Raw genomic sequence first — 57,671 nt, 5'->3', positions numbered from 1 at the left:
TTGTATAATGTATTACTATGTGTTATTCTTCAGTTAAGACATTCCAATACAATTCACCGGTGGGGAATGTAGAGAAACTAAATGTATCATACAAGGAGAAGGCCATGGATATAAAACAAATTATTGCAGAAATTGTGGCGGAGAAGCAAGAGGTCGGAGGTATTAAACAAGTTTATTATGTAGCTTGCGGCGGTTCTTATGGCGCTTTTTATCCGGCGAAGACGTTTCTGGAAAAAGAGGCCAAGGACATTAAAGTAGGTTTGTACAACAGCAATGAGTTCGTACACAACACACCGAAGGCGTTTGGCGAAAATTCGGTACTGGTCGTAGCCTCCCATAAAGGCAATACGCCGGAGACCGTGAAAGCGGCCGAGATCGGCAAAAAGGCGGGCGTTCCGGTCATCGCGTTAACCTGGATTACGGATTCGCCGATTACGGAGCATGCCGATTATGTGGTGAAGTACACCTTTGGCGAAGGTAAGGATATTGCTGGGGAAAAAACCATAAAAGCCCTGTTGACGGCGGTAGAGGCATTGAATCAAACTGAGGGATACGAGCACTACAATTCATTCCTCGATGGAGTGGCCAAAATCGATCATATTGTTAAAAGCGCTTGCAAACATGTGGCCAAACGCGCTTTGACGTTCGCGAAGAATCACAAGGACGATAACGTGATTTATACGATGGCCAGCGGGGCCGGTTACGGGGCCGCTTATATGGAAAGCATCTGTATCTTTATGGAAATGCAGTGGATCAACTCCTCCAGCATTCATTCGGGTGAATTCTTCCACGGGCCATTCGAAATTACGGATGCGGAAATTCCGTTCGTCATTCAGATTTCCGAAGGAAGCACCCGGCCGCTGGATGAAAGAGCCCTGAAGTTCCTGAACCGGTATGCCAAGCGAGTGGAAGTCTTGGATGCCAAGGATTTGGGCCTTTCCACGATCGACGCTGCCGTGGTCGATTATTTCAACCATTCCCTGTTTAACAACGTTTACCCCGTTTACAATCAAGCTTTGGCGGCGGAAAGACAGCATCCGCTTACCACCCGCAGATATATGTGGAAGGTTGAATATTAAGTTTACCTACATTAGCAGCCTTAGAGGGGATTATTTTTATGGAACAATATAAGGTTATCGGGATCGGCGACAACGTAGTCGACAAGTATGTCCACCAGGGTGTGATGTATCCTGGTGGAAACGCCTTGAATTTTAGCGCCTATGCCCGCATGTGCGGAATGAACTCGTCTTATTTGGGGAAATTCGGCAACGATCAAGTCGCTCACTATATACAGCGGGTGTTGGATGAACTGGAGATTGAACATAGCCGTTGCCGGATATTCGAGGGAGAGAACGGATACGCGCGGGTAACGTTGGAAGACGGGGATCGTGTATTTCTGGGTTCGAACAAAGGCGGCATCGCGAAAGAAAAGCCCTGGAATTTTACGGAAGACGACCTGGATTACATTAAACAGTTCTCCGTGATCCATACCAGCCTGAACAGCTATATCGAGGAGGATCTGGCGACCTTAAAAACAAGCCATGTACCGGTCTCCTTTGACTTTTCGGTGCGCTGGAACGACGAGTACTTGGAGCGGGTATGCCGGTATGCGGACATTTCCTTCCTGTCCTGCAGCCATATAACGGAGAGCGAACGGGAACGAGAGATGAGGAAAGCTCAGGCGTTCGGCTCCAAATTGGTTATCGGTACGGTGGGAGAGAACGGTTCGTTCGCGCTTTACAAAGATCAATGGATCTACCAACCGGCTGTATTGACGGAAACGGAAGACACGATGGGTGCGGGCGATTCCTATTTAACCGCTTTTCTGATAGGGATGATCAGAAGCTCGGAAAACGGCACCCTATTCGCGGATTCGGATGAGGAGATGCTGCGAAAAATCAAAGCAAGCATGGAGCAAGGGGCCGCCTTTGCCGCGAAGATTTGCCGGATCAACGGCGCTTTCGGGCATGGAACGGCCATCCTGTAGAGCAACCCTCCGACTCAAAAAAGAGACACCATTAATCGGGGATTTGTAAGCGTATGCAGAGATAGCGCAGCAGATGCCGCGATAGTTTAGACAAGTCGGCAAAATCACATAAGGAGGGTGAACCTTCATGTTTTGGTTACAGCTGTTCATCATCATTTTGCTCATCTTCTTTGGCGCCAGAAAAGGCGACGTATTTATGGGGTTGCTCGGCGGCGTGGGCGTGGCTATATTTATATTCATCTTTCACGTCCAGCCGGCGGCCCCTCCCATCGATGTCATGTTGATTATTTTGGCGGTCGTACTGGCGGCCTCCGCGCTGCAATCTTCGGGCGGGCTTAATTTTCTCGTCCATCTTGCGGAAAAAATGCTAAGTAAGTCGCCTAAAAATATTACGATTATAGCTCCGATTATTTCCTGGTTATTTACGTTCATGTCGGGGACGGGACATGTCGTCTACAGTTTATTGCCTATTATCAACGAACTGGCCATCGATAACAAAATCAGGCCGGAGCGACCGATTTCGAACAGTATCATCGCGTCCCAGCAGGCCATCACCTGCTCGCCGGTATCGGCGGCGACCGCGGCTATGATCGGATTTATGGCTCCCCTTGGGGTGGGCTTGGGAACCATCTTGGCCATTGCCATACCGGCCACCTTACTGGGCGTTGTTGCAAGTGCGCTGCTGACGATTCGCAAGGGCAAGGAGTTGGCGGAAGATCCGGAATATTTGCGGAGGCTCGCGGAAGGATTAATTGTCAAACCGGAACAGAAGACCGAGAAACAAGCCGTACCAAGAGGAGCGAAAGCTTCGGTTGTTCTCTTTTTGCTGGGCGTTCTGGCGATTGTCATCATGGGTCTGTTTAACAACCTGCGTCCATCCTGGGTGCAAGGCGGCGAGACTACGATCTTATCCATGCCGAATACGATTGAAATTATTATGCTGGTTTGCGCCACGCTGATCATTATCTTTGGCCGTCCGGCGATTGAAACGATCCTTAACGGCCCCATCTTCAGGGCCGGGGCGCTGGCGATGGTTTGCGCTTTTGGACTCGCGTGGATGAGCAGCACCTTTATCAACGGCCAAACCGCCTTTATCCAAGAACATGTCGCTACGATCGTAAATAGTTATCCATGGATGCTCGCCGTGATCATGTTTATTGTCGCCGCCCTGACGACAAGTCAAGGCGCCACGACATTGATCATGGTCCCGATCGCCATCGCGCTTGATTTACCTCCTTACATCATTATTGGAGCGTGGATGGCCGTCAACGCCAATTACTTTTTGCCGGTCGCATCGCAGTGCCTTGCCGCTATCTCGTTTGATACCGCGGGAACGACCAAAATCGGCAGGTTTGTGCTCAATCACAGCTTTATGATACCGGGATTAATCAACACCTTGACCTCCGTCATCGTTGCTACCTTAATTGGAAGCGTTTTAATCTAGAAGTCAGTTTATTTAGCAGGACAAAATCAAGGAGGCGTTCGGACTATGGTACAACTCTCTCAAGTGGCAGCCGCGAACTATCATTACAAAAGGTATTCCCTGGATTATTTTTTGGACTCCGTTGTCAGGCTGGGCTTTCAGAATATCGAGTTATGGGCATCGGGACCGCATTTTCATCTGGACTATTTTTCGCTGGAAGATGTCAAACAGTTAAACAAAAAAATCAAGGAACGCGGGCTAAAGGTCATTTGTCTGACCCCCGAGCAGTTTGTTTATCCGATCAGCATCAGCCACCCCGATCCGGACTATCGCAAACAAAGCGTGGAGTTTTTCCGCCGGCATATTGAAGCGGCGTCGCTTCTGGAATGCGACCGAGTGCTGGTGACGACAGGCATCGCTTATTTGGACGCCGATGAGACGGAAACGTGGAAATGGATCCGGGAATCTTTGGGCGAAATCTGCAAAACGGCGGAAAAAGAAGGAGTCTACCTTCCCGTGGAGGCGTTTACCTCCTTTACCACGCACGTGTTTAACAGCGCGGCGCACATCGCACAGATGATCCAAGAAGTCGGGAGCCCCAATTTGAAAGGGCTGGCGGATACGGACGTTATGGCGACGACAGGCAAAGATACAATTCACGACTTCATCAGGGAGCTTGGGGATGATTTAAACCATGTGCATTTCGTCGACGGCAATCCCGGGGGACATTTGGTTCCGGGAGAAGGCAAGCTCGACATGGCTGAGGCGTTAAAGGCGCTGAACGATATCGATTACAAGGGATATCTGGGCCTGGAATTGCTGGACAGAAGGTATATTTTAGATCCGGAAAAAGCGATGCGGGATTCGCTGACCTGGTTCGAAAAGCACTTATCCTAATACCCATTTGCGAAATGCGAAAGGAATGGTAAGCCGATGAAGGCGGATATATTTATTCATGAAGGAGAAGGCATCAAATGCGTATACAAAAATGACAAATGGCTGGTTTGTATCAAAAACTGGAAACCGGATAACGATATCAACGGCATTTATCGCCTCGAAGTCCATCGCGAAACCGATGAACAGTTCATTTTGATCCGCGGCAAAGCGATTCTGCTGGCAGCGGATCGAAAGGACGATCAGTTCGACATTGAACTGATCGAGATGGAGCCGGGGAAGGTCTACAACATCCCTCAGGATACCTGGTTTTATACGATTATGCAAAAGGACACGGTGATGACGTATGTCCAAGACGCCAACACCACAAACGAAAACAGCGAATACTGCAACATGAGCGAAGCCGAGTTGGCTTTTGTCAGAACAAAGGCTCATGAAATATTGAATAAGTAAGATCGAGCTCAAAAGAGACGTTCGTTGCCGGAACGTCTCTTTTTGGCGTGTTTTAAGAGGCGGCCCTCTTTCGATATTCGTTCGCGCTTACGCCGGTATATGTTTTAAACCGCTTATAGAACCAGTCGAGTTCTGTATAACCCACTCTTTTCGCAATTTCGTAAACCTTCAAGTCCGTTTGCTCAAGCAATATTTTTGCCCTTTCCATGCGCTGCATAAACAAGTATTCGTTAAAACTCATGTTTTCCTGGTGTTTAAATTTTTGGCCAAGGTAGGAACAGTTGAAATGAAATTTTCTCGATATTTCTTTTAACGTGATGTTGGTATGCAGCATTTTATCGACATATTCCTTTACTTTCTGAATCACGTTCTCGCCATGATGCTGTTTCGTTTCCGCCCCTTCCATTTGTGTACCGTTCGTGTTGATAATGACGAGCGAATAGGAGTTCTCCGCGAGCATACGCAGCAAGGCGTTGCGATCATTGCCGCACGTGTCAGGAACCCCCGGCATACTCCAATCCAGAAGGCGATCGATGTCGCTTTCGGCATAGCGGCTCAAATGGATGTACAGCACCTTAAACATAATGAATCCCTCCCAGTTCAAAACATTGTGCAAAACATTAGCAAGAAAAAAAGAATACGCTTACATTATGTTTGCCGGCTTCTCTTTCCACAATGTGCTTTTTTTTGTATTGCTAGCCGTTCTTTACCTTTTATCCCTCCTGGATCAAGGATGCGGCGGAACTTACGCGCTACCTAGCTTTACACAGGTGGAACAACTCCATTTCCTCGGGTTGTTGAGCGGTCAATGTAAGCGCTAAACTTTGGATGGCTATGGCAAATTATCAACCTTTAGGGGGGATTACAGATGCGAGTTCGTGGATTCATAGTTCTGTTATTAGGATTGGCACTGCTGCTTACAGCCTGCAGCGGAGGTCCAGGAAACCCAAGCGGCGGTACCCAAGAAACGGTAAAATCGGAGACGAATGGGGGCACCGACAAGGGCACGGCGAAGGGAGCGGGCGAGACGGAAAACAGCGGCGGGGAGGAAGTCTACAGAACGCCGGAAATGGATTTTGATTTGGGCGGCAAGACGATCAAAATCGTCTCTTGGTGGGATATGACGATTCCGGAGGATACCCCCGACAATATTGAGCGCAAGAAGAACCTTGAAGACCTGATGAAAAAGCATAATTTTAAAGTGGAGTACGTGGCCATCGACTACGGCGAATATCAGCAGAAAGTTACCGCGTCGCTGCTCGCCGGCGAGCCGATCGGCGATATCGTTCGCCTTGGCAAAACCTACACGGTACCTGCCCTGGTTAAACAGGATCTGCTCTGGCCGATCGACGAATACACCAAAAACCCCGTCGCCTTTAATCAAAAGGTTACGAACGAATATTACACGTATAAAGGCAGGGGGTACGGGTTTACCGAAAACCAGGCAAACCTGGTTCAAGGCATCTTTTACAATCGTACACTTATGAACCAGCTTGGCTTAAAGCCGCTGCAAGATTACGTGAACGAAGATAACTGGAATTGGGATACATTCCTACAAGTGGCTAAAGAAGCCAACAAGGATACGAACAACGATGGCAAGCTGGACACATGGGGGCTCGCAAACTCCTCGCTCATGGATCAAGCCTTGTATTCCAACAATACGGGTCTGACCAAAGAAGACAAGCAAAATCTGGATGATCCTGCAACATTGGATGCACTTCGTTTCGTTTCCCGTATTGCTACCGAGAAAATCGCAAGACCGACCGAGGGCGGTGACTGGACGGAACCCGGCCAATTTTTCCGCCAAGGCAATACGTTAATGTACGCCGGTGCCCTCCATGAGATGAGCGGCATGCAGACGGATTTGCCGGATTACGATATCGGGTTCGTGCCTTTCCCCAAAGGGCCGAATGCAACGGAATACCACTCCGCCGAAGCTCTCTTCCAGGCGTTGACCATTCCGAAAGCGGTCGGAAATCCGGAACAGTTGCTTTATATCTGGGAGAAAATCAACGACATTGATTCCGTATACGATTATCCGGACCAAGGTTGGTACGAAACGTTGTTCTCGAGCGAAGACGACTTGAACAACGCCAAAATGGTGGCGCCCAACATGATTATCCTTGACCATCATACATTCCCGAATTTGAAGTATTACGATTTCGTCGGGGAGCTGAATGAGGGGATATCTGTTTCCACCGTTGTTGAGAAGTATAAGTCAACGTTCCAAGCGGCCATCGACGAAGTATATGGTCCTTGACCTTGACGATGTGCGCCCATGAACCGATCGTCCCTGCGCAGCTCATGGCTGCGGCAGGGGCGGTCATTGGATGGATTAACCGTGTGGGAGGGTGAGCAATTGAACATTCGAAAAAAGCGTTTCCGCGGCGCCATCCTTGTCATCGTTCTGGTTTTTTTGTCTCTTTGGGCCTTCTCCGCTTCGAAGCCTTCAAACCAAGGCTTCGTTCAAGCCGAAGCCGACTTTAAAGCGATCACGGATACGGAAGGACAGGGCGGTTATAAGCAATACTTGGATGCTTATGGATCGGCAAGCCGACCGGACCGCATCGTTCGCATCGAAGGCGAGTCCTATGCGGAAACCGACGGCGAGGGCTTCCAAATCGCGGAGAATTTCCCCGGCCTTGAAGGAAAGGCCGTGATCACGCCGGAGACGGGCTCGATCTCATGGGATGTGAACGTGGATGAACCGGGATTATATCATGTACGGGTCCGCTACTACCCGATCGAGGGGAAAAGTTCGGCGATCGAAAGACAGTTTTCCATCAACGGGGAAGTTCCCTTTAAAGGCGCCGATATCGTCCTTTTTGACAGGGTATGGGGAAATCGGGACGAAGCCATCCGGCGGGATAACCGTGGAAACGATTTGCGTCCAAGACAGATCGAGAAACCGATTTGGCAGCTTGCGTCGCTCTCGGATCGGTATGGCTACTATGACGAGCCGTATTCCTTTTATTTTGAGAAAGGCAAGCAGAAGCTTACGCTAACGTCCTTGCGGGAGCCGATGGCCATTGATTATATCGAGCTCTACCAGGATCATGCCTTGAAAACGTACGAGGAGCTGGCGAATGAATATGAATCCGAGGGCTTGGAACCGACCCGGGGCGAGTACATTCTGATCCAAGCGGAGGACGCCAAACGGAAATCGTCGCCGACCTTGTATCCAACCTCCGACAGATCCAGCCCGACCGTAGTGCCGTACGATGTTTCCAAAATCAGAATCAACGCGATCGGAGGCGTCAATTGGAAGCTGCCGGGGCAATGGATCGAATGGGAGTTCGATGTGAAAGAAGACGGTTTATACCGAATCGCTTTAAAGCAAAAGCAGGACCAGCTCCGCGGCGTGTTCGCCACCCGAAGCCTGATGATCGACGGGGAGTTTCCCTTTCAGGAAATGAAGCGAATCCGCTTTCATTACGATCGTGACTGGCAGATGAATGTGCTGGGCGAGGAAGAACCTTATCTTTTCCATTTCAGCAAAGGCACGCATCGGATCCGAATGATGGTGTCTCTCGGCGAGATTGCGCCGCTCCTGCAAACGATCGAATCCAGCGTGCTGGAATTGAATGAGATGTACCGCAAAATATTGATGATCACTTCCAATACGCCGGATCCGTTCCGCGATTATCAATTGGAGAAGCGGATTCCGGATATGGTGGAGGTGTTCGCCGAGCAGGCCGGAATCATTCAAAGCGTGGCCGATTACCTGGAAGCGGCGACGGGCGAGCGAAGCGACAAGGTGGCCGTCCTGCATTCGATGGTGCACCAGCTGAACGAGCTCGCCGAAAACCCCGAAACCGTCGCCAAGCGTCTGGATACGTATAAGGTGAACGTAGGCGGCCTGGGAACCTGGATGCTGCAGATGAAGGAACAGCCCATCTCGCTCGATTATCTTGTCATTCACTCGCCGGATCGCAAGCTGCCGAAACCCGACGCATCGTTTCTCGAGGCCGCGGGCCATGAGCTTGGCGCTTACGTGGCTTCGTACACGGAAGACTATGACACGATCGGCAATGCCGGCGACGAAGAAGACGCCCTTACGGTTTGGGTTACGACCGGACGCGATCAGGCGCAAGTACTGAAAGCGTTGATCGACGACACGTTTACGCCGGATTCGGGCATTCCGGTTCATCTCCGGCTTGTTCCGGGAAATATCCTGCTGCCGGCCACGCTTGCCGGGGAAGGTCCGGACGTCGCCATGCAAATCGGCGAGGACGTGCCGGTCAACTACGCGATGAGGGGCGCTGCGGCCGATTTGACGAAATTCGACGATTTCGAGCAGGTGGTCACAAGGTTCCGCGACAGCGGGCTGGAGCCTTACAAATATAACGGCGGGGTGTACGCCTTGCCGGAGCAGCAAACCTTCCCGATGTTGTTCTATCGCAAGGATATTTTGGAGGAACTTGGTCTAAAGCCGCCGGCGACCTGGCAAGAAATCTATGACATGATTTCCGTGCTGCAGAAGCACAACATGGAATTTTATTTGCCGCTGGAAGCCACCAATGCAAGCCTTGTCCCGAATGCGACGTTTGCGATGCTGCTGTACCAGAACGGAGGACAGTTCTACCGCGATAACGGCACGAAAAGTGCGCTCGACTCCGACATTTCCATGGAAGCCTTCAAGAAGTGGACGCAGTTCTATACCAACTACAAGTTCCCGCTCCAAGCGGATTTCCCGAACCGGTTCCGCACCGGGGAAATGCCGATCGGGATTGCGGATTATACGACGTACAACATGCTGACGGTCATGGCTCCCGAGATTAAGGGACTTTGGGATTTCACATTGGTGCCGGGCACCGAACGCGAAGACGGCACCGTAAACCACGAAGTTGCCAGCCATACGACCGCGGTCATGCTGCTTCAGAATTCGAAGAACAAAGAGGGCGCCTGGGAATTTATGAAATGGTGGACCGGCAAAGAGACGCAAATGGCGTACGGTCGAGAGATGGAAGGCTTGATGGGTGAGGCGGCCCGCTATCCGACGGCAAATATCGAAGCGCTGGAAGAACTGCCATGGCCGATGAAGGATTATCGGAATTTGGAGAACCAATGGCGGTGGGTACGAGGCATTCCGCAAGTGCCCGGAGGATACTTCACGGGCAGGCATTTGGACAATGCGTTTAGAAAAGTGGTGAACGCCAGCGAAAATCCGCGTGAAGCCCTATCCGATTATATTTTATACATTAACGATGAAATCGAGATCAAGCGGAAGGAGTTCAACTTGCCATATTAACAGGGGAGGTGCGGTAGGCGATGCAAGGAGAACCGGGAATTCAAGCCGTGAAGAACCCCAAAGCGAATGTGCAGAAAAACAGCCGCTTTGTCTCCTTCATGAATGAGTTGAAACGGAGCAAGCACTACTATTTGCTGATGAGTCCGTATATGATTATTTTCTTTCTGTTTACGGTCATTCCGGTGGTTTTTTCCTTTGCCCTAAGTTTCTTTTACTTTAATATGCTGGAATTTCCGAGGTTCGTCGGCTGGCAAAACTATTCTCGACTGTTTCTGAATGACGATATCTTTATGATCGCCTTGAAAAACACCCTGATGTTTGCGGTCATTACCGGTCCTGTCAGTTATATCGCCTGCTTTGTATTCGCATGGATCATCAATGAACTGTCGCCCAAAGTGCGGGCGTTCATGACGTTGGTCTTTTATGCGCCTTCCATATCGGGAAACGTTTATTTTATTTGGCTGATCCTCTTTTCCGGTGACAGCTACGGGTATTTAAACGGGTTTCTTATGAAAGCCGGCTTTATCCTAGAACCGATTCAATGGCTGCTGAATGAAGGCTACATCTTATGGATCGTCATTATCGTACAGCTTTGGCTCAGCCTGGGCACCAGCTTCCTGGCGTTTATCGCCGGTTTGCAAACGATCGACAAGTCGCTGATCGAAGCCGGAGCGATGGACGGCATCAAAAATCGTTGGCAGGAGCTTTGGTATATTACACTGCCGTCCATGAGGCCGCAACTGATGTTCGGGGCCGTCATGCAGATCACAACCGCATTTGCGGTTGCGGATATCTCCATCGCGCTCGCCGGGTTTCCGAGCGTGAACTATGCGGCGCATACGATCGTTACTCATCTGATGGACTTCGGGACGATCCGCTTCGAACTCGGCTACGCATCAGCCATTGCGACGTTCCTGTTCCTGCTGATGGTTGGGACCAACAAGTTGACGCAAAAAATGTTGAGAAAGATAGGTGAGTGACGTTGACTGCGAAAATCATCCGAACGCTGCGGATCCCGAGAACACTGAACCGCTCTTTGACCGTCAGCATTTTGCTGTTTGCGCTGCTCGCCTTGTTCGGAGCTTTTATGGCGTTGCCCCTGATCTATGCAGTGAACAACGCATTCAAACCGCTGGACGAATTGTTCATTTTCCCTCCGCGGTTTTTCGTAAACAATCCGACGATGGATAATTTTCTGGATTTGCTGGTGTTAATGGGGAATTCCTGGGTACCCTTATCGCGTTACTTCGCAAATACGTTATTGATCACCATCATTGGCACGGCCGGACATATCTTGCTCGCGTCCGCAGCGGCCTATCCGCTGGCCAAATATCGGTTTCCCGGGTCAAGAGCGCTGTTCTCCATCGTGGTGCTCGCCTTGATGTTTTCGCCCCATGTAACGGCGATCCCCAATTATATGGTCATGTCCTGGCTGGGGTGGATCAATACGCATGCCTCCATCATCGTGCCTTCGTTGGCTTTTCCGCTCGGGTTGTTTCTGATGAAGCAGTTTATGGAGCAAATTCCCGACGCGCTGCTCGAAGCGGCCAAAATTGACGGAGCCAGCGAGTATCGGATCTACTGGTCCATCGTGATGCCGAACGTGAAGCCTGCCTGGCTGACGCTGATGATTTTGCAATTTCCGGCGCTTTGGGGCAGCGATGGCGGCAATTTTATATACAGCGAGCATCTGAAGACTTTGCATTTTGCGCTGGGGCAGATCACGCAAGGAGGAATCGCAAGAGCCGGCGTCGGCGCGGCCGTTGCTTTGCTCTTGATGATCGTTCCCATCACACTCTTTATCATCTCCCAGAGCAGCGTCATGCAGACGATGGCCACTTCAGGGATGAAGGACTAGAAAGGAGGCCTGACCCGATTGATAAACAGCTTGCGCCAACTGAAAACGCCTCTCCTGATTCTGTTCTGCTGCTTATTGGGGGTTGTCGCAGGAACGGGAAACGTCAGCGCCGAGGGCGCCACGGACTCCTACAATTATTCCTATTGGGGCGACGCCGTGACAGCGCCGGCCGCTTATATGGCGACCGAGTTGTTAACCGGCCCGGATTTGGGGACGAAGCCGTTCAAAGAACCGAGCGATATGCACGTTACCGGCGCTAACTACGTTTATGTGCTGGATTCCGGCAACAACCGGATTGTTGTGCTGGACGACGAATTCAAACTGGTATCCACGGTGGAATCCTTCACGAGGGAAGGCCAGCCGGACGGTTTCCTTAATCCGCAAGGGATATTCGTCAGCGATGACGGAGATGTGCTCGTAGCGGATACGGGCCATCAGAGGGTGGTACATTTGGATTCCGATTTCCGATTGGTTAAGATTATCGATTCTCCGGACTCCGAATTGCTGAAGGATTCGTTTAAATTTGAACCTGTGCGCGTTGTGATGGATCAAGCCAAGCGGATCTACGTTATGGCTGGCGGCGTGTTTGACGGATTCATGGAATTTAACGCCGACGGCCATTTCACTTCCTTCATCGGCGCAAATCGTGTTCACATCGACCCGGTCGAATATTTCTGGAAGCAGATCTCGACCAAGGCCCAGCGCAGCCAGATGGTCGTGTTTACGCCCACGGAGTTTACGAATCTGGATATCGACCCGGAAGGATTCATTTATGCCACTAATGGGGACCAGTGGGGGGATAACATTAAGAAGCTTAACGCCCGGGGCAGCGATATTTTAAGAAGAACAGGGTATTCCGATCCGCAGGGCGACATTCTTTACATCAGCAGCGAAGGTCCTTCCAAGTTGACCGACATCGATGTTACCGACAGCGAGATTTATTCCGTTCTCGATAGCAAGCGAGGGCGGGTGTTCACTTACAACGGGGACGGTCATCTGATGTACGTATTCGGCGGGCTGGGGAACCAATTGGGTCAGTTTCATACACCGGCCGCCCTCGATCGAATCGGCGAGGATTTTCTTGTGCTGGATAAAGCGCTTGGCGAAATTACCGTCTTTCGAACGACCGAGTACGGACGGACGCTGAATGAAGCGGTCAAAAGCTATTATCGCGGCGAGGAAGAAACCGCTTTTAAGTTGTTTAATCGAACGATCGCCATGAATGCCAATCTGGAATTCGCCTATGCGGGGATCGGAAAAGCCTTGCTTCGTCAAGGCGATTATAAGGACGCCATGAAGCATTTTAATCGCAGTTTGGATCAGAAGAACTATTCCAAGGCATTCCTGCTATACCGCAAGGAAGTCATGCGGGAACATTTTCCGGTGATCATGACGATGCTGTTCTTGGTCGGAATCGCTATATTTGCCGCGACAAGGCTTCGGAAGGTGAAAGGACGAAGAAAGGGGGCTTCCGCATGAGCAGGGACTGGATTCGATTCCCCCTAAATCTCATGGTTCATCCCTTTGAGGGCTACTGGGACCTGAAATACGATCGCAACCAGAAATTCGCGTTAATCATTTCGTTTTGCGTATTGTTTCTGGTGGCCGTTACCAATATTTTGGGGAGCCAGTACAGCGGTTTTCTAGTCCATGTGTACAATCCCGAGACTATGAACAGCCTTATGGAAATCGCATATGTGATCGTGCCGGTGTTGTTCTGGTGCGTGGCCAATTGGTCGCTTACGACCTTAATGGACGGAGAAGGCAAGTTCGTCGAAATTTTTACCTCGACCTGCTTCGCGCTCCTTCCGCTCGTGATCATTCAATTTCCATGGATATGGCTCAGCAATCTCGTTTCGCTGCAAGAGACCGCCTTCTATTATTTTTCCAACTCCGTTGCGGTTCTCTGGTTCGTTTATCTGCTGTTTGTCGGCAATATGACCGTGCATCAGTTTTCCCCGTCCAAAACGATCGGAATTATGATGCTGACCCTGGTCGCCATGGGATTCATGGCTTTTATCAGTTTGCTGTTTTTCAGCTTGGTCCAACAGATTGTGGCCTTTATCTCCGTCATCTATCAAGAATTGGTCATGAGAAATTAAGGAGGAGGAAAGATGGGCAATTTCGCTAGAACCGTGCTGCTTGCTGCCAGTGTACTGACAGCGCTGATGATGACCGGCTGTACGGTTAAAGGACCCGAAGAGGCGACAGGCGGCGAAGGCAACAGGCTCACCGAAACCTTTAGTCCGGGAGCAGCCCTGAAGTCATCTTTCGTTAATCCGAGCGTCAAAGGAATGAAAGGCATCGCCGAGAGCGATCTGCTTCAGTTGCTGGCGGACGATCAGACGGGGGCGATCGCCGTCGTGCATAAGGCGAGCGGGGAAGTTTGGCACAGCAACCCCCCGGGACGTGAGTCGGATCCGCTGGCTACAGGCGTGAACAAGAGCTTGTTGTCCTCTCAGTTGAAGCTTGATTTTTATAACAGTTTCGGACAGATAAATTCCGTCAATTCGCACGCCGATAGCGTAAACTACAAGCAAATTGGCATGGAGGAAATCGCAAATGGCGTTCGCGTAAACTACCGGTTCGGCTCGGACAAGAAAACGATCGACGATCTGCCCCAGAAGATCAGCAAGTCCCGCTTTGAACAGAACCTGTTAACCAAGCTGGACAGCGCCGGCCAGCGAACGCTAAAAATCGCGTACACCGAAGATGTCGAACAGGGGGTGTATGTCCGGTCCGACGGTACGCTCAAAGGCCTTCAGCTTGAACGGGCGCTCAAAGCCTTTGAAGCTGCCGGATATACCGAGGAAGATTTGCTGGTCGATATCAAGGAAAACCATCTGGATCAAACCAAACCGGAACCGCGCGTGTTTCATGCTTCGATGGAATATACGCTGGACGGCGACAGCCTGCTCGCCAAGATTCCGGCTTCCAGCATCGATTTTCCCGCTGAATATCCGGTGAACACGATATCGTTCCTGAGCTTCTTCGGTGCCGGAGGACCGGAAGAAAAGGGCTCGGTTCTCGTTCCGGACGGATCGGGGGCGCTGATTCATTTTAATAACGGCAAGACCGGATATCCACCCTACCAGCAGCCGGTTTACGGGACAGACCGGGCCCTGAGCCGGATCGAATCGGCGGAAAGCGGCGAGGAAGTCAGGCTGCCGGTGTTCGGCATTATCCGTGAAGGCGGGGCATTTCTCGGCATCATCGAAGAAGGCGCCCCGGTCGCGACGATCCAAGCCGACGTCAGCGGCAGATTGAACAGCTATAACTACGTCTACCCGACGTTCACGGTGATCAACAAAGGCGACTTAAGCTTGGATGCGAACGGCCAGCAGCGCTCGATTCCAAAATTTCAGGAAGAGCCGATGCAAAGCGATTTTTCGGTCCGATATGCGTTCGTGGGCAAGCAGTCGGCTTCCTATCCAGGGCTCGCCGCCTACTACAGGAGTTATTTGGAGCGACATGGCGGCCTCCCCGAAATCGCCGAGAGGAAGGGGGAGAATACACCTTTTTATCTCCAGCTTGTCGGCGGCATCAGTAAGAAAAAGCACTTTGCGGGAATTCCGTATCAAGCGCTGGAACCGCTGACCACGTTTGAACAGGCGGAGCGTATCTTAACGGAATTAAAGGAACGAGGCGTTCACGACATCAAATTGAAATATAGCGGCTGGTTCAACAAGGGGCTGGATCACGAAGTTCCGGCCGGCATTTCGGTGGACGCTAAGATCGGGGGAGAGAAGGGGCTTCGGCAGCTCGTATCCTATACTAACAAGAACGGGATATCGCTATATCCGGATGTCGCCATCCTCACCGCGTTGTCCGGTTCCGGGTTCAACGAAGCGAAGGAGGCGGCCAGAACGCTGCGAGGCGTTCCCGCTGAGATTTATCCCTTGAACCCCGCGTTAAATCGGAGGGATCGTACCGGGTCACCGTCCTATGTCATATCCCCGCGGCTTATAGGCGACTACACGGCAGCTTTTCTGAAGGACTTCGGGAAATATGATGCGCTCGGCGTTTCGCTCCCCGATTTGGCCGCCGAATTGGATAGCGATTTTCGCAAAAATCGCCAAATTGACCGTACAGCGTCCGAGCAGTTGTCTCTCGATGCGCTGAACAAGATATCAGGTGCCGACCTTCAGGTCATGGCTGACGGCGGAAACGCTTATGCGCTGCCTTTCTTAAGCGATATCACCCATGCGCCTATGTCAAGCAGCGGCTTTAAGATCGAAGACGCGGAAATTCCGTTCTTTCAAATGGTCGTGCGCGGGAGTATCGACTATACCGGAGCGCCGTACAACCTGACCTCTTACACCGACGCAAACCGATATATTTTGCGGTGCTTGGAGTACGGTTCGGGGGTGTACTTCGAATGGATCTATGAACCCAATCACAAAGTGAAGGGTACGGAGTATGACGATCTGTTCTCCGCGAATTACGAGTTCTGGATGGATCAAGCCGTCGATATTTACGGGGAAGTGAACGCCTTCCTGCAAAAGGTTCGCCACGAGCGCATCATCGGACATGAGGAATTGAGCGACCGCGTGTTCAAGACGGTTTACGAAAGCGGCGCTTACGTTATCGTCAATTACAACCGCGTCCCGGTGACGGTGGACGACGTTACGATTGAAGCCGAAAGCTATTATACGGGTGGTGAAGCGTCATGAAATCCTTAACGCGGCGATTTGGGGCGAAGCCAAGAAACTATGGGAAACAGAAGGCTTTATGGGGCATCGCCTATGTGACGCCTTGGCTGGTCGGCTTTATCTTTTTCTTCCTGATTCCTTTGCTGTCTTCCCTGATCTACAGTTTCAGCGAGGTAACCGCGAATTCCCAAGGAATCAGCATTTCGCTCAAGGGGTTATCCAATTACGTAGCGGCATTTACGGTCAACACCAGTTTTAACCGATTGCTGACCGAGGCAATTGTCGATATGGTGGTGAATGTACCCCTCATCGTTATTTTCAGCTTGTTTCTGGCTGTCGTCCTGAACCAAAAATTTCTAGGTCGTTCCTTTGCCAGAGCGATCTTCTTCCTGCCTGTTATCCTTGCTTCCGGGGTGATTCTGACCCTGGAAAGCGGCAGCCTCGTTCAGGCTGTCAATGCGCAAAATGCCGGTTCCGGCGGGCTGATCAACGCATTGGGAAGTTTTGAACTTGAACGGCTGATGCTTCAAGCCGGCGTGAGCGAGACGATCGTAAACTATTTGACCGGAGCTGTGGATCGGATCTATGAAATCGTGAGTCAATCCGGAGTGCAGATCCTCATCTTCCTGGCCGCCATACAGACGATATCGCCGCAATTGTATGAAGCGTCCAAGATGGAGGGAGCCACGGGGTATGAGGCCTTCTGGAAAATCACGTTTCCGATGGTTAGCCCGATGATCCTGGTCAATATGATTTATACGATTATCGACTCGTTCTCGCGAAATGAACTGACGGACTTGATCCGAACGACGGGCTTCGTTCAATTCGATTTCGGCCTGAGTTCCGCCATGGCTTGGATTTATTTCGCCGCCATCTCCCTCATCCTGTTGATCAGTACGTACTTTGTGTCCAGCAAGGTCTTTTATCATGAATAGAAGAAGGTGAAAGCAATGTCGGTTTCCCGGTGGTTGTCGCTTGAGAATTGGAAAAGAGGCTTTTGGTCCTTGATCCGGTTCACCTTGATTTTTGGACTGTCCTTCGTCATTCTGTATCCGATTCTGCAAAAGATTTCAACGGCGTTCAAAGACAAGAAGGATCTCTACTCACCGGTCGTCGTCTGGATTCCGGAAAATTTCACGATGAGTAATTTCTTGGACGCTATCCGAATTATGGATTATTGGCCAACGCTGTTTAACACCTTCGTGCTATCGGCAATGACGACTCTCCTGACCGCAGCCTCCTGTGCTCTGGCCGGTTACGGCTTTGCGCGGCTGAAGTTCAAGGGAAGCGGGCTTTTGTTTGCTTGCGTCATCCTTACGATCCTGGTACCGCCCACGACGATCCTTATTCCCATTTATTTAAACCTGAAAGATTTTACGCTGTTGGGCCTGATACCGCTGATCACCGGCAAGTCCGTCAATTTGTTGAACAGCTATTGGCCGTTCATCCTGACTTCGCTGACGGCCAATTCGCTCAAAGCCGGTTTGTATATCTTTATCTTCCGACAATTTTTCCGCGGGATTCCGAAGGAAGTAGAGGAAGCGGCCTATATTGACGGCGCCGGCATAGGAACTACGTTTACCCGCATCATGATGCCAAACGCAATCCCTGCCATCCTGACCACGGCGTTGTTCTCCTTCGTCTGGCAGTGGAACGACAGCTTCTACACGACGACTTACCTGACATCAAGCAAGGTCATGTCCACGCAGCTCTCGTCGCTGCCGTACAACCTGTCCATTATGCTCGGCGGAGATCCGTCGAAGGCGGATCCCTTTTATTTGAGCATGGTGCAGGATACGGGGATTTTACTGGCCATCCTCCCTTTAATTATCATCTATTTGTTCGTGCAACGTTATTTCGTAGAGAGCATCGAGCGTACCGGCATCGTAGGTTGACATTTCATGATGATGACCGCCGCCCCGTGTCTGGGGGATGGCGGTTTTTTGCGCGCATGCGTCCAACAAGTAAATGACGGGATGGGAAGTAAAAAAATGGCTATTGTGGGCCTTGGTGGATAAAGTATAATAATACAATTAATCGATAGAAAGGGTGTTATCTGTTGCGGATCATCGTAAAGAACTTGTCCAAGGTCGTGTTAAGTACTTTACTGTTAGGTTCAACAATGGCGTCTTGTCACCAAAGCAGCGGTATCGTCCATCATCGGGAGCCGGAAGCACAGGGGGAGGGCGTATACAGCGATAAGTCATTAAGCGAATTTTATCCGCCGATCGAGGTTGAGTTTGTAAGAGAAATCGACGATGGTTTGGAAGATATGCTGAAGGTATTGCCCGATGAAACGCTGGAGGACAATCGTTGGATCCGGTTGTACGAACAAGTTCTGGGCATTCAAATCAAATACAAATGGGCTGTGAGAAGCGAACAGTACCACAAGAAGCTGGATATTATGCTGGCTTCAGGAGACATCGCCGATATCGTTAAGGTGAATGCCCAACAGCTGAGGCAACTGAGCCATGCCGGTCTGATTCAGGATCTGACGAAGGTTTACAAGGAATATGCTTCACCGTTGACACAACAAGTTCATCGCCAAGAAGGAAGCGGCACCCTGGAATCCGGCATGATCGACGGCAAGCTGATGGGCATACCGGAGACCGATTCCTCTGTCGAAAAGGCGATGTTCTTGTGGCTTCGAACGGATTGGCTGGACCGACTGGGATTACAGCCTCCGAAAACGATCGATGACGTCTTGGAAATTTCGAAAGCGTTTACAGACGGGGATCCCGACGGGAATGGTCAACAGGACACTTTTGGAATCGCGGCTACCCAGTATTTGTGGGACCCCGTCATGGGCTTAACCGGATTCATGGCCGGATATGGAGCTTACCCGAACATATGGCTTGAAGACGAGAGCGGCAAACTCGTATACGGAGGCATTCAGCCCGAGGTAAAACAGGCGCTCAAAACGCTTCAGGATATGTATCGCAACCATGAAATCGAGAGTGAATTCATTTTTAAAAACGGAAGCAAAGCAAAACAGCTTATAGCCGATGGAAAGATCGGAATGGCCTATGGAGAGCAATGGGGATCGTTCTTGCTTCAATCCAGCCGAAACGGCGATCCGGATGCGGAGTGGCAAGCTTTTCCCATTGTTGCCGACTCCGGGAAGGCGGCGAAGGTCCCGCTTAAGTTCACCACAAGTTATTTTTACGCCGTAAGGAAGGACTTCGCTTACCCCGAGGCGATTCTTAAAATGTTCAATCTGCATCTTGAAAAAAATTGGGGCAAAACGGCCGAGTACGAGACTTACTACAACAATGTTATGCCCGTGTGGGGATTGTCTCCAGTGACTCCTTTCCCGGCTGATAAAAACCTCAAGGCATACCGGCAAATCGTCGAAGCGCGTCGTGAGGATACGACGTCACAGTTACAAGGGGAGCCCGGATTTATACAGGACCGGATCGATCGGTATTTAAATAGGGAAGAGGACAGCGAATCCGGCTGGGGATGGGAAAAGATCTATGGGGCTTCCGGTGCGATGAGTATCCTGGACCATTACGAAAAAAACAATCAATTGTTGTTCGATGCTTTTGCCGGCGCGCCGACCGAAACCATGATCGAAAGACAAACCTTGCTGGACAATCTTCAGCATGATTACTTCGTTAATATCATACTTGGCGAACCCATAGAACAATTCGACCGGTTTGTCGAGGAATGGAATCGGCTTGGCGGTGCGGATATTACGGCCGAGGTGAATCAATGGCATGCGGACAAGAAAAGCCGTCCGTAAAAACATGAGCCGCACAAGCGCGATTGGCTTCAAAGGCCGGCAGGCGGTTAATCATCACGCATATTCACACGCATCGGAGGAGTTGAATTGCTTAAGTTACCCGTGAATTCCATTCGTAATACCATCTTTATCCGGTTGATAGCTACCTATCTCTTGGTCATTCTTCCGCTCATCATTCTCGGTATTTATCTGTATAACTGGAGTTATCGATACGCTAGCCAAGAAATATCCAAAAATTCGCAAGCGCAACTGTCGGCTTACCTGGACGGGTTGAACCGGGAAATCGAATGGTTGGAAATTCAGCAATACGACATTTTGCAGGATGGGGAACTGAACAAAATGGCGCTGACATGGGAGATGATGAGCACGGTCGAAAGAAAAGCAAGCCTCCATTACTTGCTGCCGCGGCTGGTATCCATCAAAAACAGCAGCGTCTATATAAAAGACGTATTCGTTCATATCCGCGGCATGGATAAAACGATTTCGGCCATGACCGGGATGAATGCATTCGACTCGGAACGTTATAACCACGGCTATGCGGGAAAGGACCGCGGCAATCCGAGACTCTTGCAGATCGACGATACTCTCCAGCTTGTGGCGGCCAAATACGGAGCTAGAAAAGGAGAAGAGTCACTCCTGATCGTCCAGATCGAGCTGGATTCGAGCAAACTAAAGGAATCCCTGAAGCAAATCAGCGTATATCCGGAAAGCGGGGCTTTTATCGTCTCCGAGCCGTCCGGATTTGCTCTAGCCAGCCACGAGGAGGCGGATCGTTTAATGAGAGGGGCCATGCAGACCATCCAAAATACGAATCGTCAGATTCTAAGTATCGGCACAGGCAGGTACCTGATCGATAAGGCGTATTCCGACAAATTGAACTTATCCGTGTTTTCCTACTTGCCCACCGGGGCGGTGAAGCGGCCGCTAAGTAAATTCTATGTCTGGGCCTGGCTGTTTGCAGGAACGACGCTCTTAGCCATCGCCATCTATGCCGTATCGACATACAGGCTGGTTCATAAACCGCTGCTCCTGCTTGTCCAAAGCTTCAGAAAAATGGAAGATGGCTTGTTTAATTTTCGAATTCGACACGGACAAAAGGATGAGTTCGGATATTTGTACGATCGATTCAATCAGATGCTCATCAAACTTCAGCATTTGATTGATCAGGATTTCAGGCATAAGCTCATGATGCAAAGGGCGGAGCTGAAACAGCTCCAATCCCAGATTAATCCCCACTTTTTATATAACAGTTTCTTCATCTTGAGCTCCCTGGCCAAAACGGGGGATGTCACGCAAATCGAGTTGTTCACGAACATGCTGGGAGAATATTTCAGGTTCATTACCCGCAATGGCGCAGACAATGTTCCATTGCTGGAAGAAACGAGGCATTCCCGTATTTATACAGAGATTCAAAAGCTCAGATTTTCAAGGCGAATCCGCGTTCAATTCGGCGATCTGCCGAAGGAAATGGAGACGATCAAGGTGCCGCGACTGATCATCCAGCATATTATTGAAAACGCTTATGAGCACAGCCTCGAAAAAATGCAGGATGAAGGCTTGCTGCGTGTGACGTTTCATTTGGATGAAGACGAAGCTTCCATCGTGATTGAAGAAAATGGAAACGGGCTGACGAATAACGAAATCGAAACGCTCAACAAGCGGCTTGAACAGACGTCGGAATCCGCTGAATCCCCTGAAGTGACGGGCCTTATCAACATTCATCGGCGAATTGTCCTGACCTATGGGGAAAGCAGCGGGTTAGTTCTGTCAAGAAGTCCGTTGAACGGACTGCGGGTCCAGATTCGAATCAGGCTGACGGAGGGGAATGGACATGTATAGACTGCTGGTCGTCGATGATGAAGAGATTATTACGAACAGTTTGTACGAAGTATTTCATCAATGGATGCCCGATAAGCTTGATGTTTGCCGGGCATATTCCGGCAAGGAAGCGCTGAATTGGATGTCGCGCACGAGAATAGACATCGTTCTGACGGACATACGTATGCCCGGCATGAGCGGATTGGAAATGACGGGGAGCATCCGGGCTCTTTGGCCAAGGTGCAGAATTGTCTTTCTGACCGGTTACAGTGATTTTGATTACGCCTATCAAGCGATTCAGATGCCAAATGTTCGCTATTTGTTGAAGACGGAAGGCTTCGATAAGGTCATGGAGGTCGTGAAGGAAGTTATCCATGAAATCGAGAGCGGTAACCGCATCAATGAATGGTTGGAGCATTCCCGCATGCGGATCGAAGCGCTGGAATGGATGGAGCAGGGGGAATACTTCCGGCAATTCGTAGCGGACAGCAGCGTGCTTGGAGCGGATAACGATGCGATGAATGACGATTTCCGAACCTTGAACATCGGGCTGGATCCGAAACTCCCTGTACTGCTGGCACTTGGGCGCGTTGCTTATTCAGCGGGCAAAGCCTATGCGGAAAAGAAAAATGACCATCGATCGGTAAGGTTGATATGGGATTCTTTTATGGAGGAGCATGTTCGCAGCATCGGCGTCGTGGACAGACACGGGGATTTATTATGGATGCTTCAGCCGCGGTCCGAGAACCCATCCGGTGATCGTCTTGTTCTTTATTTGGAAGGGACGCTCGAACTTATCCAGGAGGCCTGCCTGGATTCTTTGGGGCTTGTCGTATCGTTCACCATAAGCGGTTTCCCTTGCCGGTGGGAGGATGTGACACCTCAATATGAACGGCTGCGAAGGCTGCAGCAGTTAAAGCTGGGGGACGGGATTCCGATGATTCTGAAGGATCAAGTCGACTCCGCCAAATCGCCGCACTGCAAGGAAGGAGTGGAGACGAGTCACAGGGCGGCTATCCTGGAATCGCATTTAGAGGCCGGAAGGGAGAACGAATTCATGAATGAATTGGAGCGGTTGTCGGCAATCGTGTTGAACGGAGACGACCTTCATCAGCACGCTGCCCAAGCCTATTATTCTATTGCTCTTCTGCTGTATGCGAAGCTGACCCGGCTAGGGCTTCAGGGTCCGACCGGAGAACGTGGAATGGAATGGGGAAAGCTGTTGGACTTGGAAGGTCATGATTCCATGAAAGAAGCTTTTCGGTATTTGAGGCGAACGGCCGAAGACATCTTCGATTTCAAGCGAATGGATGAACGAGGCAAAACGGCGCATGTCATTGATCGGGTATGCCAATATATCGAGGAGCATCTGGATCAGGACATAACCCTCGTGCATCTTGCCGAACGTTATTATTTCAATCCGTCCTATCTCTCGCGTTTGTTCAAGCAAGAACGGGGAATCAACATATCCGAATACATCGAAAAGTGCCGAATACGAAGAGCCAAGGAGCTGCTGAAGGAAGGGGATTTGAAAGTAAGGGACGTGGCGCCTCTAGTCGGATACGATGCCGCCCATTCCTTCACCCGCTTTTTCAAGAAAGCGACGGGTTTAACGCCGCAGGAGTACCGGGACAATCTCGTAAAATAGCCCGGCAAGCCATCATTTGCCCGGTGTTTTCAGTATGGAATGTCGGGTTGTTGCCTTGCTTGGCAAAAGGTACACTTTTTAACGAGCGTTCCGGAACGTTGACCCGCTATAGGAATGACAGGTCACCAAGTAACGATGGAGGAGGGCATGCTCAGGGATGGAGCCCGGAAAGCCGTTACTGGTCATATCTACTTTATTTGCTTTCGTTAGCATAATCTTTGTTTTGGCAAACCTAGCGAATCGCGGCCAAGACGATTCAAAAATGTTAAACCGGGAGTTGAGTGACAAGATGAGCGATGAAATCAAAGTCAAAGCGGGCAAAACGGGAACTGAAATGATGATTCAGGGAAGCGGCGATTATGATGCGAGCCGGGATGCGGACAGCACCCGCGGCGAGGCGTATGCGGCCGCCATCGGCAAGATCCCTCCGAACGGGAATCCGGTCGTCTCCCATAAATTCGGCGCGGATCCCTATGTGCTGGCAGTGGACGGACGTGTTTATCTTTATAACACATACGACGCATTGGAGTATGACGGTGACGGGAATGTCAAGGACAACAGCTACGGCACGATCAACAGGCTGTCCGTCATCTCTTCCGCGGATCTGATCAACTGGACCGATCACGGCGCCATCCAGGTCGCAGGACCGACCGGCGCTGCCGCATGGGCAACCCAATCATGGGCCCCGGCCGTAGCGCACAAGGTGATTGACGGGGAGGACCGCTTCTTCCTGTATTTTGCCAACAACGCCAGCGGCATCGGCGTGCTGACGAGCGACAGCCCCGTTGGCCCATGGACGGATCCCATAGGAAAGCCGCTGATCACAAGGAACACGCCGGGCGTGAAAGGCGTCGCATGGCTATTTGATCCCGCCGTACTCGTTGACGACGACGGCAAAGCTTATATCTATTTTGGCGGCGGCATTCCGGAAGGCAAAGCCGAAATGCCGGATACGGCCCGCGTCATGCGGCTTGGCGACGATATGGTCAGCGTGATCGGCGAAGCTGTCACGATTCCGGCTCCCTATATGTTCGAGGATTCCGGCATTAACAAATTTAACGGAAGGTACTATTATACCTACTGCTCCAACTTTTCGGAAGGAATGCGGCCGGAGAACAGTCCCCCACCCGGCGAGATCGCTTATATGGTCAGCGAGCATCCGATGGGCCCCTGGACGTATCAAGGAACTATTTTGAAAAACCCGGGGCACTTCTTCGGAGTCGGAGGGAATAACCATCATGCCATCTTTCAGTTCCAACAAAACTGGTATATTGCCTATCATGCCCAAACGTTGGCGAAGTCCATGGGGGTTCCCAAAGGCTATCGGTCAACCCATCTGAACCGCGTTCATTTCGAGCCGGACGGTACCCTCAGGGAGATTGCCGCAGACATGGAAGGCGTGAAAGGGACCCAGCCGTTCAATCCTTTCCAACGTACGGAGGCGGTGACGATGGCATGGAATGCCGGAATTCAAGTCAATCCGTCTTCTGTTGTTGAAGACGCGCAGGGCAGTCCAACCCTGGCGGTCACGGACATCCACGACCGGGATTGGATCGCAGTGGCCAATGCTGATCTCGGAAAAGGAGCATCCGTGTTTACGGCTTGGGTCTCGGGAATAGAAGGGGGAGGGCGATTGGAGCTTCGACTGGATTGTCCGGATGGAGAACGGATAGGCACAGTGAACGTACCGCCTGCATCTGCTGCGAAACAACGTATGGAAATTTCCATTGAGGTTTCGGGCGCATCCGGCATACGTCATCTCTACTTCGTGTTTACCGGGGAGCGGGATCAGAAGCTATTTGATTTCGAAGCATGGCAATTTTATCGGTGATTGCTTCCTACTCGGCGGAGCCCGGTTTCCCTTTGAAAGCCAGGTTGGTGAATTGTGATAAGAGCCTTTTTACGCCTGATTTTGTCAAATTTGGCTTAACTCTGCAAATTTGGCTTAGCTCTGGGAAATAACGACTTTTTAAGGCTCTATTTTAGGAAAAAGCGGGTCAAATCGTGATTATTTGGCCCCACACCGTTGCAGGAAATAAGGCCTTTTTGGCACTAGCGTTGCATTAAACCTGACATGGTGCTGCCCACCCCGCAATCTCACTTACCGCACATTATGATAGCGGCATTTTGGGCTGCTATTTCGCCCAGATATGCTTTTTCGGGAAAAATAGCGGCTAAAAAGGGCCTTATTTCTCTGGTGCGAGTACAGAAATCAGGTTTTGGCCCGATTTTTTTCAAAATAAGGCCCTAAATGACCTCTATTTCACACCAAAGGGCCGGATTCGACAAAATAGCGCCGTAAAAGGCGCTATCCACCTGCCCGGTTTCAAAGGGAGGCGGTTACGGCCATTAGATCCCTCGAGTTAATGCAATGCTAGTGCCTTTTTGGCCCGCTATTTTCTCGGTAAAGGCAAATTAGGCCGGAATAACGGCCCAAATGGCCGCTATTGTAGCGGCAGCGAGCGCTTAGAGAAATTGTGGTTGGGCATGCAAAATTAAGCACGCTACGCCATGGCGAAGAGTTTTAGAACTCCCACTACGATGGCTGATGGGGCACTAGGCACTTTGATCACCGCGGGCCTCATATGATTTGGTTGTCTGTAAGCGAGGGAATACATTCTCCATTTTTTAACTTTGGCAACCTGAGATCGGACAGGTGAAATACCCTAAATTTGACAGGTTGTTCCAAAATAATGTAAGCGCTAATATAGAGTTGTAATCATTCGGGCCGGTGCCATACCGGACCCCTCATCTTTTGCTCGAAGTGGAAAGGAGGTCATGCTTTGCTTCGTATGCCGAAGGGGGGCCGATGGGCGGCAACGGCAGTGGCAGCAGCGGCGGTAGTGTCCTTTGTCCTGCTTTTGATCGTGTCCTATATGGGCAGTCGTGACAAGCAGGTTGCTGGAAGTCAGAAGCCAAATATACAGGAGGTGGGAGTCGTGGAGCTAAGGGGGAACTCTGAAGCGACGAACGGGAAGTCGAAATCCGAATCTCCAGCCCTGATTAACAAATTCGCACCAACTGAGCCGCGGGCACAGACGTCCGGAAGGCGGGATATTCCCTCGCTTCATATGCTCTTTGAGGAGGACTTTCCGATCGGCGCGGCGGTTGAACCGAATCAGATCAACAGCCCATCGGCGGAATTGCTGAAGAAGCATGTCCGCTGGCTGGTGGCGGAGAACGCCATGAAGCCGGAGGCGATGCAGCCAACGGAGGGCCAATTTCAGTGGACGAATGCGGATCGAATCGTAGAATTTGCCAAGGAGAACAACATGCGGGTTCGTTTCCATACGCTGGTTTGGCATAATCAAACTGGTGCGTGGTTCTTCCGAGATGCGGAAGGCAAGCCGATGGTGAATGAGACGGACCCCAAGCGTCGCGAGGCGAACAAAAAATTGCTGCTGGAACGCCTGGATACCCACGTCAGGACGATCGTCGGCCGATATAAGGACGAGATTACGTCTTGGGACGTGGTGAATGAAGTCATTGAACCGGGGGATCCGGACGGGATGCGCGCTAGCGAATGGTATAAAATAGCCGGTACCGATTACATCGCAACGGCATTTCGAGCCGCCCGGGAAGCCGGGGGACCCGAAGCGAAACTTTATATTAACGATTACGGTACGGATAACCCCGTGAAAAGAGACCGTTTGTTTTTGCTAGTGAAAGAATTGCTGGAACAAGGTGTTCCGATCGACGGGGTCGGACATCAGACGCATATTGACATCTATGGTCCATCGGTGGATTCCATCATCGCCTCGATGCGGAAATTCGCGGACCTCGGCCTCGACAATCTCGTCACCGAGCTCGATATGAGCATTTATGCCTGGAACGATCGCAGCGACTACGGCCAAGTGCCCCCGCAAGAAATCCTGAGCCTGCAAGCCGATCGGTACGGCGAGCTGTTTAAGGCTTTCCGTCGAAACAAAGACATTCTTGGCGGGGTTATCTTTTGGGGCATCGCCGACGATCACACCTGGCTTCATGGTTTTCCGGTCGCACGCACCAATGCGCCTATGCTGTTCGATCAACAGCATCAGCCCAAACCGGCGTTCTGGGCCGTTGTGGAGGCGGCGAAGGCTGAGTTATAAACGGGCGTATCCGGATATTTCTATCTGTCGCCATGGATTGAAAGGAGAATTCATCAGATGAACAAGACGCAGATTACGAACCCGATCATTTGGGCGGATGTGCCGGATGTGGATGTCATCCGTGTAGGGGACGCCTACTACATGGTCAGTACGAGCATGCATTCGATGCCGGGCTGCCCGATCATGAGGTCCGAGGATTTGATGCATTGGGAAATCGTTAGTTACGTATACGATACGCTCGAAGACAACGAGGCCCATCGCCTGGAAGGCGGCAAAAATATATACGGGCAAGGCGCTTGGGCGGCCAGCCTTCGTCATCATCGGGGGAAATTCTACGTTTGCTTCTCCAGCAACGATACCAGGAAATTTTACGTGTACCGTACGGACAATATCGTGCAGGGGCCGTGGCAGCGTTCCGTCATCGACGGACTTCGGCATGATCCGGGCCTGCTCTTCGATGATGACCGCGCGTTCGTGATCTACGGCAACGGGGATATTTACATCACCGAGTTGACCGGGGAAGCCACGGCCCTTAAGCCGAACGGAATCAACCAGCGGCTGTTCGAAACGGAAGCGGAAGGCATCGGTCTGCGCTGTGAAGGCTGCCATGCCTATCGAATCAACGGTTACTATTATCTGCTGTTCATCGAATGGCCGAAGCCCGGCGTCGGTAACGGCCGGCGCAGACAAATCTGTTACCGGTCACGGGAACTGCTCGGCCCTTATGAACGAAGAATCGTATTGGACGACGATCTCGGCTACCGCAACAAGGGAATCGCCCAAGGTGGACTGTTCGATACGCCGGATGGCAAGTGGTACGCGATGCTGTTCCAGGATCATGATGCCGTCGGGAGAATCCCGTGCTTGGTGCCGGTGGTTTGGGAGGAGGATTGGCCCGTGTTCGGCATGGAAGGCAAGGTGCCGGAACGGTTTGAAGTCGACTTGCCGCAAGCCGAGGCGAAGCCGCTCGTGATCAGCGATGAATTCGAATATGCATCGGATAAGCTGGCTTTGAATTGGCAGTGGAACCACAACCCGGATCATCGGCTATGGTCGGTGACCAAACGCCCCGGTTTCCTAAGACTGACGACGGGCAGCTTGGCTTCAGGCGTGCTTCAGGCGCGAAATACGCTGACACAGCGTACGGAAGGGCCGGCATGCTCGGGGAGTGTCTTATTGGACACGGGGCGGATGAATCCCGGCGATCATGCGGGGCTTGTTGCCCTGCAAAGCCAATTCGGCACCGTCGGCGTTAAAGTTGCGGAGAACGGCGACAAGTTCATCTCGATGAGTGTGAACGATGGAAATGGCGAAGAAATGGAGCTGGAAAGGGTTTCTTTTCGCGGCAGGAATGTATATTTGAAGATCGACTTTGATTTTGAGAACAGCAAAGATGTGGCTATCTTTTATTATTCCGTCGACGGGACGGAATGGTTGCCGATCGGAGGGGAGCTGCGCATGCGCTATACCTTGGATCACTTTATGGGTTATCGCATCGGGCTTTATTATTATGCGTCCAGGCAAATCGGCGGTCATGCCGACTTCGATTTTTTCCGTTACGAAAAAGCCGAGCGATCAGTGACGTAACCAAAATGAGAGGAGTTGATCGATGATGAAAAGAACCGGATGGACGCTCAAGCTGTTATTGGCGGTGCTGCTCCTGTTGCCGGCAACGCAGGGACTCCATCATGGCGCGGCCGATGCATGGTCGGGCATGCCGATGTCCAAGCTTCACGTCAGCGGCAACCAACTGGTAAACAGCGAGGGGCAGCCCGTTGTCCTGAGCGGATGGCACCAGCCCGGTGGCTCGTACTGGACTTATCAGGGAAGCAATTACTACCTGAACCGGAATGGGGGGAATCGTCATGCTGCCATTTTGGAGTATTTAAAGGATATTACCGACACATTCTCCGATCCCTCTCCGAAGTACGGTAACAATCACGGCTGGTATATGAACCAGGTTAGGCTCTTTATCGACCGCGAAGACATGGGCGACGTGGCGGCCGGAACGTATAATTTTGCGGGCTTGCAGTCCTTTACGAAGAATGTCGTAGTGCCTTATATCCAGTATGCCAAGACCAAAGGAATCTACGTTACGCTAGGCCTCGACTTCACACTCCAGGATAATCGGGCCACGACGCAGGCCAATCTCGAGAAATTCAATCAAATCTGGGGATATCTTGCCTCGCAACCGGCGATCAAAAGCGCGGACAACGTTATGTTCGAGATCATCAATGAACCGGTTCTGTCCTATGCGAACGGACGTTGGGGAGGCAACCCTTCCGATCCTGATTTCCCGGCGTTTTGGGACTCGCTGCGCCATTTTCAAAATTCCATCATTTCCACGATCCGCAGTCAAGGGGCGGATAACGTGATATGGGCCGCCGGCCTAGGATGGGATCAATATTATCAGCTATGCGCCACCCGTCCGTTAACCGATCCGCTGAACAACATCGGATACGCTGTCCATTGGTACCCGGGCTACGGAGCAAAGGATAACGCTTCGATACTTCAGCAGCAATGGGATACCAACATCAAGCCTTGCGCAGACAACTATCCGATCAATATTACGGAAACGACCTGGTTTAAACGGCTGCCGGGTGACTCGGAGTACTGGGAACTGTTCAACGGATCGAGCGAAGGTTTCGGCAAAAACACCAAAGCCATATTTACGGCAGCCGGAAACGTCAGCATCGCGGTCCACATGAACGGTTTTCTCCTTCAGCCGGGGGCAAGAAGCACGTTTGCCGATCCGACGGCAGGGCTGCTCTACGACGGCGATCCGGCACGGGACGGCATGGCCCGCTTTATCTTCGAATGGTACTATGAACGAGCACAGCTTCATCCGTGGAACGGGATGTGGAACGGGATTACGTCGGGGGAAACCTATAAAATCGTGAATCGCGCCTCAGGCAAGGTGATCGACGTCCCCGGCGGTCAAAACAGTAATTCACTGCAGTTGCAGCAATGGCCAGACAATAACGCTACGGCGCAGCGATGGGTTGCCGATGATATGGGAGCATACAACAATCTGTACCGGCTTCGCAGCGTCAGCTCGAGCGACGGCAAGGTGATGGATGTTAGAAACGGTTCGAAAAACAACGGGGAAGCGGTACAGCTCATGGAGGATTACGGGAATTCGGCGCAGCGATTCCGCCTGATCAAGCTCAGCAACGGATATTGGAGCATCCTTAACGCGAACAGCAATAAAGCCGTCGAAGTGGCGGGGGGGTCGTCCGCCGACGGGGCGAAGCTCCAGCAGAACCCTTATCGCGGGGATTTGCATCAGCAATGGCAGTTGATCCTTGTGAATTGACGAAAATTCAAGGAGGAGCAGTCTCATGAATTTACGGTTTAAGAAATCCATATACGCATGTTTGGCCCTTGTCATGGCATTGTCCATCCTGGGGGCACCTGGAAAAATTGCCGCAGCCAGCGACGCCATCGTAAATATTTCGGCGGAAAAACAAGTGATTCGTGGTTTCGGGGGGATCAACCATCCGGTCTGGATCGGGGATTTGACGGCGGCACAAAGAGAAACCGCCTTCGGGAACGGAAATAATCAGCTGGGTTTCTCGATTTTGAGAATCTATGTACACGAAGACCGAAATCAATGGTACCGGGAAGTGGAAACGGCCAAACGAGCCATTGCCCTTGGTGGGATCGTATTCGCATCGCCATGGAATCCGCCCGCCGACATGGTCGAGACCTTCAACCGAAACGGCGATCCGTCGGCAAAGCGGCTCCGTTATGACAAGTATGCCGCGTATGCCCAGCATCTTAACGACTTCGTGACGTATATGAGAAACAACGGCGTGAATCTGTATGCGATTTCCGTCCAGAACGAGCCCGATTATGCCCATGACTGGACGTGGTGGACGCCGCAGGAAATGCTTCGTTTCATGAAAGAAAATGCCGGATCGATTAATACGAGAGTGATCGCGCCGGAATCGTTCTAGTATCTGAAAAATATGTCGGACCCGATACTAAACGATCCGCAGGCGCTAGCCAATATGGATATTCTTGGCGCTCATCTGTACGGGACCCAGGTCAGCAATTTCGCTTATCCTTTGTTCAAACAAAAAGGAGCGGGCAAAGATCTCTGGATGACGGAGGTATACTATCCGAACAGCGACAACAACTCGGCGGATCGTTGGCCCGAAGCCCTGGATGTGTCCTACCATATCCACAATGCGATGGTAGAGGGAGATTTTCAAGCTTACGTCTGGTGGTATATCCGCAGATCGTACGGACCGATGAAAGAGGACGGCACGATCAGCAAACGCGGTTACGCTATGGCGCATTTCTCCAAATTCGTCCGTCCCGGGTATGTCCGAGTTGAAGCGACGAAAAATCCGGAAACGAACGTTTATGTATCCGCCTATAAAGGTAATAAGAAGCTTGTTATCGTTGCCGTCAACAAAAATAACGCCGGGGTAAATCAGAACTTTGTCCTGCCCAATGCATCGGTTTCGAAAATCTCCAGATGGATCACTAGCGGCAGCAGCAATCTTCAGCCGGGAACGGAGCTTACGATGACGGGTGGAAATTTCTGGGCTCATCTCCCGGCTCAAAGCGTGACCACCTTTGTCGCTGATCTTGGCTAAGCTTCGGGTAACGCAAGGGGCCTAGGAAGGTAAGGGATTCAAACCGTTAAAGACCGGTAGAATAGTAGGCCTTGTATTCGGACGGCGTCATGTTCATATAGAACTTAAACCACTTGGAAAAGTAGCTGGCATGCTGATATCCGGACTCCAGCGCGGCTTCCAAAACATTGTACGATCCGGTGCGCAGCAGGTTGGCGGCTTGATTGATTCGAATGAAATTCAAGTATTCCATCGGCCGCATCCCGGTTTGCGTTTTGAAGAACTTGCAAAAATGGGAGCGGCTGAGGGACACCACGGCCGCCAATTGATCCAAATCCAGCTTGTCCCGGGCGTGTTCTTCCATATAAGCGAGCAGTTTCTTTATCTGCTGGTTCGCCTCGCGTGCGGGGCGTTTTCCCTGGTCTTCATTTCTCTTTATCAGTCCGTATTGGCAAATATCCGCAATCAGCAGGAACAACAGGCCTTTTATACTCATCTCATAGCCAGGTGAGCGCTGCTTATAGCGAATCAGAAGCTGCCGGACATGGTCCAGCAGTACGGGAGGCGTCCCCACCGATGTGGATAACAAGGCGGGGAGCCTCACTTTTTCCAGTAAAATCGGACCCAGGAACAGCTCCTCGATTCGATCCGCTTGGAATGAAGACAACCAGGATAATTTGAATACGATGGAGTAATAGCAAATCACTACACCCTGATCGTTAATTCCCGAATGCAGCTCTCCCGGATGAACGATCAGCGCTTCTCCCGCCGAAACGGCAAACCTCCGGTCTTCGATGCGGAATTCGGCCTTTCCTTCAGCCAGATAAATGATTTCCATTTCGCTATGCCAATGGACGGGAAGGATGGAATAGGCGTCGGCCGGGTGCTCCACCTTGTAAATATCCAGCGGGAATTCGGGAACACCGTGCAGCTTGTCCTCCCGGTAACGATGTTCAAACATAATGCCCTCCCACAAAACCGTAATATAGTGATCAAGAAACGTAATTATCTGCTAGATATTGCGAAAACAACAATAATATCATTATATTAATTCAAATCCATCGGGAAGGGGAGCGGTAATTTTGGAGCTGGTTCAATATCAGATCGAATCGAACGGCGTTAAGTTGGACACCTCCGATGGGATCATCCATATCGCTTTTTGCGCGGCGGGCATCGTAAGAATTCGTTACACCTTGGATTCGGAGTTTGGCAGCAAACGGAGCCTAGTAGTTGTGGAGCATCAGGAGAGGAAGGATGTTCCATGGACGGTTACGGAACGATCCGGGGATCTGGAACTGACCACCGATGTGCTCACGATTCGGGTGGACAAATCGACCTGCGCTTTCAGCTATTGGGAGGCGAGCGGCGGACTGTTGGCGAAAGAACCGTCCAGAGGAGGCAAGACGCTTGAGCTCACCGACGTTTACCGGACGATCTTCGACGTTTCCAAGGATTCTGTTGAGAATAATCTCGGAGCGGATGGGCTTCGGGCAAGAGTTGAAGGCATGAACCGCATTTTCGATAGGCGGGCCTATCATACCAAGCTGGAGTTCGAGTGGCAGCCCGGGGAGGCACTGTACGGGCTTGGCTCGCATGAAGAAGGGATGATGAACCTTCGGGGCAAACATCAATACTTGTACCAACAAAATATGAAAGCGGTTGTACCCGTGCTGTTGTCCACGCGCGGCTACGGAATTTTGGTGGACTCCTGTTCGAATCTAAGCTTTCACGACGACTCCTTTGGTTCGTACATCTGGACCGATGTTGACGACGAGATGGATTATTATTTTATTTACGGTCCGGAATTCGATCGGATTGTAGCCGGCATTCGCTTTTTAACGGGCGAAGCGCCGATGCTGCCGAAGTGGGCTTACGGCTATGTGCAGTCGAAAGAAAGATACGTGTCCCAGGAGGAATTGATCGCTATCGTACAGGAGTATCGGGAGCGCAAACTGCCGCTGGATTGCATTGTATTGGACTGGCAGTCGTGGGAAGGCGAACTGTGGGGACAAAAGACTCTGGATTCACGGCGTTTTCCGGACCCCTCGGGTATGATGCGCAAGTTGCATGAAATGAACGCCAAATTGATGGTATCGATCTGGCCGACCATGAGAAAAGGGGGTGACAATCATCGCGAAATGAGCGAGTCCGGTTTTCTGCTCGGAAACCAGGCCACATACGACCCTTTCAAGGAGGAAGCTCGCCGATTGTATTGGAAGCAAGCGGATGACGGACTGTTTTCTCATGGTATAGACGCGTGGTGGTGCGACTGTACAGAGCCGTTCGAAGCGGACTGGAAAGGAGCGGTGAAGCCGGAGCCCGAATTGCGAATGCTGACCAACACGGCCGAATCCAAGCTTTATCTTGACCCGGAGTATATCAATGCCTATTCGCTGCTGCATTCCAAAGGTATCTATGAAGGACAACGCTCCGTAACCGCCAGTAAACGGGTTGTGAATCTGACGCGTTCCGCTTTTGCCGGGCAGCATCGCTACGGCACGATTACATGGTCGGGTGATATATCGGCCAATTGGGAGACGCTCAGAAAGCAAATTGCGGACGGTCTTAACTTTTGCATGACGGGGTCTCCTTACTGGACGCTTGATATAGGAGCGTTTTTCATTCACAATAAGCCGGACCTTTGGTTTTGGAACGGGGATTTTAACGAGGGAGTTGCGGACCTGGGGTACCGCGAGCTTTATGTCCGCTGGTTCCAATGGGGAGCTTTTCTCCCCATGTTCCGTTCGCATGGTACGGATACGCCTAGGGAAGTTTGGCGATTCGGCGAGCCGGGCGAGCCGTTTTACGACACATTGGTGAAGTATTTGAAGCTCCGATACAGGCTGATGCCTTACATCTATTCACTTGCGGGGGCGGTCGCGCATCAAAGCTATACGATGTTTCGGGCGCTGGCTTTTGATTACCGGGAAGATACGCGTGTGCACAACATCGATGATCAGTTTATGTTCGGCCCGGCGTTCCTTGTCGCGCCTGTCACAACAGCGATGTACTACGGTCCCGGCTCCTGCAAGTTGCATAACGTCAGTAAGTTTCGCAATGTCTATTTGCCGGCCGGTGAATGGTACGAATATTGGAGCGACGAACGAATCGAGGGCGGCAAGACGATCGAGGCGAAAGCCGATTTGGAGACGCTTCCGCTCTATGTCCGCGCCGGCTCGATTATTCCTGTCGGACCGGATCTCCAATTCGCCGACGAACTGCCGAGCGCGCCCATACGCCTGAAAGTATACCCCGGCAAGGATGCCGAATTCACACTTTATGAAGATGAAGGGGATACCTACAATTACGAGTCCGGTTCGTACTCCTTGATTGAGATGCACTGGTGCGAAGCTGCGCGCACACTAACGATAGGGGGACGGAACGGCAATTTCGACGGTATGCCTAACGAAAGAGAATTCTTGGTTGAAATCGCCGGCAAAGCTGGTCAATGCATCGTTTTTTACCGGGGTGACGCTGTGGTCGTGAGAGAAGATCAAGTTGAAAACGCTGTGCTATTTCTAGACTCTTCGATGGGAAAGGAGGATGGATGATGACCGGACCTTCATCGGATGCCGTTGATGAAACAGGAGCTGCAATGTCGACTCAGGAATCGGCTTATCGCAGGATGATTGCGAAATCGCTTTTAAGTCAAGGCAATAACCAAAGATTGAAGAGGGCCATCGAGAAAGCGAAAAGAGGCGAGCAAGTTACGATCGCTTATATCGGGGGTTCAATTACGCAGGGGGCGGGTGCGGAGCCGCTGCCGACGAATTGTTACGCTTACCGGTCGTACCAGCTCTTTAAGCGAATGTTCGCGCCCGCCGACGGCAGCTCCATTCACCTGGTCAAAGCAGGGCTGGGGGGTACACCGTCGGAACTGGGGGTCGTCCGTTATGATCGTGATGTGACCGGGGACGGTGCGGTAAAGCCGGATATCGTCGTCGTGGAGTTTGCCGTCAACGATGCGGACGACGAAACCGAAGGGAATTGTTACGAAAGTCTGGTGCTTAAAGCCCTTGGCGCCGACAACAAGCCCGCGGTAATCCTGCTGTTCAGTGTGTTTGAAAACGACTGGAATCTCCAAGATCGGCTCGCCCCTGTCGGTTGGCATTATCAGCTTCCGATGGTCAGTATAAAAGACGCCGTCGTGGAGCAGTTTCAATGGACCCGTGAGCAGGGCAACATCGTGTCCAAGGAGGAATTTTTCGCCGATATGTATCACCCTACTAATCGGGGACACGAGATTATGGCCGATTGTCTGGGGCGTTTATTCGATGTAACCGACCGGGCAGTCTCGGACGAGGAGGATATATCCATCCACAAGCCACCGGCCATTGGCAACGACTTTATCGATATACGGCTGCTGGACCGACTAAATGGCCCAAGTATCGCACGAATAAATGAGGGGAGCTTTCGGGAGACCGATGCCGAGCTGCAGTTGGCGGAAATGGACGATCATTCCTTGGGGACACCTCAATTCCCCAATAACTGGATGCACACGGCCGAAGCAGGGGATGCTCCGTTCAGGATGACCCTGAGGAGCAAACGGCTCATTTTGGTTTACAAGGATTCGGGGGACGCGGAATTTGGCAGCGCAAACATAGGGGTGGACGGGAAAATGGTAAGGGTAGCCGATCCGCATCAAGTGAACTGGACTCACTGCCATGCCGTGATCCTATACAATGAGCGGGAGTCCGCCGAACACACGGTGGAGATTACAATGGCGGACGGACAACAGAATAAGCGGTTTACAATCCTGGGATTTGGCTATTCGCCGTAATGAATTCATTTTTGAAGGAAAATACGAAAGGAGAGAATGGAATGGGAACGACAGCTCCGGAAGGCTTCGATCGGTACCGGGAAAATATTGCCCGCGGAAATGTGGAGATGGTGGAATATTTCTCCGAAACGGTAGGGAATTCCCGAAAAACGCGGATATATACGCCCCCAGGATATTCCCCAAACCAAACTTATAACGTATTGTACCTTTTGCACGGTATTGGAGGGGACGAAAACGAATGGTTCAACCATGGGCAGCCCCAGATCATCCTGGATAACCTCTACGCCGACGGCATGCTGGAGCCCATGATCGTCGTGTTTCCCAACGGCCGAGCGATGCCGGACGACCGTCCCGTTGGAGATATTTTCGACCCCGAGAAGATTCGGGCGTTCGAAAGATTCGAATCCGACCTGCTCCAGGATCTGATCCCGTGGATCGAGTCGAAATACTCGGTATCGCCAGACCGGGAGAGCCGTGCGATCGCAGGCTTGTCCATGGGCGGCGGGCAGTCCTTGAACATCGGCTCGAACCATCTCGACCGGTTTGCCTGGATCGGAGCCTTTTCCCCGGCGCCTAATACCAAAACTCCCGATCGGCTATTTCCCGATCCGCAGGAAGCCGCGGCCCTTCTCCGACTGCTGTGGCTTTCTTGCGGAGATCAGGATGATCTCAAGCATATCAGCGAACGGACGCATGCTTATTTGGCGGAGCACGGTGTACCTCACATATGGTTTGAGGAAAGCGGAGGCCACGATTGGTTCGTGTGGAAAAACGATCTGTATCATTTTTCCCAACGGTTATTCAAAGTTGCAAAATGAGAAGAGTGCCGCAGTTGATGAGGAGGACGTCGTGAAATGAAACAGCAAGGATTAAATCCCTACCTGCCGTCATGGGAATATGTACCTGACGGAGAACCCTATGTTTTTAACGGCAGGGTTTATGTGTACGGCTCGCACGACCGTTTCAACGGAGACGTGTTTTGTATTAACGATTATGTGTGCTGGTCGGCATCCGTGGACGATTTGGGCGACTGGCGATATGAAGGTGTGATTTACAAGAAAACGGATGACCCGCTTAATCCGGACGGCAGCATGTGCCTTTATGCGCCTGACGTTACCGTCGGTCCGGATGGACGGTATTATCTCTACTATGTTCTCGATAAGGTTTCTATCGTTTCGGTAGCCGTCTGCGATACACCGGCCGGCAAATATGAATTTTACGGTTACGTCAGGTATGCGGACGGCACACGTCTGGGAGAAAGAGAAGGCGACGAGCCCCAGTTTGATCCGGGCGTGTTGACGGAAGGAGAGAAAACCTATCTGTATACCGGTTTCTGTGCAGTCGGAGACCAATCCAGACACGGGGCCATGGCCACGGTGCTGGGTCCCGATATGCTGACGATCGTGGAAGAACCGGTATTTGTCGCGCCGAGCGAACCATACAGCAAGGGCAGCGGGTTTGAAGGACATGAGTTTTTTGAGGCTCCTTCCATCAGGAAGAAAGGCGATACCTATTATCTTATCTATTCCTCGATCGCCATGCATGAATTGTGCTATGCCACCAGCAAATTTCCGACGAAAGGATTTGTCTACCGGGGGATTGTCGTAAGTAACAACGATCTTTATATTGATTCCTACAAGCCGGCGGGCAAACCTATGTATTACGGCGGGAATAATCATGGAAGCATCGTCCAAATCAACGGGAATTGGTTTGTTTTTTACCATAGACATACCAACGGCACAGCTTTCAGTCGGCAAGGCTGTCTCGAACCGATCACTTTCAGGGAGGACGGAAGGATTCCACAGGTGGAGATGACCTCCTGCGGTCCGAATGGCGGGCCGCTTGCGGGGCGCGGGGAATATCCCGCTTACTTGGCATGTAATCTGTTTTGCAAAGACGAGGCGCTGTATACCGGCGGTTTCGGCTCGGGGGCGTGGCTGGATAGCCGATTCCCGAAAATAACCCAGGATGGAAAAGACGGGGATGAAGAAATCGGGTACATCGCCAATATGACGGATTCCGCTACGGCCGGTTACAAGTATTTTGACTGCCGTGGAATCAGGAAGGTTAAAATCAAGGTACGCGGTTACTGCCAAGGGGTCTTTGAGGTTAAAACGTCATGGGACGGCCCGGCTCTCGGAAGTATACCGGTCCAATTTTCGAATATCTGGACGGAATATGCTGCCGATGTCGTCATTCCGGACGGTATACAAGCGCTTTATTTTACTTATAGAGGTTCGGGAGGCGCAAGTCTGTCCTCATTTACATTACTTGGAGATGAATAGGAACACCAATTCAAATTCAAAAAGCGGTCTCCGTTCGCAGGGATGCGAAGAGGCCGCTTTTTGTTCTTTTTCCATCTGACCGAGTTTCTATTTCATATCGCGCCAGTTTTGGATATTGTTCTCCCAAATATATTTATATTTATCGATAATATCTCTTGCCGTTTTTGGCTTTTGTCCAGTTAAAGTTTCAATGGCATCGGAATGAACGTTTAATAGCCCTTCTTTAATGCTGGCATCGGTTGTCACGAGATCATCGCCGCAGAATGGGACAGGCGAGCGGGAGAAGTCTCCGGTAATTTCTCTGGGAATGTGCAGTTTCTCCAGGTGCTCGTAATATTGCTCCGCATTCACAGGGACATACTCCAGGTCCTTGCCGGAAACCTCTTTGATAAGATTGCACAGATCCCTTACGGAAACGGATTCTGATCCAACGATGTTGTAAGCTTTGTTGTCTTCGCCTTTTCCGAGCAGGGCTGCGGCTGCGGCCCGTGCGCAGTCATCTTTGTGGACGAGAGTAGCCCGCTCTTCACCGGCCGTGCTCAACCACTTATTGCCGGACATGAGGGCCAACATCGTATACATGGTCAGATAGTTTTCCAGATATAAGTTATTTCGCATTGCATTATAGGCAATGCCTGTCGACTTTAAGTAGTTTTCAGTCGCAGTATGGTCCGGAGTTACAAAAACATGAGCGTAATTGGGATCTGTCGCACCGATAAAAGAACTGTAGGTGATGTGTGAAACCCCTGCTTTGATTGCCGTATCAATCGCATTTTTGTGCTGTTGGACTCTTTTGCCTACTTCAAGCCCAGAGACGATATAGATACGATCCCCATCTTTGAAAGCCCGTTCCATGGACGGAATGTCATCATAATCGATTTCGAAGATTTGAACGCCCGCACCTTCCCAACGTTGAACCGTATCTTTGGGAATTCTGTCTTTCTTCATACATGTGAAGGTTAAATTTCGACCATCCACTTCCGCGAGCACCGTTTCCGCTACACGGCTTGCTAGTTGACCGTCTACGCCGGTTACAATATAACGCATTTTCATTCCTTCTCTCTAGTGATTATTTTCACAATTAAAGAGTAGCACAGGTTGACACTGGTGTGAAATTACCCTATGTTATGAGTTATAAAAAGGATTTATATATTAAAAAGGGTGTTACAAGTGAATATACAGCAACTCAAATGTTTTGTTTCTCTGGCTGAAACACTGAATTTTTCGACAACGGCGGAGAAATTAAATTTGACCCAGCCCGCTGTAAGCCATAATATTAAAAGTTTAGAAAATGATCTGGGAATCACTTTGTTTGTCCGCAACAAAAGAACCGTAAATCTGACGATCGCCGGGCATAGCTTCTACGAAGATTTGGAAGGACTTCTATTCCGGTTGGACCAATCCATTAAGAAAGCACAACGGCTTTCGGAGAAATATGAAAGTACTTTGATCATCGGATACACGGAGACTGTTTTTGAGAAGAATTTCTTGCCGGACCTTATTAAGCGGTTTAAGGAACAATATCCGCAGATCCAAATCCAGTTAAAAAAGTCTAATTTGACAAGAGAGAAAGAAGACCTTTTGAACCAAAAGTTTGATATCGTCTTTACTACAGAAGATAATTTGGGAAAGGATACTGATTTTTGTTTTTACCCCGTGCATCGAGGGTCTTATGGTTGTATACTGCCCCCGAATCATCCTTTTGCGAAGGAAAGAGAGTTGTCCGTCGAACAATTAAATCATGAATCGCTCGTTTTGTTTGATGATCACCAATCTCCCCCAACCCTAAAAAGGCTGCATAGGCAAATCATTGAGAATTGTCCGGATTCCGTCTATACCTACGGAGATACCATTAATACCGTACATACCATGATAAAGAGTGATCTTGGCATTTCGGTTCTGCCGGACTTTGTGATTGGAGAGGATAGCGAGATCGTCTTCGTTCCTTTAAGCCACACTGAAGAAGTGATCTACGGGATCGCCTGCCTTAGAAGCGAAGAGCGCTTGGAAGTAAAACGCTGGATCTCAAATATTAGAGAGTTATTCACTTAAATCGAACCTGAACCGGGCAAGGGGAATCCTTGCTGTGGCTTCAGGTTTTTTAGGCTTCTCTTTGTCCGGCAACAAGGCGGGCTATTGAAAAAATGACAACGCTTTCTTAAAAATGTTGGCTTACGGCGATAAAGTCCGGGAGGATAGACTAGTTGTAAAGCCCCTGCTTCCGAAGTAAGTTTCGCACGAAGCTTATTCGGGAAGCAACGCTCACAAAACTTTGAGGAGGAGCGCATATGGAACTGGATACACCGCTGACGAGCCCTGCGGCTCAGGGTGGCCGGCGGAGCCAACTGTGGAAGCGGTTCAAAAAGCAAAAGGTACTGCATGCATTTGTCGGACTCGGCATGATTTTTCTGCTGGTTTTTTCGTACACGCCGATGTTTGGGATTTTGATGGCATTTAAAGATTACAGCATTTCAAACGGCATTCAGGGGATCTTTACCAGCGAATGGGTGGGCCTGAGGTATTTCGATGAGTTCATTCACGATTATCAGTTTGCCACGATTGTCCGCAACACGCTGGTCCTGAGCTTTCTGAAGGTCATCTTTGCCTTCCCGGCGCCGATCCTGCTCGCGATCATGCTGAACGAAGTGAAGAACATGGCGTTCAAGCGGTTCGTTCAGACGATCAGCTATTTGCCGCATTTTATTTCCTGGGTTGTCGTTGTCGGCGTCTCCTACGCTTTTCTGTCCGCGGACGTCGGCATGGTGAACAGAGCTCTTGTCGAAGCCGGATTGATCGACAAACCGCTCAATATTTTGACGAGTCCCGATTACTTCTGGGGGCTTGCCGTCGGAAGCGCGATTTGGAAGGAAATGGGCTGGTGGACAATCATCTTCCTGGCGGCCATTACGGGAATCAATCCCTCGCTTTACGAAGCGGCCGAGATTGACGGCGCAGGCAGACTGGCGCGCATCCGTTATATCACGCTCCCGGGGATGAAAGGAACCATCGTCGTTGTGCTGGTCCTGACGATCGGCAGCATTCTCGGCGGCGGGCTGGTCGGTTCGAACTTCGAGCAGGCCTATCTGTTCGGCAACAGCATCAACAATCCGACATCGGAGATCGTCCAGACCTACGCGTTCAAAGTCGGCCTGAGCGACGGACGTTTTTCTTATGCTGCGGCGATCGATCTAATACAGTCCGTCATCTCGGTGGTGTTGATTTTCTCCAGCAACTTCATCGCCAAGCGAGTTTCGGGGTCAAGCTTATTCTAGAAAAAAGGAGGGTTGGGGGTGCTCAAAAGCCAAAAACAGAAGGATTTTCTTTTTGACAGCGTGATTTACATTGTATTGTTTATCATCATGCTCACCATGTTGTACCCGTTCTATTATGTGCTGATCGCCTCATTCAACAAAGGCTCCGATACGCTCCTGGGAGGCGTCTATTTATGGCCTCGAAGCGTTACTTTGGAGAATTATAAAATTTTTCTGGAAGATCCGAAATGGTATCGCGCCTTTTTGGTTACGGTTGCCCGGACGATAACGGGTACGGCACTGGGGCTTCTGCTGACGAGCCTGGTCGCTTACGCGCTTTCGCACCGCGATTTGTTGTTCAGCAAGACGTATTTTTCGATCATCGTTTTCGCGATGTACTTCTCCGGCGGTTTGATTCCTTATTACGTGGTGCTGCGCTCGATCGGATTGCTTAATTCATTTGCCGTATATATTGTGCCATCCATGCTCAATACGTTTTTTCTGCTGATCGCCATCTCGTTCTTTCGCGAAATCCCCGGCGAGATGAAGGAATCGGCGCATATGGACGGCGCCGGCGAACTCGTGATTTTTTTTCGGATTATCCTTCCGGTTTCAACGCCGGTACTCGCCACCATGGCATTGTTCATGGGCGTCGGCCAATGGAATTCATGGCTGGACTCCGCTTATTTCGTACAGTCGGAAAACTTGAGAACGCTTACTTACCGCATGATGGAAGTGATCAACAAGAGCAACTCGCCAATGGATGCCATTGCCGTTGCGAACAGCGCTTCGGCCTCGGCAGGGGTTACGAGCTTCTCGCTGCAGGTCACGTCGATGGTCGTCTCCATCGTTCCGATCATTTGCGTTTATCCGTTTTTGCAAAAATATTTTGTGCATGGAATCATGCTGGGCTCTGTGAAAGGGTAGAAAATCATTTCCATTTTTAAGCGCTTACATCAAAATAACCATATACCATTGGAGGGGTTCCATTGAAAACAGTTCATAGCTACAAGCTGCTCTCGGCGGCGTTGGCGGTGGTGCTTGCGTTCACGCTGCTGTCCGCCTGCGGCGGCAACGGTAAAGGCGAAGGCGCAACCGCGAAGCAGGGCGGCGAGTCGCCGGAGAAATCCGGAGGCGTGAAGGAGTTATCGCTATTCATTGATGCGCCATGGTACCCGGTAAAAGAATGGAAAGGACCGGTAGCCGAAAAAATTACGGAGAAAACGGGGGTCAAGCTCAATGTTACCGTCGCGACGGACGATAAGCAGCTGCCGCTGATGATTGCTTCCGGAGATCTGCCGGACCTCGTCTTCACGTATTCCAATATCAATCGGTTGTCGGACGCGAAGCTGTCCTATCCCTGGAATGAATTGATCGAGAAATATGCTCCGGATTTCAAAATCGATCCGACAAGAATAGCGATCCATACGATGGACGACGGCAACTTCTATACGGTTCGGAATTCATTCGCTACGCAGGAGGAAATGGCTCAACATAAATATTCGATCGGCAGCGACGGCAATCCCGGCATAGCGGTGCGGGAAGACATCCTGAAGGAGCTCGGCGATCCGCCGATTCAATCGCTCGACGATTTCACGAAAGTGCTCGGCCTGGTCAAGGAGAAGTATCCCGATATGGTCCCGCTGATCATGGACAAAGAATGGATTGAGCAGTATTTTTTGCAGCAGTTCGGCACCGAAGCCCTCCTGGACGGCTGGTATGAACGGGACGGAAAAGTGGATTACTCCATCAGACAGCCGAAGATGTTGGACTTTTTCAAATTTATGAACAGCTTATACCGGAATGGATACATTCTGGCGGAAAATTTCGCATTCGCCAACGACCAGATCGACGACCAGTACGTGACAAGCGGCAAAGCGTTCGCCCACGGCTATACCGTGACCGCGGCGGACTCGGATAACATCAAAATCAAGAGCGGCGGAGGCTCATTTACGTTCAAAATGCTGCCCAGCGCCTTGTCGAAAGACGCGAAGGTCGTAAGTACGGGGCTCGGATTTGCCGGCACGTTCATTACCAAGAAAAACAAGGATCCGGAGGCGTCAATCAAGTTCATTCAATACCTGGCGAGCGACGAAGGCAAAAAACTGACTATGTTTGGCGTCGAGGGCGAGCATTGGACATGGAACGAGGCGGGTTATCCGGATCTGAAATACAATCCGACCGATGCCGACTTCATCAACGGCAATGGGATTAAATGGTGGTACCTGTACAACGACGGAGTCACGGAAGGCATGCTGTCCTATGTTCCCGGCACGCAGAAGACACAGGCCCTGATGGAGACAAAGGCCATTACGACCTATAAACCGGCGATCGGTCTGATCCAGACCCAGCCGGATTCCAAAGAAAAGACGCTCAAAACCAAGATCGACGAAATGATCAAGAATGAGAAGGTTAAAATTTACCTGGCGAATTCCGAAGAGGAGGCCGTCGCGAAATACGAGAATATGATAAAGACCGCCGAGAATATGGGCTTGCAAGAGCTTGTCGATTGGGCGAACGAGACTTATCAGAAGAAGAAGGATTTGTTCGAGTAAGCGAGAGGCCGCCGCAGCCGGTAGGGACGTCAGTCTCTACCGGGTTTTGCTTGCTCATGGCAAGGTTGGAGGAAATAAATCGGCAGCGGGAGGAATCGTTACCGTGAGCATTGTACGCAAAATCATTTTAGGCTATGTCATCCTGATTTTTATTCCGGTCGTCACGTTCGGTTATTACTACTATGTTCAAATCTACGCCAACCTGACCCAACAATTCGTGGAGAGCCGGCAAAAAATATTGGAACAGGCCAAGGCAAACATGAAGGCGGACCTGACCCGAATCGACTCCATCCATCGCTTGCTGCAATATAACCCGTATGTCACGGATTATTTAGGCGGCATTTATGAATCCGACTCGGACAGCATTTACGCGTACAATCGGTATATCAGTCCTATAATTACACAGTCTCTGTACGCCAATCCGGAAATTGAAATGTTCAGGATCTATACAACAAAGGAGCGCGTGCTTCAAATCACCGACCGGTTTATCGATATATCGGCTCTGGACCCTCAGAGCAAGGAGATCGCCGGTTTGCTCAAGCCCGGTCAAGGCGTATGGGGGGTGCCCGAACCGGGAGCCCGGGAACCGGGACTCGTTTTTTATCAGAACATTTACAACCCGGATTTTACAGAGGTCATCGGGCTCCTCGAACTCCGCGTGAGCGGTGGTCTCATTCGAAAATTTTACAACGCGGCAGGCGGGGAAGGAAACTGGAACGCGTTCCTGTTACCGAAGCAGAGAGGTTTGCCGGCGGCGGAAGGCGCGATTGCCGGGATGGACGACGAAACGTGGAAACAGCTCGGCTCGAACGATACGAAAGCCTATTTCATCAACCGGAAAACGATCGTAAATCAGCTCTACATCGAGGAGCTCGACGTCCGGGTCGTCGTCACCGGAAAAGTAAACGAAGTGTTTCACGCGGTTAAACGCAAGGAAATTATTCTGATTTCCACCATCGCCCTTCTACTGGGGGCCTTGTCGCTTGCTTATTATACGCTCGCGTCGACCATTACGAAACGCATCCTTCGGCTGGCCAGGCATATGCGCAACCTGAGCGATGATAACATGAAACAGTACATCAGCAAGTACGACAGGCCGAACCGTCAGGATGAGATCGGGTTTCTGACCATGACCTACAACTCGATGATCCGGCGTATGGATGAACTGATCAACAACGTCCACCGGGCCGAGCTGCGAAACAAAGAAGCGGCCTATAAAGTGCTGCAAGCCCAAATCAAACCGCATTTTCTTTACAACACGCTTGAGACTATCCGAATGCTGGCGGAGTCCAACAACGATAAAGAGGTAGCCGACATTTCCTATTGGTTCGGAAAGCTGATGCGCTACAGCCTGTCTTCCAAGGAGGATCAGACGGTGCTTGCCAGGGAGATCGAGACGGTCGTCTTCTATCTCAATATTCACAAAATGCGGCTTCAGAGCAGGCTGAGTTACGAGATTGACATCGCCGTCGACGCGGAGCAGATCGCCTGTCCCCGGTTCATACTCCAGCCTTTGATCGAGAACAGCATCATCCATGGGGCCTCCGCAACGCTACGCCCTGTCCAGATCAAGCTTCAGGCGTCGGAAACGGCCGACGAAGTCCGAATCCGCGTTTCGGACAGCGGAATAGGCATTCCGGAAGACCGACTGCACAGGCTCCGTTCACGGCTGACGGAGGAAAGCGATGCCCATTCCGTCCAGGAGATGGAGGGAGGCGTGGGTCTGATTAACGTTAACGAGCGGGTCAAATCGTTTTTCGGCGGTGCTTCGCGTCTGGCACTTGATAGCGAGCAAGGCCGGGGAACATGTCTCACCATCATCATATCGAAGGGGCGGCGGGTCAACGATGAGATTATTGATTGTGGATGATGAGCCGATTATTCTTGGGGGATTGGTCAAGGTCATCAAGGACGCGGCTCCCCTCGGTACCGAGGTGCGCGAGGCAGGCAACGCTTTTGAAGCGCTTGAAGTCATGAAAGGTTATATGCCGGATGTCACGGTTACGGATCTCCACATGCCGGAGAAAAACGGATTCGAGCTGATGGAGGAGGCCAAAGGGAGCGGCTTGTGTGACCGGTTTATTATCCTGACGGGCTACGACGATTTCGAATACGTAAGGAGAGCATTGCGCTGGGGCGTGGTGGACTATTTGCTGAAACCGCTTGACAAAAATGAGATTGCCGGGCTGCTGACGCATATCGATCAGGAGCTTCCTACCGAAGCCGATTCGGAATGCGAACGGCACACGAAACGTATTCTGGCTTATATAGAAAATCATTATATGAACGATCTTTCGCTGGATCATCTCGCCGAATTGATGAAACTTCATCCGAATTACATCAGCAGCTTGTTCAAGAAAGTGACGGGCGACACGTTTGTGAATTATTTGAACGCATTCCGAATCAAGGAGGCGCAGAAACTGCTGGGGACGCACCGGCATCTTTCCGTAAGCGAGATCGGACGGCGGGTCGGATTTGAGAACAAACATTATTTCACCAAAGTGTTTAAGAAGTATACGGGGATCACGCCGGGAGCATCCCGGACGTCAGAATAAAATGAAACGGAGGCGTTTCGATGCGCATTGACGCTCACCAGCATTTCTGGAAGATCGACAGGAACGATTACGGCTGGATCACGCCGGAAATGCCGGTGCTGTTCCGCGATTATGGGCCGTCCGACCTTGAACCGCATTTGCAAAAACACGGCATCGGCAAAACGATTTTGGTACAGGCGGCGCCAACGATGGAGGAAACCGAATTTATCCTTGAATTAAGCGAAACGGCCGACTTCGTCGCCGGTGTGGTCGGGTGGCTGGATCTTGAGAACCCATCCTACAAGAAACAGTATGAGCGGTTTTGCAAGCATCCGAAATTTATCGGGTTCCGCGTGATGATTCAGGAGATGGAGGACCCAAACACCGTATTATCACCCGCCTATATAGAAGCGCTTTCATACTTTGCGGAACAGGAAGTGCCGGTTGATTTGCTAGTACTGGCGAATCAACTGCCGCAGCTTATCCAATTGCTGGAGGTAATTCCCGGGCTTCGGGGCGTCGTCGACCATTTGGCGAAGCCGCCGATCGCTTCGGGGGTTCTGGAGCCGTGGAGGAGCCATATGGCGGAAATCGCCCGGTATCCGGGCATATACTGCAAGCTGTCCGGGATGGTGACGGAAGCCGATCATCAGGGTTGGAAAAAAGAAGATTTCACGGCGTACATTCATGAAACGCTTGATTTGTTCGGTCCCGAAAGGGTGATGTTCGGCAGCGATTGGCCCGTGTGTCTTCTGGCGGCAACTTATGATGAAGTCGTAGACATATTGCGGCAGGCATTGGAAGACCGGCTGCCGGCAGAAGCGATCGACGCTGTTTTCGGCGCCAACGCCGCGAAATTTTACAAATTGAATGAAATTTGAGATGGGAGGAACGTTTGCGATGAAATACAGAAAGTTGGGGAACACCGGGCTGAACGTGTCGGCGTTAAGCTTTGGGGCGTCTTCGCTGGGAGGCGTGTTCCGGGACGTTCGGAGGGATGAGGGGATACGTACGGTCCATACCGCCATCGACATGGGCATCAATCTGATAGACGTTTCGCCTTATTACGGCCTGACGAAGGCGGAAACCGTGCTGGGCGAAGCGCTGCGGGCGATTCCGAGGGACCGGTATATTCTGTCCACGAAAGCGGGGCGTTACGGGCAGGATGAATTTGATTTCTCGAAAAAGCGGGTGATTGACAGCGCGGAGGAAAGCATGCGGAGACTGGGGACGGATTATCTCGATATTTTGCTGCTGCACGACATCGAGTTCGGTTCGTTGGAGCAGGTGGTGGAGGAAGGGATTCCCGCGCTCGAACAGTTGAAAACATCCGGCAAAATCCGTTTCTTCGGCGTGTCCGGCTTGCCCTTGAAGATCTTCGAAGCGGTTTTGTCCCGTACCGCTCTGGATGTTATCTTATCGTACTGCCATTATTCGCTGAACGATACTACACTGCTTGGTCTTCTCCCGCTTTTGGAACGGCAGGGAACCGGTCTGATCAACGCGTCGCCGCTGTCCATGGGTTTGCTGAGCAACCGGGACGTGCCGGATTGGCATCCTGCGGGCGAGGACATCAAGGCCGCTTGCCGACGGGCCGCCGAACATTGCCGGAGCAAAGGAGCGGATATCGCGAAGCTGGCGGTTCAATTCTCCACGGCGGATGAACGTATACCGACGACGCTGGTCAGCACGGCAACTCCGGAAAATATCCGCAACAATATTTTGTGGACGGAAGAACCGATGGACGAATCCTTGCTGCGGGAAGTACTGGACATCCTGAAGCCGGTCGATGGCGCAACATGGCCGAGCGGACGCCCGGAATGGGGCGGAGATCCGGCCGGGCGGATCGGGGGGCGGTTCCAATGAAAGGCATCATCTGTGAGGAAGTGGGGCGGTTCGCGTTTCGGGAGGATCTGCCCGAGCCGCAAATTCGCGAGGGCGAGGCGATCGTAAGGATTCGGCGAATCGGCATTTGCGGAACCGACCTGCACGCGTACCGGGGCAATCAGCCTTATTTTACCTACCCGCGCGTGCTCGGCCACGAACTGGCCGGTACGATCGAGCAGATCGGCGACAACCGGGAAGGGCTGCAGGCCGGCGACCCGGTCAGCGTTATCCCGTACATGCATTGCGGCCATTGCCGGGCCTGCCTGAGCGGGAAAACGAACTGCTGCCAGCATATGAAGGTGCTGGGCGTTCATACGGACGGTGGGATGCGTGAGCGAATCGCCGTGCCCATATCGAGCCTCATCAAGACGGAAGGACTGACGATGGATCAGGCGGCGATGCTGGAGCCGCTGGCGATCGGCGCGCACGCCGTCCGCCGTTCGGGGCTTGGCGCCGGGGATCGGGCGCTCATCATCGGCGCCGGGCCGATCGGGCTTGGCGTGATGGCGATGGCCAGCTACGCCGGCGCGAAGGTAATCGCGATGGATGTGAACGACGAGCGTTTGGACTTCTGCAAGGGCTGGGCTGGTGCCGAGCATACGGTCAGCGCGCTCCGGGAGCCGAAGAAACGGCTGGCCGAGTTGACGGACGGCAGCTTCCCGGCATTCGTCATCGACGCAACCGGCAACGTCTCGTCCATGGAAAACGCCTTTGGACTAGTCGGTCATGGCGGCTCTTTGACCTACGTCGGACTGGTGAAAAGCACGATCACCTTCAACGATCCCGATTTTCACGCGCGCGAAATGACGCTTCAGGGCAGCCGAAACGCCACGCGCGAGGATTTCGGGCGGGTGTATGCGGCCATAACGGACGGCTCTATCGACATCGGCCGCTACATTACCCACCGAAGCGCGTTAGAAGACATGATCGGGCAGTTCGACAGTTGGCTGAAGCCTGAATCGAAAGTGATCAAAGCATTGGTGGAACTGGATTAACCGCAAACCATTTTTACGACGATCCGGTGGAATGGAGGAGGAACATGAAGAGTATCGCTGGTAGGGAAAGGAAGCACCGATTATGGTACAGAAAGCCCGCGTCGGAATGGAACGAGGCTTTGCCGATCGGAAACGGCCGCCTGGGCGCGATGATCTTTGGCGGTACGGCCGAGGAGCGGCTGCAGCTTAACGAGGATTCCGTTTGGTACGGGGGTCCGCGCGATCGCAACAACGAGGAGGCACTGGTCCATTTGCCCGAACTGCGCAAGCTGATTATGGAGGGACGGCTGAGGGAGGCGGAGGAGCTGGCAGAGATGACGATGGCCGGACTGCCCGAAACGCAGCGGCACTATTTGCCGCTCGGCGATTTGCTGCTGTCGTTCGGCCAGCACGGGAATCCGGCCGAAGATTACGAGCGGGAGCTTGATTTGGAGCGCGGAATATCCCGAGTCGCCTATCGAATCGGCGAGGTGCGGTATACCCGCGAGCTGTTTGCCAGTTACCCGGATCAGACCCTCGTCATCCGGATTTCCGCCGACAAGGAGAAGGCGGTATCTTTTAAGGCCCGGTTTAATCGGCAGAATTGGAGATACCTGGAGAAGTCGGAGAAATGGGAACAAGGCGGGCTGGTGATGCGCGGAGAGTGCGGGGGGAAGGGCGGCGGTTCTTTTTGCGCCGTCTTGAGAGCGATTCCGGAAGGCGGCACCTGTCGGACCCTGGGCGAATATCTGCTGGTGGAAGGAGCGGATGCGGTCACGCTGCTGCTTGCCGCAGGAACGACGTTCCGCTATCCGGATCCGGAGCTTTCCTGCAAACGACGGTTGGATCAGCTGAGCCGGACGCCTTACGCCGAACTGCTGGCCCGGCATGTCGCGGACTACCGCCAGCTTTTCGGGCGGGTCGGCCTGACGCTGCCGGAGAGCCCGGGCAAAGGCGCGCTGCCGACCGACGAAAGGCTGGAACTGCTCCGGAAGGGGGAAGAAGATGACGGACTGATCGCAACCTATTTTCAATTTGGTCGTTACCTGCTCATTTCCTCCAGCCGACCGGGCTCCCTGCCCGCAAATCTTCAAGGCATCTGGAATGACAGCTTTACCCCGCCCTGGGACAGCAAATTTACGATTAATATTAACGCGCAAATGAATTATTGGCCGGCGGAATCCTGCAATCTGGCGGAATGCCACGAGCCTTTGTTCGATTTGATTGAACGGATGCGGGAGCCCGGGCGGGTCACGGCCAGCGTAATGTACGGCTGTCGGGGGTTCACGGCGCACCACAATACGGATATTTGGGCGGACACGGCGCCGCAGGACTCGTATCTTCCAGCTTCCTTCTGGCCGATGGGCGCCGCCTGGTTGTGCCTGCATCTGTGGGAGCATTACCGGTTCAGCGAGGATCGTTCTTTTCTCGCGAAAGTGTATGAGACGATGAGGGAAGCGGCCTTGTTCCTGCTCGATTATTTGATCGAGGATGACGAAGGACGCCTGATTACTTGTCCGTCCGTCTCTCCGGAAAACAGCTACAAGCTGCCAAATGGCGAGACAGGGGTGCTCTGCGCCGGGGCTTCGATGGATTTTCAGATTATCCGAGCGTTGTTTGAGGCCTGCATCCGCAGTGCGGAAATCATCGGACGGGACGAGGTCTTCCGCGGGGAACTAGCCGCCGCCTTAAAGCGGCTGCCCCGACCGAGAATCGGCAAATACGGGCAAATTCAGGAATGGATGGAGGATTACGAGGAGGTGGAACCGGGGCACCGCCACATTTCCCACCTGTTTGCCCTTTATCCGGGCGAAGGGTTTAGTGTGGAGCGCGAGCCGGAGCTGGCCCAAGCCGCGCGGACGACGCTGGAACGCAGGCTGGCTAGCGGGGGCGGCCATACCGGCTGGAGCCGGGCATGGATTATCAATTTCTGGGCCAGACTGCAGGATGGGGGCAAGGCTTACGAGAACGTGAAGGCGCTGCTGGACCATTCCACGCTGCCCAACCTGTTCGACAACCACCCTCCGTTTCAAATCGACGGTAATTTCGGCGGGACGGCAGGGATTGCCGAAATGCTGCTGCAAAGTCACACCGGGGTAATCCGGCTGCTTCCCGCTTTGCCGGGCAGTTGGAGCGAGGGGAGCGTCACGGGACTTCGGGCGCGCGGGGGCTTTACCGTCGACTTCGCCTGGAAGGCCGGTTGTGTAACTGAAGCGGTGGTGACCTGCGCGGTTTCCGGCCCATGCCGCGTCGAAGCCCCCGGTCTTGGTACCGTTGAGTTTGAAGGAAGGGCAGGCCGTTCCTATACGTTCACCGAACCCCATAATATGGAGTTTTCGTGAAACTTCCCGATCATCGCCGCTGAACAGCCGTTCGGCGGCGATTTGTAGTTGAAGGGCTGAGACGACATCCGATATAATACGGGTCTGAGTTTGAATTTGGGTTGGGGTTGATATAGTTGAAGTGGATCATCGGTTTACGCAATATTAAGACAGGTCTGGCTATCTGCATTTGTATCCTGATATCGGCGATGTTAAAGCTGGAGTACCCCTTTTACGCGGCGATCGCCACGATCATTTCGATGGAGAATTCGGTAACCAATTCGTTTACGGCGGGCAAATACCGGACGATGGGCACGGTCGTCGGGGCGATCGTCGGCGCCGGCTTCGCTTTTATCGAGCCGGGAAACGCAGTTTATTGCGCCATCGGCGTGATGATCGTGATCTACGTTTGCAACCTGCTAAAATGGAACAAATCGGTTTCCATCGGCTGCATCGTTTTTCTTGCCATCATGCTTAATCTTCAACCAGGGGAGAGCCCGTTGTTCTATGGGATCAACCGGATTACGGATACTCTGATCGGGATCGCTGTCGCCGTGATCGTCAACTATGCCGTTTTTCCGCCCAAACATGAAGTCAGCCTGCACAAAGAACGCAAAGCGTTGGGCAGACGGATGGCCGATGTGTTTGGACAGATCGCCGGCCGCGGGGAACAGGTCGATCTCAAGAGACTTCGTTCCGAACTGGGTAACTTGGAGAAATATTACCGGCTGTGTAAAGACGAATTTCATCTAAAAAAAGACGTCGGTGACACGATGGAGCAAATCGGCGAGGAAATTGAATCCTACCGGCATATTTACGAGCATTTGATTATTTTGCGGCGGATCGTGGACGAGCATGGCTTGAAGTTCGCTGCAAATACAGAGGTTAAAGCGAAGTCCATGGATTGCGACCGTGCCGTTCAAACTCCAACCGCGGTCGAAGCGGCGGCTTATCCGGAAACAGACCTTGGGCGCAGGATAGCAATCGTCTACGATTACCACGTGAATTGGGTCTATAACAAAATGCAGGAGCTCGGACTGCCGGTCCCGCTTAAGCAAATGATCCGGCGGGTGGAAGTGCCGGAGTAGAATGCTTATTTTACTTGTTCTTATTCGTGAAATGACGGGTCGGGAATCGGGAGGATTGTTCTCAACATGCCGTTAACCCTGGCGAGTTCGTCGTAGGCTTCCCGCATCGCCAGACTAATTTTGAAGTACAGCACCATATCCCCCAAAAACAAAACGATTCGTTGTTCTGTTCGTTCTTCCACATCCGCAGACAAAAAGATCGCCGCTGTTTTGAAAAAAGGTTCACGGTCATCCGCTGCAACTTCTTTTACGGGTCCGAGCAAGCTCAATTCTTTCCTCAGAAACTCGCGCATGTCGTGAACGTTAAGGGTTTCGTAAAAAAGTCGGGTAATCGTTACATGAGATTGTCCGTCATGGGAAACAAGATGATCTTGCCGGGGTTTAGTGGAAATTTGGGCCGTATATTCGGGCAGTACATAGAAGTAATAACCTTGACTGCTGCTCATATAATAGGCCGTTTCGATCAGCGAATATCCGGTATCGATGCCTTTTGATTGCGGGAGAGCGGCGTTCCAATAAGGCAGGGGGATACACAAGTTTTGTCCGGGAATAAGGGCCTGGGGCGGGATGCCGGGATTAGCCGACATGAGTCTGTCCGGAGTTACTTTGACCCATTGCGACAATTCGTAATAGGTGTCCCCTTTTTGCAGGGTATAGTTCCAAAAATGAAGGCCGCAACGGCTCCGGTTGGGACGAGCAGATCCGTTGTGATGCACTGGCGATAGCTCATACGAAGGAATGCAGATGACTTGGCCGATCATCAGTCGATCCGGGTTGAGAAAAGGGTTGGCCTGAATCAGATTGGGCAAAGGGACTTGGAAGAAACGGGCGATACGGTAAAGGGTGTCTCCGGGTTTAACGGTATACGTGAAGGAACCTGGGGGACAGGTCCCGGTAGGGATACAGAGCTGCTGTCCCACATATAGAACATTCGGATCCTGAATGGACGGATTATAGTACAGGATGTCCTCCCAGTACACATTAAATTTATCGACTAAAGCTAACAAGGTATCCCCCGGCTGAACGGTATAGGGCATTCCCCAGGGGCATTGACTGATTGGGCGATACATATAAACTCTCCTTCGTTGTCGGGATGAGTTATTATATTCGCCTATTTTATTTTGGTGAGATGGGGTGCCCCCGGAAGCCGCCGTAAGGACTACTTCAGAATAAAATCGATAGATTCCTCTATCTCCTGACCGACTTTGAAATACAGGGTGTATTCGCCTGAAGGCCATGCCAAGTTTTTCAATCTCAGGGGATAAGCCGCTAAATCCTCGGTAACGCGAATGTCCTCTTTTTGGAGTACGGTTGAATCGCCCTTTTTGGTTACGTAAAGCTGTGAGACACGCAGATTCTTTTTCTTGTCTCCATCCGGGAAAATGGCCAGCGCGGTGAGCACGCCGTCATTTTTAAATTCCCTACCGTTATCACGCATCCTCGGGTATTCCTCGTTTACTTCTTTCCCTAATTGGAGGCCGTAATTTGAGCTTTGGCTTATCGCTTTAAACCCCGCGAACAGGCCGGCAAGCAGGACCATACCGGCGATGATGACCGCCGCGACAGTCAAAGTCTTTTTTTCACGAATTGGGATGCGCCTCCCCTACTGTCATATACCTTTATCCTAACATGCAAACCTGGAACAGGCACTCATCTACTCATCCGGATCATTTCTTTATAAGCGGGATAGTCATGAATCGCAATTCCGCCAAACCCGAAATGGTCCGCAAAAAAAGAGGATACCGTCCTTAACTGCTGGTTCATGTAATCCCGCCCCCCGTGATAGTAGGTAATTTCGTTCGGGATGCTGCCTCCGTTGGGAGGATTGGTCTCCGCGCCGATATATACCTTCTTTCCCTTTTTGGCCGCATAATCGATTTCCGCCTGGGTGGCGCGAATTTGCCGGTCGGCCGTGTTGCGGTATGCCATGATGGATACGGTGTCCACAATATCTATGACAAAATAGCTCAAAGGCTTTTTTTCTCCGCCGGTCTCAACAATGACCGGGTTTTCCCCTGTGGCGTACCACCACGGGATCGCCGCGTTGAATTCCAGGTTTTTGTCGTGCAGGGCAATTTGATTCGCGATTTTCTTTAGCACCTGAATAAATTGATAACTTACGGAGCCTCTTCTGGTTTTATATTCGGGGAGTGTATGGGGTTCGATATCATATTGAATACCGTCAAATTTCGTGGCCGGGTGCGACGTATTAAACAGAAGAACTTGACGAAGCTCTTCCAAAGCCTCGCGGTGATGGGTTTCCAGCGCCCAGTTGGCTCTTCCGACGAGCGCGAAAACGCGAATCCCGCTGGCGTGCGCACGCCGAATCAGCTCCTCGTAAGCAGCGGGTTGATCCGGCAGCGTCCTTCGGGTGCCGATAAACAGTAAATTGATTTCATGATCTTTTAGAAAACTCAATAACTGGGTGATCTTGTTCGAATCCGCGGCCGCTTCATAAAAGTCCCATACCCATAAAGCTTTGGTACGCCCGCTGTCCGCGTTCGCCGTGCTGGCCGTGTAAGGGGTTGAGCTCATCAGCAAGCAAACGGAGAAAAACAGGACGGTTGCCATTTTTTTCACTTGTTCTCTACTCCATTCTCTATATGTTTTCTTAACCAAAAACCAGATTATCATAAAATTGGAATTTGTCGAAAGGTCTGTTTGGACTAATCTAGTAGGTCGAATTTAGGGTGGGGTTCGTTAGAGCCAATGCTAGAATAAAGGTCTGGCAGGATACGAAAGGAGTGGACTTGGTGCAAGAAATGCGGTTGAAGCTAAAAACATATATGGACCGGTACTTGGAGTTATGGGATTTTTAAGCATATCGAGATTTATCCGGTAGTCGACGGGTTATTTGCGCGCAGATATAGCGATCAGATCGAACCTTACCGTTTTATCAAGAATGATAAGGGAGAGATGACGTTTTTCGGCTATCCCAAATTGGACTAGCGCCTCATCAGGCATCGTAGTAGGGGGAAATGGGAATAGGCTGTATTTAGTCCCACGGCGTTTAGGGTGCCTAGCTCTTTTCGGTAGTCTCTAACTCGAAAAAGATGCAAATCTGCAGGTATTTAAGCCGATCCACGGTGGAATGCGAGAAAAGATGCAAATCTGCAGGCTTTTCTAGCGATTTTAGAGAAGTGAGTCGGTTTCGTAGGAAATTCCTGCAGAATTGCAGGAATTTTCAAATTTTGGCCCCGAACAAGAAAAAAAGATGCAGATATGCAGGAATTTGAAGTTATCAAGGTTGTATGGAGGGCACACAGAACGGACAGGATGCTGACTTTTTTAAGACTCTTCGCCTCGGCGTAGGCGGGCTCAATTCTGCATGCACCCACTACAAATTTCCTAGGTTCTCGCTGCGCTGCAATAGCGGCCTTTTGGGCCATTATTCCGGCATTCGCCTCCATCGAGAAAACAGCGGTCAAACGAAGGGTCTAATGGCCGTACCCGCCTCCCTTAGGGTAGCGTCAAGAAGTTTGTGTAAGCAGTAGAATATTCATCAAGGGTAGATGAATGGGGGATTTGGTGGGGAGGGGAACCCTCCCCACCAAACTCCAGATCACGCTAGTTATCAGTATTGTTGTCAG

The 57,671-nt window shown here is 51.5% G+C and carries 42 protein-coding genes and 1 pseudogene; 37 read left to right on the top strand and 6 right to left on the bottom strand.

From position 1 onward, the window contains the following. Window positions 1-104 precede the first annotated feature (104 nt). The 5 genes from LBW89_RS00215 (at window position 105) to LBW89_RS00195 (ending at window position 4,757) form a co-directional block, all read left to right on the top strand. Entirely contained in the window at window positions 105-1,079 is a 975-nt protein-coding gene (locus LBW89_RS00215; protein WP_148450194.1) for an SIS domain-containing protein, read from the top strand. Window positions 1,080-1,117: 38 nt separating this feature from the next. Then, the gene (locus tag LBW89_RS00210) at window positions 1,118-1,987 is read left to right on the top strand and encodes a fructoselysine 6-kinase (protein ID WP_225038145.1); all 870 of its coding nucleotides are present in this window, start codon (window positions 1,118-1,120) and stop codon (window positions 1,985-1,987) included. A gap of 127 nt (window positions 1,988-2,114) precedes the next feature. Further along, window positions 2,115-3,431 carry an anaerobic C4-dicarboxylate transporter family protein gene (locus LBW89_RS00205; protein WP_225038144.1) on the top strand — a complete coding sequence of 439 codons (1,317 nt, stop codon included), beginning with the start codon at window positions 2,115-2,117 and terminating at the stop codon, window positions 3,429-3,431. Between the two features lie 45 nt (window positions 3,432-3,476). Next, a complete protein-coding gene (locus LBW89_RS00200; protein WP_225038143.1) occupies window positions 3,477-4,307 on the top strand; it encodes a sugar phosphate isomerase/epimerase family protein in 831 nt (276 codons plus the stop codon). Between the two features lie 36 nt (window positions 4,308-4,343). Continuing rightward, entirely contained in the window at window positions 4,344-4,757 is a 414-nt protein-coding gene (locus LBW89_RS00195; RefSeq protein ID WP_225038142.1) for a cupin, read from the top strand. A 52-nt stretch (window positions 4,758-4,809) separates the two neighbouring features. On the opposite strand, the gene LBW89_RS00190 is transcribed toward LBW89_RS00195, so the two are convergent. Beyond that, window positions 4,810-5,340: a helix-turn-helix transcriptional regulator gene (locus LBW89_RS00190; RefSeq protein WP_225038141.1), complete on the bottom strand. Its 531-nt coding sequence runs from the start codon at window positions 5,338-5,340 to the stop codon at window positions 4,810-4,812. Between the two features lie 285 nt (window positions 5,341-5,625). Here LBW89_RS00190 and LBW89_RS00185 point away from each other — a divergent pair, with 285 nt between their 5' ends. The 17 genes and pseudogenes from LBW89_RS00185 to LBW89_RS00105 all read left to right on the top strand — a co-directional run bounded on the left by LBW89_RS00185 (window position 5,626) and on the right by LBW89_RS00105 (window position 32,427). After that, window positions 5,626-7,017, top strand: coding sequence for an ABC transporter substrate-binding protein (locus LBW89_RS00185; RefSeq protein ID WP_225038140.1), 1,392 nt, complete (start codon window positions 5,626-5,628; stop codon window positions 7,015-7,017). A 99-nt stretch (window positions 7,018-7,116) separates the two neighbouring features. Next, window positions 7,117-10,008, top strand: coding sequence for an extracellular solute-binding protein (locus LBW89_RS00180; RefSeq protein WP_225038139.1), 2,892 nt, complete (start codon window positions 7,117-7,119; stop codon window positions 10,006-10,008). A gap of 20 nt (window positions 10,009-10,028) precedes the next feature. Beyond that, on the top strand, window positions 10,029-10,988 hold the full coding sequence (locus tag LBW89_RS00175; RefSeq protein WP_225038138.1) for a carbohydrate ABC transporter permease: 960 nt from the start codon (window positions 10,029-10,031) through the stop codon (window positions 10,986-10,988). 2 nt (window positions 10,989-10,990) lie between these two features. Beyond that, entirely contained in the window at window positions 10,991-11,866 is an 876-nt protein-coding gene (locus tag LBW89_RS00170) for a carbohydrate ABC transporter permease (RefSeq protein ID WP_225038137.1), read from the top strand. An 18-nt stretch (window positions 11,867-11,884) separates the two neighbouring features. Beyond that, on the top strand, window positions 11,885-13,345 hold the full coding sequence (locus LBW89_RS00165; protein ID WP_225038136.1) for a hypothetical protein: 1,461 nt from the start codon (window positions 11,885-11,887) through the stop codon (window positions 13,343-13,345). Further along, on the top strand, window positions 13,342-13,968 hold the full coding sequence (locus LBW89_RS00160) for a Yip1 family protein (protein WP_225038135.1): 627 nt from the start codon (window positions 13,342-13,344) through the stop codon (window positions 13,966-13,968). The genes LBW89_RS00165 and LBW89_RS00160 overlap by 4 nt, the downstream gene beginning before the upstream one ends. Before the next feature lie 12 nt (window positions 13,969-13,980). Continuing rightward, on the top strand, window positions 13,981-16,539 hold the full coding sequence (locus LBW89_RS00155) for a DUF5696 domain-containing protein (protein ID WP_225038134.1): 2,559 nt from the start codon (window positions 13,981-13,983) through the stop codon (window positions 16,537-16,539). Continuing rightward, window positions 16,536-17,453 (top strand): carbohydrate ABC transporter permease, encoded by a 918-nt coding sequence (locus LBW89_RS00150; protein ID WP_225038133.1) that lies wholly within the window; start codon window positions 16,536-16,538, stop codon window positions 17,451-17,453. Before LBW89_RS00155 ends, LBW89_RS00150 begins: the two co-directional genes overlap by 4 nt. A gap of 15 nt (window positions 17,454-17,468) precedes the next feature. Then, window positions 17,469-18,413: a carbohydrate ABC transporter permease gene (locus LBW89_RS00145; RefSeq protein ID WP_225038132.1), complete on the top strand. Its 945-nt coding sequence runs from the start codon at window positions 17,469-17,471 to the stop codon at window positions 18,411-18,413. Window positions 18,414-18,577: 164 nt separating this feature from the next. Beyond that, window positions 18,578-20,263, top strand: a complete 1,686-nt coding sequence (locus LBW89_RS00140) for an extracellular solute-binding protein (protein ID WP_225038131.1) — start codon at window positions 18,578-18,580, stop codon at window positions 20,261-20,263. Between the two features lie 87 nt (window positions 20,264-20,350). After that, on the top strand, window positions 20,351-22,102 hold the full coding sequence (locus LBW89_RS00135) for a sensor histidine kinase (protein ID WP_225038130.1): 1,752 nt from the start codon (window positions 20,351-20,353) through the stop codon (window positions 22,100-22,102). Further along, entirely contained in the window at window positions 22,095-23,729 is a 1,635-nt protein-coding gene (locus LBW89_RS00130; RefSeq protein WP_225038129.1) for a helix-turn-helix domain-containing protein, read from the top strand. The genes LBW89_RS00135 and LBW89_RS00130 overlap by 8 nt, the downstream gene beginning before the upstream one ends. A 157-nt stretch (window positions 23,730-23,886) precedes the next feature. Beyond that, window positions 23,887-25,560: a glycoside hydrolase family 43 protein gene (locus tag LBW89_RS00125; protein WP_225038128.1), complete on the top strand. Its 1,674-nt coding sequence runs from the start codon at window positions 23,887-23,889 to the stop codon at window positions 25,558-25,560. Between the two features lie 952 nt (window positions 25,561-26,512). After that, window positions 26,513-27,820, top strand: coding sequence for an endo-1,4-beta-xylanase (locus LBW89_RS00120; protein WP_225038127.1), 1,308 nt, complete (start codon window positions 26,513-26,515; stop codon window positions 27,818-27,820). A 57-nt stretch (window positions 27,821-27,877) separates the two neighbouring features. Continuing rightward, window positions 27,878-29,407, top strand: a complete 1,530-nt coding sequence (locus LBW89_RS00115) for a glycoside hydrolase 43 family protein (protein WP_225038126.1) — start codon at window positions 27,878-27,880, stop codon at window positions 29,405-29,407. A 22-nt stretch (window positions 29,408-29,429) separates the two neighbouring features. Next, window positions 29,430-31,136, top strand: a complete 1,707-nt coding sequence (locus LBW89_RS00110) for an RICIN domain-containing protein (RefSeq protein ID WP_225038125.1) — start codon at window positions 29,430-29,432, stop codon at window positions 31,134-31,136. A gap of 25 nt (window positions 31,137-31,161) precedes the next feature. Then, window positions 31,162-32,427 (top strand): annotated as a pseudogene (locus tag LBW89_RS00105) (glucuronoxylanase). A 46-nt stretch (window positions 32,428-32,473) separates the two neighbouring features. Here the strand turns inward: LBW89_RS00105 and LBW89_RS00100 are convergent. Next, window positions 32,474-33,367 (bottom strand): AraC family transcriptional regulator, encoded by an 894-nt coding sequence (locus LBW89_RS00100; RefSeq protein ID WP_225038124.1) that lies wholly within the window; start codon window positions 33,365-33,367, stop codon window positions 32,474-32,476. Between the two features lie 121 nt (window positions 33,368-33,488). On the opposite strand from LBW89_RS00100, the gene LBW89_RS00095 reads away from it, so the two are divergent. Genes LBW89_RS00095 through LBW89_RS00080 form a run of 4 tightly spaced genes read left to right on the top strand, consistent with a single transcriptional unit; the run spans window position 33,489 to window position 39,471 of the window. Beyond that, the gene (locus LBW89_RS00095; RefSeq protein ID WP_225038123.1) at window positions 33,489-35,957 is read left to right on the top strand and encodes a TIM-barrel domain-containing protein; all 2,469 of its coding nucleotides are present in this window, start codon (window positions 33,489-33,491) and stop codon (window positions 35,955-35,957) included. A gap of 44 nt (window positions 35,958-36,001) precedes the next feature. Then, on the top strand, window positions 36,002-37,186 hold the full coding sequence (locus LBW89_RS00090; RefSeq protein ID WP_318249331.1) for an SGNH/GDSL hydrolase family protein: 1,185 nt from the start codon (window positions 36,002-36,004) through the stop codon (window positions 37,184-37,186). A gap of 41 nt (window positions 37,187-37,227) precedes the next feature. Continuing rightward, window positions 37,228-38,004: an alpha/beta hydrolase gene (locus LBW89_RS00085; RefSeq protein WP_225038122.1), complete on the top strand. Its 777-nt coding sequence runs from the start codon at window positions 37,228-37,230 to the stop codon at window positions 38,002-38,004. A 36-nt stretch (window positions 38,005-38,040) separates the two neighbouring features. Then, window positions 38,041-39,471: a family 43 glycosylhydrolase gene (locus LBW89_RS00080; protein ID WP_225038121.1), complete on the top strand. Its 1,431-nt coding sequence runs from the start codon at window positions 38,041-38,043 to the stop codon at window positions 39,469-39,471. A gap of 87 nt (window positions 39,472-39,558) precedes the next feature. Here the strand turns inward: LBW89_RS00080 and LBW89_RS00075 are convergent, their stop codons facing one another. Continuing rightward, window positions 39,559-40,518, bottom strand: coding sequence for an NmrA family NAD(P)-binding protein (locus LBW89_RS00075; protein ID WP_225038120.1), 960 nt, complete (start codon window positions 40,516-40,518; stop codon window positions 39,559-39,561). Window positions 40,519-40,641: 123 nt separating this feature from the next. On the opposite strand from LBW89_RS00075, the gene LBW89_RS00070 reads away from it, so the two are divergent. The 11 genes from LBW89_RS00070 (at window position 40,642) to LBW89_RS00020 (ending at window position 54,081) form a co-directional block, all read left to right on the top strand. After that, on the top strand, window positions 40,642-41,523 hold the full coding sequence (locus LBW89_RS00070) for a LysR family transcriptional regulator (protein ID WP_148450168.1): 882 nt from the start codon (window positions 40,642-40,644) through the stop codon (window positions 41,521-41,523). A 236-nt stretch (window positions 41,524-41,759) separates the two neighbouring features. Further along, window positions 41,760-42,743: an ABC transporter permease gene (locus LBW89_RS00065; protein WP_148450167.1), complete on the top strand. Its 984-nt coding sequence runs from the start codon at window positions 41,760-41,762 to the stop codon at window positions 42,741-42,743. An 18-nt stretch (window positions 42,744-42,761) separates the two neighbouring features. Beyond that, entirely contained in the window at window positions 42,762-43,649 is an 888-nt protein-coding gene (locus LBW89_RS00060) for a carbohydrate ABC transporter permease (RefSeq protein ID WP_148450166.1), read from the top strand. Window positions 43,650-43,711: 62 nt separating this feature from the next. After that, on the top strand, window positions 43,712-45,277 hold the full coding sequence (locus tag LBW89_RS00055; RefSeq protein WP_225038119.1) for an extracellular solute-binding protein: 1,566 nt from the start codon (window positions 43,712-43,714) through the stop codon (window positions 45,275-45,277). Window positions 45,278-45,380: 103 nt separating this feature from the next. After that, window positions 45,381-47,147, top strand: a complete 1,767-nt coding sequence (locus tag LBW89_RS00050) for a sensor histidine kinase (RefSeq protein WP_225038118.1) — start codon at window positions 45,381-45,383, stop codon at window positions 47,145-47,147. After that, entirely contained in the window at window positions 47,125-47,832 is a 708-nt protein-coding gene (locus LBW89_RS00045) for a response regulator (RefSeq protein WP_225038117.1), read from the top strand. The genes LBW89_RS00050 and LBW89_RS00045 overlap by 23 nt, the downstream gene beginning before the upstream one ends. A gap of 20 nt (window positions 47,833-47,852) precedes the next feature. Further along, a complete protein-coding gene (locus tag LBW89_RS00040; protein WP_225038116.1) occupies window positions 47,853-48,692 on the top strand; it encodes an amidohydrolase family protein in 840 nt (279 codons plus the stop codon). A 19-nt stretch (window positions 48,693-48,711) separates the two neighbouring features. Continuing rightward, window positions 48,712-49,677 (top strand): aldo/keto reductase, encoded by a 966-nt coding sequence (locus LBW89_RS00035; protein WP_225038115.1) that lies wholly within the window; start codon window positions 48,712-48,714, stop codon window positions 49,675-49,677. Next, window positions 49,674-50,693 (top strand): zinc-binding alcohol dehydrogenase family protein, encoded by a 1,020-nt coding sequence (locus tag LBW89_RS00030; protein ID WP_148450160.1) that lies wholly within the window; start codon window positions 49,674-49,676, stop codon window positions 50,691-50,693. The genes LBW89_RS00035 and LBW89_RS00030 overlap by 4 nt, the downstream gene beginning before the upstream one ends. Window positions 50,694-50,737: 44 nt before the next feature. After that, entirely contained in the window at window positions 50,738-53,014 is a 2,277-nt protein-coding gene (locus LBW89_RS00025; protein ID WP_225038114.1) for a glycosyl hydrolase family 95 catalytic domain-containing protein, read from the top strand. 116 nt (window positions 53,015-53,130) lie between these two features. Further along, a complete protein-coding gene (locus tag LBW89_RS00020; protein ID WP_225038113.1) occupies window positions 53,131-54,081 on the top strand; it encodes an FUSC family protein in 951 nt (316 codons plus the stop codon). Window positions 54,082-54,101: 20 nt separating this feature from the next. Here the strand turns inward: LBW89_RS00020 and LBW89_RS00015 are convergent, their stop codons facing one another. The 3 genes from LBW89_RS00015 to LBW89_RS00005 all read right to left on the bottom strand — a co-directional run bounded on the left by LBW89_RS00015 (window position 54,102) and on the right by LBW89_RS00005 (window position 56,661). Beyond that, window positions 54,102-55,151, bottom strand: a complete 1,050-nt coding sequence (locus LBW89_RS00015; protein WP_225038112.1) for a LysM peptidoglycan-binding domain-containing protein — start codon at window positions 55,149-55,151, stop codon at window positions 54,102-54,104. An 89-nt stretch (window positions 55,152-55,240) separates the two neighbouring features. Continuing rightward, on the bottom strand, window positions 55,241-55,621 hold the full coding sequence (locus tag LBW89_RS00010; RefSeq protein WP_225038111.1) for a hypothetical protein: 381 nt from the start codon (window positions 55,619-55,621) through the stop codon (window positions 55,241-55,243). Window positions 55,622-55,731: 110 nt separating this feature from the next. Then, window positions 55,732-56,661, bottom strand: a complete 930-nt coding sequence (locus LBW89_RS00005) for a hypothetical protein (RefSeq protein ID WP_225038110.1) — start codon at window positions 56,659-56,661, stop codon at window positions 55,732-55,734. Window positions 56,662-57,671: the final 1,010 nt, after the last annotated feature.

Origin of the sequence: Paenibacillus sp. alder61, from assembly GCF_020179875.1 — a bacterium.
In the GTDB taxonomy this organism is placed as follows: domain Bacteria; phylum Bacillota; class Bacilli; order Paenibacillales; family Paenibacillaceae; genus Fontibacillus; species Fontibacillus faecis.
The sequence above is the reverse complement of the archived record's forward strand: the minus strand, read 5'-3'. Positions and strand labels throughout refer to the sequence as shown.

Coding starts and splice junctions, on each gene's coding strand:
- LBW89_RS00215 (WP_148450194.1), top strand. CDS start 105: ATGGATATAAAACAAATTATTGCAGAAATTGTGGCGGAGAAGCAAGAG.
- LBW89_RS00210 (WP_225038145.1), top strand. CDS start 1,118: ATGGAACAATATAAGGTTATCGGGATCGGCGACAACGTAGTCGACAAG.
- LBW89_RS00205 (WP_225038144.1), top strand. CDS start 2,115: ATGTTTTGGTTACAGCTGTTCATCATCATTTTGCTCATCTTCTTTGGC.
- LBW89_RS00200 (WP_225038143.1), top strand. CDS start 3,477: ATGGTACAACTCTCTCAAGTGGCAGCCGCGAACTATCATTACAAAAGG.
- LBW89_RS00195 (WP_225038142.1), top strand. CDS start 4,344: ATGAAGGCGGATATATTTATTCATGAAGGAGAAGGCATCAAATGCGTA.
- LBW89_RS00190 (WP_225038141.1), bottom strand. CDS start 5,340: ATGTTTAAGGTGCTGTACATCCATTTGAGCCGCTATGCCGAAAGCGAC.
- LBW89_RS00185 (WP_225038140.1), top strand. CDS start 5,626: ATGCGAGTTCGTGGATTCATAGTTCTGTTATTAGGATTGGCACTGCTG.
- LBW89_RS00175 (WP_225038138.1), top strand. CDS start 10,029: ATGCAAGGAGAACCGGGAATTCAAGCCGTGAAGAACCCCAAAGCGAAT.
- LBW89_RS00160 (WP_225038135.1), top strand. CDS start 13,342: ATGAGCAGGGACTGGATTCGATTCCCCCTAAATCTCATGGTTCATCCC.
- LBW89_RS00155 (WP_225038134.1), top strand. CDS start 13,981: ATGGGCAATTTCGCTAGAACCGTGCTGCTTGCTGCCAGTGTACTGACA.
- LBW89_RS00150 (WP_225038133.1), top strand. CDS start 16,536: ATGAAATCCTTAACGCGGCGATTTGGGGCGAAGCCAAGAAACTATGGG.
- LBW89_RS00145 (WP_225038132.1), top strand. CDS start 17,469: ATGTCGGTTTCCCGGTGGTTGTCGCTTGAGAATTGGAAAAGAGGCTTT.
- LBW89_RS00130 (WP_225038129.1), top strand. CDS start 22,095: ATGTATAGACTGCTGGTCGTCGATGATGAAGAGATTATTACGAACAGT.
- LBW89_RS00125 (WP_225038128.1), top strand. CDS start 23,887: ATGGAGCCCGGAAAGCCGTTACTGGTCATATCTACTTTATTTGCTTTC.
- LBW89_RS00115 (WP_225038126.1), top strand. CDS start 27,878: ATGAACAAGACGCAGATTACGAACCCGATCATTTGGGCGGATGTGCCG.
- LBW89_RS00110 (WP_225038125.1), top strand. CDS start 29,430: ATGATGAAAAGAACCGGATGGACGCTCAAGCTGTTATTGGCGGTGCTG.
- LBW89_RS00100 (WP_225038124.1), bottom strand. CDS start 33,367: ATGTTTGAACATCGTTACCGGGAGGACAAGCTGCACGGTGTTCCCGAA.
- LBW89_RS00090 (WP_318249331.1), top strand. CDS start 36,002: ATGTCGACTCAGGAATCGGCTTATCGCAGGATGATTGCGAAATCGCTT.
- LBW89_RS00085 (WP_225038122.1), top strand. CDS start 37,228: ATGGGAACGACAGCTCCGGAAGGCTTCGATCGGTACCGGGAAAATATT.
- LBW89_RS00080 (WP_225038121.1), top strand. CDS start 38,041: ATGAAACAGCAAGGATTAAATCCCTACCTGCCGTCATGGGAATATGTA.
- LBW89_RS00075 (WP_225038120.1), bottom strand. CDS start 40,518: ATGCGTTATATTGTAACCGGCGTAGACGGTCAACTAGCAAGCCGTGTA.
- LBW89_RS00065 (WP_148450167.1), top strand. CDS start 41,760: ATGGAACTGGATACACCGCTGACGAGCCCTGCGGCTCAGGGTGGCCGG.
- LBW89_RS00045 (WP_225038117.1), top strand. CDS start 47,125: ATGAGATTATTGATTGTGGATGATGAGCCGATTATTCTTGGGGGATTG.
- LBW89_RS00040 (WP_225038116.1), top strand. CDS start 47,853: ATGCGCATTGACGCTCACCAGCATTTCTGGAAGATCGACAGGAACGAT.
- LBW89_RS00035 (WP_225038115.1), top strand. CDS start 48,712: ATGAAATACAGAAAGTTGGGGAACACCGGGCTGAACGTGTCGGCGTTA.
- LBW89_RS00030 (WP_148450160.1), top strand. CDS start 49,674: ATGAAAGGCATCATCTGTGAGGAAGTGGGGCGGTTCGCGTTTCGGGAG.
- LBW89_RS00025 (WP_225038114.1), top strand. CDS start 50,738: ATGAAGAGTATCGCTGGTAGGGAAAGGAAGCACCGATTATGGTACAGA.
- LBW89_RS00015 (WP_225038112.1), bottom strand. CDS start 55,151: ATGTATCGCCCAATCAGTCAATGCCCCTGGGGAATGCCCTATACCGTT.
- LBW89_RS00010 (WP_225038111.1), bottom strand. CDS start 55,621: ATGGTCCTGCTTGCCGGCCTGTTCGCGGGGTTTAAAGCGATAAGCCAA.